This is a genomic window from Paenibacillus sp. LHD-117 (assembly GCF_030929555.1).
Taxonomy (GTDB): Bacteria; Bacillota; Bacilli; order Paenibacillales; family Paenibacillaceae; genus Pristimantibacillus.
Map to the genome: position 1 here is coordinate 57,672 of NZ_JAVFVT010000021.1, position 57,671 is coordinate 115,342.

Annotated in this window: 46 protein-coding genes (2 of these 46 cut by a window edge); 11 read left to right on the top strand and 35 right to left on the bottom strand. The window is 55.5% G+C overall.

Annotation, left to right across the window (positions count from 1 at the left end; genetic code table 11):
- The 7 genes from RB620_RS17365 to RB620_RS17395 form a co-directional block, all read right to left on the bottom strand.
- A protein-coding gene (locus RB620_RS17365) for an Athe_2463 domain-containing protein (RefSeq protein ID WP_374121421.1) crosses the window boundary here: on the bottom strand, positions 1–2,108 show its 5' portion. 3,544 nt of this gene lie to the left of the window's left edge; 2,108 of the gene's 5,652 nt are visible here — the first part of the coding sequence; its start codon is at positions 2,106–2,108; its stop codon lies off the left edge, out of view.
- Between the two features lie 57 nt (positions 2,109–2,165).
- The gene (locus RB620_RS17370; protein WP_308096372.1) at positions 2,166–3,431 is read right to left on the bottom strand and encodes an S-layer homology domain-containing protein; all 1,266 of its coding nucleotides are present in this window, start codon (positions 3,429–3,431) and stop codon (positions 2,166–2,168) included.
- A 14-nt stretch (positions 3,432–3,445) separates the two neighbouring features.
- A complete protein-coding gene (locus tag RB620_RS17375; RefSeq protein WP_308096374.1) occupies positions 3,446–4,417 on the bottom strand; it encodes an S-layer homology domain-containing protein in 972 nt (323 codons plus the stop codon).
- Positions 4,418–4,634: 217 nt separating this feature from the next.
- The gene (locus RB620_RS17380) at positions 4,635–5,462 is read right to left on the bottom strand and encodes an MFS transporter (protein ID WP_308096376.1); all 828 of its coding nucleotides are present in this window, start codon (positions 5,460–5,462) and stop codon (positions 4,635–4,637) included.
- A 9-nt stretch (positions 5,463–5,471) separates the two neighbouring features.
- Positions 5,472–5,774: an MFS transporter gene (locus tag RB620_RS30525; RefSeq protein ID WP_308096378.1), complete on the bottom strand. Its 303-nt coding sequence runs from the start codon at positions 5,772–5,774 to the stop codon at positions 5,472–5,474.
- Positions 5,775–5,882: 108 nt separating this feature from the next.
- Positions 5,883–7,049 carry an MFS transporter gene (locus RB620_RS17390; protein WP_308096480.1) on the bottom strand — a complete coding sequence of 389 codons (1,167 nt, stop codon included), beginning with the start codon at positions 7,047–7,049 and terminating at the stop codon, positions 5,883–5,885.
- Between the two features lie 304 nt (positions 7,050–7,353).
- Positions 7,354–8,448, bottom strand: a complete 1,095-nt coding sequence (locus tag RB620_RS17395; RefSeq protein ID WP_308096380.1) for a lactonase family protein — start codon at positions 8,446–8,448, stop codon at positions 7,354–7,356.
- 176 nt (positions 8,449–8,624) lie between these two features.
- Here RB620_RS17395 and RB620_RS17400 point away from each other — a divergent pair, with 176 nt between their 5' ends.
- Complete coding sequence (locus RB620_RS17400) at positions 8,625–8,969, top strand: LytTR family transcriptional regulator DNA-binding domain-containing protein (protein WP_308096382.1); 345 nt, start codon at positions 8,625–8,627, stop codon at positions 8,967–8,969.
- 137 nt (positions 8,970–9,106) lie between these two features.
- Complete coding sequence (locus RB620_RS17405; RefSeq protein ID WP_308096384.1) at positions 9,107–10,102, top strand: aldose 1-epimerase; 996 nt, start codon at positions 9,107–9,109, stop codon at positions 10,100–10,102.
- 134 nt (positions 10,103–10,236) lie between these two features.
- Here the strand turns inward: RB620_RS17405 and tnpB are convergent, their stop codons facing one another.
- From tnpB to RB620_RS17435, 6 genes are all read right to left on the bottom strand, one after another.
- On the bottom strand, positions 10,237–11,325 hold the full coding sequence (tnpB, locus tag RB620_RS17410; RefSeq protein WP_308096386.1) for an IS200/IS605 family element RNA-guided endonuclease TnpB: 1,089 nt from the start codon (positions 11,323–11,325) through the stop codon (positions 10,237–10,239).
- Between the two features lie 241 nt (positions 11,326–11,566).
- Positions 11,567–14,776 carry a beta-galactosidase, LacZ type gene (gene lacZ / locus RB620_RS17415; protein WP_308096387.1) on the bottom strand — a complete coding sequence of 1,070 codons (3,210 nt, stop codon included), beginning with the start codon at positions 14,774–14,776 and terminating at the stop codon, positions 11,567–11,569.
- Positions 14,777–14,964: 188 nt separating this feature from the next.
- Positions 14,965–15,693, bottom strand: a complete 729-nt coding sequence (locus tag RB620_RS17420) for a response regulator transcription factor (RefSeq protein ID WP_308096388.1) — start codon at positions 15,691–15,693, stop codon at positions 14,965–14,967.
- A gap of 63 nt (positions 15,694–15,756) precedes the next feature.
- Entirely contained in the window at positions 15,757–16,587 is an 831-nt protein-coding gene (locus RB620_RS17425) for a carbohydrate ABC transporter permease (RefSeq protein ID WP_308096390.1), read from the bottom strand.
- A gap of 3 nt (positions 16,588–16,590) precedes the next feature.
- Positions 16,591–17,481 carry a carbohydrate ABC transporter permease gene (locus RB620_RS17430; protein WP_308096392.1) on the bottom strand — a complete coding sequence of 297 codons (891 nt, stop codon included), beginning with the start codon at positions 17,479–17,481 and terminating at the stop codon, positions 16,591–16,593.
- A 103-nt stretch (positions 17,482–17,584) separates the two neighbouring features.
- Positions 17,585–18,907 (bottom strand): ABC transporter substrate-binding protein, encoded by a 1,323-nt coding sequence (locus RB620_RS17435; RefSeq protein ID WP_308096394.1) that lies wholly within the window; start codon positions 18,905–18,907, stop codon positions 17,585–17,587.
- Between the two features lie 225 nt (positions 18,908–19,132).
- Here RB620_RS17435 and RB620_RS17440 point away from each other — a divergent pair, with 225 nt between their 5' ends.
- The 3 genes from RB620_RS17440 to RB620_RS17450 are packed head-to-tail and all read left to right on the top strand — an operon-like array spanning position 19,133 to position 22,547.
- Entirely contained in the window at positions 19,133–20,089 is a 957-nt protein-coding gene (locus tag RB620_RS17440; RefSeq protein ID WP_308096395.1) for a glycoside hydrolase family 113, read from the top strand.
- A 13-nt stretch (positions 20,090–20,102) separates the two neighbouring features.
- On the top strand, positions 20,103–21,323 hold the full coding sequence (locus tag RB620_RS17445; RefSeq protein WP_308096399.1) for an AGE family epimerase/isomerase: 1,221 nt from the start codon (positions 20,103–20,105) through the stop codon (positions 21,321–21,323).
- Positions 21,324–21,374: 51 nt separating this feature from the next.
- Positions 21,375–22,547, top strand: coding sequence for a glycoside hydrolase family 130 protein (locus RB620_RS17450; protein ID WP_308096401.1), 1,173 nt, complete (start codon positions 21,375–21,377; stop codon positions 22,545–22,547).
- 96 nt (positions 22,548–22,643) lie between these two features.
- Here RB620_RS17450 and RB620_RS17455 read toward each other — a convergent pair whose 3' ends face one another.
- Positions 22,644–24,908: an FAD-dependent oxidoreductase gene (locus tag RB620_RS17455; protein ID WP_308096403.1), complete on the bottom strand. Its 2,265-nt coding sequence runs from the start codon at positions 24,906–24,908 to the stop codon at positions 22,644–22,646.
- 116 nt (positions 24,909–25,024) lie between these two features.
- On the opposite strand from RB620_RS17455, the gene RB620_RS17460 reads away from it, so the two are divergent.
- Positions 25,025–25,849 (top strand): AraC family transcriptional regulator, encoded by an 825-nt coding sequence (locus RB620_RS17460; protein ID WP_308096405.1) that lies wholly within the window; start codon positions 25,025–25,027, stop codon positions 25,847–25,849.
- Between the two features lie 19 nt (positions 25,850–25,868).
- On the opposite strand, the gene RB620_RS17465 is transcribed toward RB620_RS17460, so the two are convergent.
- The 13 genes from RB620_RS17465 to RB620_RS17525 all read right to left on the bottom strand — a co-directional run bounded on the left by RB620_RS17465 (position 25,869) and on the right by RB620_RS17525 (position 43,088).
- Positions 25,869–26,930, bottom strand: a complete 1,062-nt coding sequence (locus RB620_RS17465; protein ID WP_308096407.1) for a LacI family DNA-binding transcriptional regulator — start codon at positions 26,928–26,930, stop codon at positions 25,869–25,871.
- A 22-nt stretch (positions 26,931–26,952) separates the two neighbouring features.
- Positions 26,953–28,251, bottom strand: coding sequence for an ABC transporter substrate-binding protein (locus RB620_RS17470; RefSeq protein ID WP_308096409.1), 1,299 nt, complete (start codon positions 28,249–28,251; stop codon positions 26,953–26,955).
- The gene (locus RB620_RS17475; RefSeq protein ID WP_308096411.1) at positions 28,251–30,104 is read right to left on the bottom strand and encodes a cache domain-containing sensor histidine kinase; all 1,854 of its coding nucleotides are present in this window, start codon (positions 30,102–30,104) and stop codon (positions 28,251–28,253) included. Before RB620_RS17475 ends, RB620_RS17470 begins: the two co-directional genes overlap by 1 nt.
- 14 nt (positions 30,105–30,118) lie before the next feature.
- Complete coding sequence (locus RB620_RS17480) at positions 30,119–30,880, bottom strand: SDR family NAD(P)-dependent oxidoreductase (RefSeq protein ID WP_308096413.1); 762 nt, start codon at positions 30,878–30,880, stop codon at positions 30,119–30,121.
- Between the two features lie 211 nt (positions 30,881–31,091).
- Positions 31,092–31,976, bottom strand: coding sequence for an ABC transporter ATP-binding protein (locus RB620_RS17485; RefSeq protein WP_308096415.1), 885 nt, complete (start codon positions 31,974–31,976; stop codon positions 31,092–31,094).
- 3 nt (positions 31,977–31,979) lie between these two features.
- Complete coding sequence (locus RB620_RS17490) at positions 31,980–34,925, bottom strand: ABC transporter permease (RefSeq protein ID WP_308096417.1); 2,946 nt, start codon at positions 34,923–34,925, stop codon at positions 31,980–31,982.
- Between the two features lie 16 nt (positions 34,926–34,941).
- Positions 34,942–35,976 (bottom strand): efflux RND transporter periplasmic adaptor subunit, encoded by a 1,035-nt coding sequence (locus tag RB620_RS17495; RefSeq protein WP_308096419.1) that lies wholly within the window; start codon positions 35,974–35,976, stop codon positions 34,942–34,944.
- Positions 35,963–36,676: an ABC transporter ATP-binding protein gene (locus tag RB620_RS17500; RefSeq protein ID WP_308096421.1), complete on the bottom strand. Its 714-nt coding sequence runs from the start codon at positions 36,674–36,676 to the stop codon at positions 35,963–35,965. The genes RB620_RS17495 and RB620_RS17500 overlap by 14 nt, the downstream gene beginning before the upstream one ends.
- A 192-nt stretch (positions 36,677–36,868) precedes the next feature.
- Positions 36,869–37,801 (bottom strand): AEC family transporter, encoded by a 933-nt coding sequence (locus RB620_RS17505; protein ID WP_308096422.1) that lies wholly within the window; start codon positions 37,799–37,801, stop codon positions 36,869–36,871.
- A 52-nt stretch (positions 37,802–37,853) separates the two neighbouring features.
- On the bottom strand, positions 37,854–39,656 hold the full coding sequence (locus RB620_RS17510) for an ABC transporter ATP-binding protein (protein ID WP_308096424.1): 1,803 nt from the start codon (positions 39,654–39,656) through the stop codon (positions 37,854–37,856).
- A gap of 309 nt (positions 39,657–39,965) precedes the next feature.
- A complete protein-coding gene (locus RB620_RS17515; RefSeq protein WP_308096426.1) occupies positions 39,966–41,447 on the bottom strand; it encodes a methyl-accepting chemotaxis protein in 1,482 nt (493 codons plus the stop codon).
- A 2-nt stretch (positions 41,448–41,449) separates the two neighbouring features.
- The gene (locus tag RB620_RS17520) at positions 41,450–42,019 is read right to left on the bottom strand and encodes a hypothetical protein (RefSeq protein ID WP_308096428.1); all 570 of its coding nucleotides are present in this window, start codon (positions 42,017–42,019) and stop codon (positions 41,450–41,452) included.
- Positions 42,020–42,152: 133 nt separating this feature from the next.
- Entirely contained in the window at positions 42,153–43,088 is a 936-nt protein-coding gene (locus RB620_RS17525) for an EamA family transporter (protein WP_308096430.1), read from the bottom strand.
- Between the two features lie 132 nt (positions 43,089–43,220).
- On the opposite strand from RB620_RS17525, the gene RB620_RS17530 reads away from it, so the two are divergent.
- A complete protein-coding gene (locus RB620_RS17530) occupies positions 43,221–43,763 on the top strand; it encodes a hypothetical protein (protein WP_308096432.1) in 543 nt (180 codons plus the stop codon).
- On the opposite strand, the gene RB620_RS17535 is transcribed toward RB620_RS17530, so the two are convergent.
- Complete coding sequence (locus RB620_RS17535; RefSeq protein ID WP_308096434.1) at positions 43,756–44,739, bottom strand: Gfo/Idh/MocA family protein; 984 nt, start codon at positions 44,737–44,739, stop codon at positions 43,756–43,758. The genes RB620_RS17530 and RB620_RS17535 overlap by 8 nt on opposite strands.
- A gap of 240 nt (positions 44,740–44,979) precedes the next feature.
- Between RB620_RS17535 and RB620_RS17540 the strand changes: the two genes are divergently transcribed.
- A complete protein-coding gene (locus RB620_RS17540; protein ID WP_308096436.1) occupies positions 44,980–45,885 on the top strand; it encodes an ABC transporter ATP-binding protein in 906 nt (301 codons plus the stop codon).
- Positions 45,886–45,889: 4 nt separating this feature from the next.
- Positions 45,890–47,011 (top strand): ABC transporter permease, encoded by a 1,122-nt coding sequence (locus RB620_RS17545; protein ID WP_308096438.1) that lies wholly within the window; start codon positions 45,890–45,892, stop codon positions 47,009–47,011.
- 143 nt (positions 47,012–47,154) lie between these two features.
- On the opposite strand, the gene RB620_RS17550 is transcribed toward RB620_RS17545, so the two are convergent.
- The 3 genes from RB620_RS17550 to RB620_RS17560 form a co-directional block, all read right to left on the bottom strand.
- The gene (locus tag RB620_RS17550) at positions 47,155–48,198 is read right to left on the bottom strand and encodes a cation diffusion facilitator family transporter (protein ID WP_308096440.1); all 1,044 of its coding nucleotides are present in this window, start codon (positions 48,196–48,198) and stop codon (positions 47,155–47,157) included.
- Between the two features lie 261 nt (positions 48,199–48,459).
- Complete coding sequence (locus RB620_RS17555) at positions 48,460–48,828, bottom strand: ArsR/SmtB family transcription factor (RefSeq protein WP_308096442.1); 369 nt, start codon at positions 48,826–48,828, stop codon at positions 48,460–48,462.
- 61 nt (positions 48,829–48,889) lie between these two features.
- Entirely contained in the window at positions 48,890–51,163 is a 2,274-nt protein-coding gene (locus RB620_RS17560) for a glycoside hydrolase family 95 protein (RefSeq protein ID WP_308096444.1), read from the bottom strand.
- Between the two features lie 173 nt (positions 51,164–51,336).
- Between RB620_RS17560 and RB620_RS17565 the strand changes: the two genes are divergently transcribed.
- Positions 51,337–51,498, top strand: coding sequence for a hypothetical protein (locus RB620_RS17565; protein WP_308096446.1), 162 nt, complete (start codon positions 51,337–51,339; stop codon positions 51,496–51,498).
- Positions 51,499–51,548: 50 nt separating this feature from the next.
- A complete protein-coding gene (locus tag RB620_RS17570; RefSeq protein WP_308096448.1) occupies positions 51,549–52,193 on the top strand; it encodes a metal-dependent hydrolase in 645 nt (214 codons plus the stop codon).
- A 120-nt stretch (positions 52,194–52,313) separates the two neighbouring features.
- On the opposite strand, the gene pruA is transcribed toward RB620_RS17570, so the two are convergent.
- The 4 genes from pruA to RB620_RS17590 all read right to left on the bottom strand — a co-directional run.
- On the bottom strand, positions 52,314–53,861 hold the full coding sequence (pruA, locus tag RB620_RS17575; protein WP_308096450.1) for an L-glutamate gamma-semialdehyde dehydrogenase: 1,548 nt from the start codon (positions 53,859–53,861) through the stop codon (positions 52,314–52,316).
- Positions 53,862–54,185: 324 nt separating this feature from the next.
- A complete protein-coding gene (locus RB620_RS17580) occupies positions 54,186–54,485 on the bottom strand; it encodes a DUF6509 family protein (protein ID WP_308096452.1) in 300 nt (99 codons plus the stop codon).
- Positions 54,486–54,607: 122 nt separating this feature from the next.
- Positions 54,608–55,540, bottom strand: coding sequence for a manganese-dependent inorganic pyrophosphatase (locus tag RB620_RS17585; protein ID WP_308096454.1), 933 nt, complete (start codon positions 55,538–55,540; stop codon positions 54,608–54,610).
- 422 nt (positions 55,541–55,962) lie between these two features.
- A protein-coding gene (locus tag RB620_RS17590; RefSeq protein ID WP_308096456.1) for a methyl-accepting chemotaxis protein crosses the window boundary here: on the bottom strand, positions 55,963–57,671 show its 3' portion. 13 nt of this gene lie beyond the right edge of the window; 1,709 of the gene's 1,722 nt are visible here — the last part of the coding sequence; its start codon lies beyond the right edge, outside the window; its stop codon occupies positions 55,963–55,965.

Below are 57,671 nucleotides of genomic sequence, written 5' to 3' on the forward strand. Positions count from 1 at the left end.
GCCCTCATTGTACGATTCTGTTTGAAGAGCCCTTCGAGCTTGATGGATACCCTCGGTTTCGATTCGTGGATGACGACATGCTGTATTTTAAACGATTCGGATCCATCTGGCGCAGTGAATGTTGTTTTGACTTCACGAATGCCGAGCTTGTCCTCACCGAAGACATAATTGCCTTTGTAGAAATCGTCTGCGTCAATCTCGGTGCCATCGATAAAGACTTGTTTTGTGAATTCGTCATAACCAGCAGGATTCTTACAACCTCTATGAGGTATGATTTCCGGCGGAGCATCCGTTACAGGGAATGGCACCACATCATACCAGTCTAGCGGCCAATCCGCTTTCGGCGTAATGTACTGTGGAGGTGCTGGCCATGTTTCTTCCTCACAGGTGTAAATGTAAGGCGTCTGCGTAACCGTGATCGTTCGAATTCGTTCTGATGTTTTGTTCGTGGTCGCATCTTTGTCGACGATTCTTTGTCTGATTTCGAATGTTTTTGATATCGGTTCAGTAACCAAATCGGAAGTGAACTTCGTGGTCATGAAGTTATAAAGCCATTGCTCAACGGACTTCTGATCTAAGTGTCCTTGTGTAGGAGCTTTCACCTCAGGAATGGCCGGATCGTATTTCCGGCTGACTTTGGTTCCGTCTTCATTATTTTTAATTTCGAACTCGTAGTAGTCCGCATCCGCTCCGTATGAGTAATCGGCGTAGCCAACCATTGGACTCGTGAATTGAGTAAGACGGTCGAATTGAATCGTTGGTACCACACCAAAATCGCTCTGCATCGGCTGTTTTTCGGTTGGTTCGAACTCGATTTGGAAGTTGCAATATTGTCCTGTTGTTGAAGGTGTGCTGTACGTGTGGTTAGTATAGATCGCGAAAGCGCCGGCGTGGGATTTATACAGCCATACGTCTTTATTGGATTTATCCAGTTTTGAAACGTCAATTACGAGGGTGAATATAGCACTTGCTTGATTACTTTTCTTCACAACTCCGTCTTTATAGTTTTGCGAAGACTTCTGCGAATAAGTCGCTTCATTAGGATTACGTAAGTCGATCCGCCAGTAGTCGATGTCCTTGCGGGTGTAGTACTCCGCTTCGGCAGATCGATTACCGAAATACATCTCGTCTTGGAGCGATCCCGTCACAATCATTTCGACCTTCACGGTCTTACTCTTGCCGATCGGGATCGGCTCATTGCTTACCGGCTGTGCGGTGCAGAGAGCCGGAGTTTGCTTCTTTTGAGCAGGACCCAATTTGGGCAACGCGTATGTATGATACCACATGGAATGCGTCTCCCAGCTGTAATGATACATGTTCCCAAAACCGCCGGCGCGGGCTGTTGGCTCTTGGTCGATGGACATGTAGTTTCGTGGATCGCTATTATCCTGACTTGCGGGGAGTACGCGATAACGATCAGCATATTTAACACCTTGACCTATGTTAAAACCTAATGAAGAGTTTATTATATTTTTTAGATAATCAAATCTCTCATCTGTCACGTTGCTCGTTTGACCTTGAATGAAGCCATATACCGCCCCCGGCGAGTCAGGTTTATATTTGTAGTCAGACGGTACTTGATCCCAAGGACGATATACCCAATGTTTTGAAGCTAAAGCATTGCCAGAATCCGAATCCACAATAAAATGTATATTAGAGAACAAGTTACCGTCCCTTGTATACCCTAAATACCGGTACTCGCCTCGAACTGTATTCCCCGTCTTGGGATCTCTCCCCATAAAATGACCGTTGTTATAATTGATGGTTGAAGGCCCGCCTGGTTGGTAACCTTTTTTAAATTCCTGCACATTCGTTGGAACCGAAAACACATTGCCATAAATCTCTAGCCTTCGTTGTCCGGCAACGGGACTTGCGCTTCCGGAAGGCCATGCAGTTTGATAATAATATTGAGCATTAAATTTGTACCCATCTACATTGCAGGGCGGTACTCCTTCCGGAATATAGCCGTCAACACTTGGTATCGGATTATATCCGCAACGGTTGGGATATCCATTTATAGTGGCAGGAGGTTTTGTGTCAGCCGCAAACGTAGTTTTATAAGTCCATCCTGTAAAATTAAATAAAGAAAGAAAACAAAGTAAGGCCATGGTTGAAAATACAACTTTTCTTTTTCTTTTTCTTTGCAAGGATCCCCCTCCTAATCTTTAATATTTTAGTGTAACTTCAAAACGCTTCCCAACTTCGCGATATGTGAAGTTTTTTCCGTTAAAGCTGAAATCTTTTTGCGCTGTCTCTACGATATAAGCCTCTACTTTCTTCCGAAGTTCCTTGCCTTTACCATTGCCGGCCAACAACTCATATAGTGCATTCAAGTAATCGTTACTTGTTTTAAATATTGACGTTACTGGATAACTAAATCCCAGTTTTTTAGTGCCATCTCTATTGACGAATGCTGATAACTCGTCTTCAGGACGTAGATGAAATTGACCTATTTCAGTGAAATAAACGAATTTATCGAATGAGTCTTTGCTCGAAAACACTTCAATAGCATCTCCACCAAACAAATTAACATGGCCTTTTGTAACATGCTTTTTTGCTAAATCAACCATTTTGTTGTACATATCCAAAGCATATTTATCGTTATACAAATATATCTTCCCGTTGTTTGTTGTATAGTTTAAACCGTTTAAACTCGGTTGAAATGGTTTTCTAAGTGCTGTATCTTTTAGTCTTAGAACCATTGTTAATGCCTCGGCTCTTGTGACGTATCTTTGAGGATAAAATTTTCCGTCTGGATATCCATTCATTAAACCTGAAATTAGAACAGTGGCTCTATACCAGTCTGTGTATGGGGAAAAGTTATTGATATCCTTTATCCCACTTTTACTTAAAACATAATCTTGATACATTGTGTCATATTTACCTTCAACCTTTGCAAACCAAGCACCCAATAAATATGATGCAGCGTCACGCTTGATTTGTTTTTGAAACAGAGAATGATTCTTTGGAAAAACAAGATCGGTATTGCTAATAACGTATGAATCAAACAAGAAGTTAACGTATGGTGTTGCCCAATAACCGGAAGAAGCATTCTTGAAGTTGAATTTAGTTGTTGAAACTGCGTTCTTAATAAAATAGGCAAACCCCGGCCTATCTTTTTCGAGAGCAGCAAGCCACGAAGGGTCGAATTCCGTTTTTTCGTTCTTGGTTACGCTATAAGAACGCAGAATCATAGCAATGAATTGATCGGCTTGTACAACATCATCCGGACGAAATGTTCCATCCTCGAATCCTTCCACAAACCCCTTATCATAGGCTTGCAAAATCATGTCCTTCGCCCAATGCTTCGAAATATCCGAGAAAGGCAGCTCGCTCGCAGCTCCCCCTTCTGCGTTAACGGAACTCGCACCTCCAGCAAAAACAGAAATAAAAAGGGCTAGAGTAATAATCCAGTGAATCGTCTTCTTCATATCTTTATCTCCTCTCAACTATTCAAATAGGCTGTTAGACGCGCTAATACTTTAACGGCTTCAGCTCGGGTAACGACTTTGTTCGGCTGGAACGATCCGTCCGGATAGCCTGCGAATATGGCAGAGCCACTTACTCTTGAAATCGCATTTTGTATTTCTTTCGGCAATCCTCCAGTGTCGGTATATGCTTTCGGAGCCGGTGCTTTTTCATTTACTAGATTCATCACGTTTGCAATCATAAGCGCGACGTCTTTGCGTGCGAATGGCTTTTTCAATTGAGTTACATCCCAATTTGATAGGATACCTAGGTCATCCGCAGCCGCCAGATATGCTGTTCGCCAATCGTTGCCTACCGCTTGAGCAAAGTTGTATTCCTGCAGCCCCATTTCAAGTGCGAGGTCTTCGTTCCACACCTTCCAGCGGAACAACCTTGCCCATTGGCGGTTGCCGTGCGGTTGCTCTTCCGTCAATGCCAGAACAATCATTTTGACTAATGCTTCGCCGGTCACGAAATCGTTGGGGCCGAATTTTCCATTTCCGTAACCATTTACGATCCCATTATTCACGAATGTAGCAATGTCCGCTTTCGCCCAATGGCCAGCAATATCCGAGAACAGCGGGATATCGACTACCAGGTTATAGTAAGCGTGTACCGGCGCTAGTATTGTAAACGTATAAGTTCCGGCGGGAGGCGATTCCACTGCGTAATCATTCGTCCAGTAGACGCCTTCCGGATCGTTAATCTGATTGCTATGATTCGCTTGCACGACACGCCCGTTCGGCAGCGTCAACGTTGACGTAAATGCCCCATCATACCCTTCTATCGTAAATTCGACAAAATCGACCTTATCCGTCAATTCGTAGCTTTTTGAAATTTTTACGTTATTGCTAGAAGCAGCCGCCCTCGCGCCGTCGTTGAAACCTACGCATACGCCCAGCAGCAGCGTCGCCAGTCCAAAATATACAGCACGTCTATGTTTTAACATGTTTTTACACTCCTTGCCAATTGTTTTTTTGCCATGAAAATACAAAAAAAGCACGCCTCTCCCTACTCTCGTAAGGAAAAGCGTGCTTCGCTCATCTCTAAAAGTTCTCTCTATTTCGACGAATATCTACTTCGATGTTACGCCAAAGCCGTAACATTGTCAATCATTTCCTCACTGCTCGCTAACTACCGCATTTCTAACTGCCTGCTCCTCGGGTTTATGCTTGAAGAGCGGCACGAGCAGCAGCATGCCGAGGAACATGGCCGTTCCCGCGGCGCAATAAATGCCGACGAGCGGAACGCCGAGCTTTAGCAGATTGCTGGACACGAGCGTCATCAGCACCATCATGCCCATAAACATCGGCGTCAAAACTCCGTTGACCCGGCCGACATACCGCTCCTCGGAAGACTGCAGGATGAGCGTGCTTATGCCGATCTGAACGCAAGGAAACCCGAGACCGCTGCAACGCGAACGTCAGCGGAATGTTCGTCGATATGCCCACGCCGACCATCGAGATCGAGATGCACAACATCCCTAGCGCCAGCAGCTTCTGCGGCGAAATCTTTTTGGCGAGCGCCATGACCGCCCCGCCGCCGATCATCATCGCGATTCCGTACGTCATCAGTAGAAATTGAAGGAACTCCTTCTCCTGGCCGAGCCTGTCGGTGACGATAAACAATCCCAGCGTCTGCACGATCCCGACCGCAATGCCCGCAAGCGCGAACGTGCCGCCTAACGACTTCAGCACCGGGCTTCGCCATACATATTGAAAGCCGTCTTTCAGCTCGACCCAGAACCTGCGTGTTCCGCCTTCAAGAGCAACCTCGCGTTCAACCTCCCGATCCGGCGGAATCCGGAACAGGACAAGCGCCGACAACAGAAACGCAATGCCCATGATGGCAACCGACCAACGGATGCCCAACATTTGATAACACGCCACGCCGATCGAAGGGCCGATGACCATGAAGATAGCCACAAGCGATTGAAACAGCGCCATCGACGACTGAAGCTGCTCCGGATCGATATGCTGTTTGAACAGCTTCATGGCCGAAGGCTACGAGAATTGCGAGAGCACTGCCGATACGAACGTCACGAGATACACCATATGCCAGGAGCCGAAAATGATCGTGAGCAGAACGGCGAACACGGACGCTGCGGATAGCAGATCGCACCAAATCATCGTCAGACGCGGCTTCCACCGATCCGCGAACGTCCCTCCGACGATCGAGAACACGAAGATCGGCAGCGTCTCGACAAACGCCATCAGGCCGACCGCGAACGGATCGTCGTTCGTCATTTCCGTCACGTACATCAGAATCGCAAAGTTGCGTACCCATATCCCGATTTGCAGCAACACGTTGGATAACAGAATCGTCTGGAAAAACCGGTTGCGAAACAGCTTGCCGACCGACGCCGGCGCCGCTCCTGCCTACATCCATCCTCTCTCATTTCCGTTCCGAATCGATTAAACCTCTCTACGATCCTTCGGCAAGAGAATCGCAAGCAATCCAATGACCGGAAGGAAACTCGCAAGCAGCATTACGTATTCCATGCCCTGCGCGTCCGCCACGTTGCCTAGCACGACCGAACCTAATGCGCCCATTCCGAAAGCAAGGCCCGTAATCAGTCCGGAGGCCATGCCGACCTTGCCTGGCATCAGCTCCTGCGCGTATACGACGCTGACCGAGAAACCGGATTGCAGAATAAAGCCCATGACCGCCATTACGGGGTACACCCAGAACAATGGCAAATGCGGCAGCAGCAGCGCGAACGGCGCGGCGCCAAGAATGGAGATCAACATCATCTTCTTGCGGCCGATCCGGTCGGCCATCAAGCCGCCCATGAACGTGCCCGCCACGCCGAAGATCATGAACAGGAACAGCGGCACCTGCGCTGCCTGTATCGTCAAGCCATATTCGTCTCTAGCAAAAAACTGATAGAAGTTGCCGATCGCAGCCGCGTACCAGGATCGGGCGAAGACGACAAGAAGAAGGATCGATAAAGCCAGCGCGATGACTTTTCTGCCGGTCGCTATCGATGCACCATTTGCGGATGCCGCTTTCTTCTTCGGCACCTTCCCGCCGTGCTCCGCAAGCCGCGCCGTATACCAAGGTACGACCTTGAACGAGATCGCGATCGCAAGCGCGGCCAGCAGCATGCCCCATGCCACGCCCCGTTGGCCCAGCGGTACGAAGATGGCCGCGGTCATAATCGGACCCAGCGACTGGCCGAAGTTGCCCCCGACCTGGAAGATCGACTGCGAGAACCCTCTCCGGCTGCCCGCCGCGAGATGGACGACGCGGGAGCCTTCGGGATGGAAGACGGCCGAGCCTATGCCGACAAACACAACGGACAGCAGCAAAAGCGCGTAGTTCGGCGCGAAGGCGAGTCCGGCCATGCCGGCCATGCTGCACAGCATGCCCGCCGGCAGCATCCAAGGCGTCGGCCGTTTGTCCGAGAAGATTCCGACGACGGGCTGCATGATGGACGAGGTCATATTCAGCGTGAAGGCAATCCAGCCGATTTGACCGTACGATAGTTTAAGAGACTCTTCGAAAATCGGGAACAGCGCGACGACGACCGTCTGCATCGCATCGTTTAATAGATGGATCGAGCTGATCGCGAACAACATGGCGTAGATGGTGGCCGATTTTACCGCGCTCGCGGTAGAGCCGGCCGCCGTGGTCTGAGATGACAAGAAGAGGACCTGCCTTTCGGTTGGTGATGGGAGACAGCTCGACATTACCAATCCTAATCCAGCATGCGTGTTCCTTACGGACAAGGGATGGCTTCATTGCTCAAACACGTTTTGTTGTCTTGATTGATTATACTCTCAAGGTTTCAAGTCAACAAAAAACTCGCCTTGAAGCCATTCCCTTGCCCTTCAGTCTCACTTACCTGAATAATGATGGATGTCGGACTATCTCTTTGAATTATTAGTTAGAGAAACGAATGCACACAGGAGACGGAAGCTTCAGTTCGTTGCCCGTCGGTTCGAGCTTGCCGCTCAGCGGATCCCTGCGGAATACGACGACCGTGCCGCTCTTCTGGTTCGCCGCCAGCAGATAGTCGCCTTCCGGCGTTATGCCGAAGTTTCGCGGCTGCTCGCCGCCGCAGCCGATATGCTGAATGGCCGTCAGCTCGCCCGATTCCTCCGCCACTTGGAAGACCGCGATGCTCTGATGCCCGCGGTTCGAGCTGTACAGAAATTTGCCGTCCGGAGACAGATGGATATCCGCGGAATCGTTGTAGCCGTCGTAGTCGCTTGGAATGGACGAATACGTCGTTCCCTTTGTCAAAACACCCTTTTCCCTGTCCACATACAACTGTGTGACGCTCGAAGCCAGCTCATTCGCTACATAAGCGACGGGCAACTCGGGGTGGAATACGATGTGGCGAGGTCCGTAGCCGCCCGGCAGCATGCATTCGTGCTGCAGCGACAATGTTCCCTCTTCTTTATTGTAAAGATACGTCACGACGGCATCCATGCCTAGATCGACGGCGCATACAAACGCCGTGCCCGGCATCGGGGCGATGCAATGCGCGTGCGGCTTCTCTTGGCGATCCGTTACGGGACCAGGCTCGCAGGCATGCTGCAGGAGCGCGGTCGCTGGCCCAACTTCGCCCTCCGGCGAAATCGGAAGCACGGCAATGCTGCCTCCCGTATAATTCGCCGCGAACGCCGCGGTGCCGTCCGCGTCGACGCTAACGTAACAAGGATGCTCGCCAATCGTCGAGGCGCTGCTCGTCACGCGTCCCAGCAGCCCCGTCTCGGCATCGATGTCCAGCGCGGCAATGACGCCGCCCGCTTCGCCGCCTGCCTCCGCGATTTCTTTGACCGCGTAAAGCTTCGTCCCGTTCGGGTGCAGCGCCAAGTACGAGGCGTTCTCCACGCCCTCCACCTTCTGCAGAATGTCGAGACTTCCGTTCGACTTATCGAACCTGCAGACATGAATCGTAGGCTCATTTGTTTCCCCATAGGAACCAATGTACAAAATGCCGTTGCTCCATCCGTTGTGAGATCTGCCCAAATCGTTCACCCTTTCTAGCTATTCCTAATTTCGTTATACAACTAAAGTGACCATAGCACAACCATACCGGCAGGACAAACACTTTTTTGCCATTCCCTCTTCACAAGCTAGATTTGGTATGATACAATGTAAGCGCTAACATTTCATGGATTCTATTCTTATAAGGGGGATTTGGGATGATGAGTGTTGCGCTGAACGAGAGGAACGTGTACGAGAATTTCGATCAAGAGTCGGATGTGCTGTATTTCAAACTTGGCAGTCAAGGACTCGTAAGCTTCCATGGCAGAAACTACAATAGAAAGAAGAGAATGACTGCCGAAGAGCTCCGCAGCTTGACGAACGAGAAGAATTATTTCCAAATCAGTTCGGATTGCTTCATTAATCTGAGCAAGATTAGATCCATCTCGGACGGCACGGTTTATTTCGGATCGCAGAACTCCGACGCCAAGCAATTGCATGTGAACCGCCGCAAGCAATATGCGATCGAGCAGGTGTTCCAGCAATTTTCGCAAACAAAGTAGAGCGCGCCGCGATCAAGCGCAGCTAACAGCCGCCTCGCCCCGACAAGGAGCGAGGCGGTTGTTTGTTGCGCGCGGCGCTGTTATGCTAGGGATGAGAGCTTTTACCATGTTCATAGGATAGAGGGGGATTATCGGGAATGACAGTTCAAGGAAAAGCATACGAAGGACAATTCCACGACGAGCAAGCGATCTGGCTGCAATGGGGACCGTACGAAGCGGCCGCGCTGCCGAAGGTTGGCGCGAATCTTATCGCGTTCCGCGATAAGAGCAAGGGTTACACGCTGCTGAGAGAGCCCTCCCCGGAAGAGATGGACGGCTTCCGCGAGCGTCCGATCGTGCACGGGATTCCGGTGTTGTTCCCGCCGAACCGATACGAGGACGGCACCTTCGCTTGGAACGGCCGCACGTACGCGTTCCCGGTAAACGAGGCGAGCACGGGCAACCATCTGCACGGGTTTTTCCACGATGCGGCTTGGAGCGTCGACGAATACGGCGTAACGGGCACGGAGAGCTACGCGCAGTTCAGCATCGCAATCGACGAGTCGCATCCGATCTTCGAATATTTGCCGCATCGCTTCGCGCTTCGCCTGCGTTATTCGCTTAGCGACAACGGCTTGTTGCAGCATGTGATGGTCATCAACAACGGCGAGGAAGCGATGCCTTGCATGATCGCGTTCCATACGACGATCAACGCGCCGTTCGCGCCTGGCAGCACATCCGAGGACTACCGCTTCACGATGACGACGGGCAAGCGCTGGGAGATGAGCGAGCGCATGCTTCCGACCGGCAAGCATCAGCCGCTGCTCGAAGAAGAAGTCGCGATGCAGACGACCGGCGTCTCGCCGTTCTGGCAGCCGATGGACAACCACTACACAAGCGAGACGCAAGGCGGACGCAACAAAATGGAGCTGACCGATACGCGGGAAGGCGTGACGCTCGTCTACGACGTCGGAACGGCCTACAAGCAATGGATGATTTGGAACAACAAAGCGACGCCTGGTTTCTTCTGTCCCGAACCGCAGTTGAACCTGGTCAACGCGCCGAACGTCGACCTGCCCTCGGAAGAGATCGGCCTTGTCTCGCTGGAGCCGGGCGGCATCTGGGAGTCGACAAGCCGTCTGTACTTGCGGTAATTCTTGAACGCTCCCGCCACTTAGCCAACGCTTGAAGTGGGGGATTCTTGGGTAATCGATCCTACCGGTTCGAATCGTACAGCTAGAAGTTGTACACCAAGCGAAACTGTGGTTCCCACAGCTATAGCGAGCAGCTAAACAGCTACTCGCTTTATATTTTGAGCCGCATTCTCGTCTCGATCATGCAGGGTATTGCACGAAGGACAGCTCCACTGCCTCACAGTTAGTTGTTTGACTTCTGGATTCACAAAGCCGCAGACATGGCAGGTTTGGCTCGTCGGCGCAAAAGTATCTGCCACTTTTAAGGTGCGACCATACCATTTGGCTTTGTAGCGGAGCAGACGCTCGAACTCGCCCCAGGACGCATCCGCGATCGATTTGGCAAGCTTATGATCTTGAAGCATATTCGCCACTTGCAAGCTTTCGATGCTGATGGTTTGGTTTTCGCGAATCAGCTTTGTCGTGAGCTGTTGCAAGAAGTTCTGACGGGTATTTGCTATTTTCTCGTGAATGCGAGCCACCTTTTGCTTGGCTTTTTTCCAGTTCGATCCCCCTTTGGTACGTCGGCTCATGCGGCGTTGCCAGAAAGCTAACTGCTTTTCGTATTTGTGGTATACCCTGGGATTCGCAATCCGACTGCCATCCGAGCATACGGCAAACGTTTTAAGCCCAAGATCCACACCGGTATGCTTCTCAGCTGGCGGCAATGGTTGCTGCTCCACCTCGCAAACGAGAGCGACAAAGTATTTGCCTGCCGCATTCCGCCGCACCGTTGCCGACAGAATGCGGCCTTCGCAGACTCTCGAATTTGCACAACGAATCCAGCCAAGCTTGGGAAGCTTGACCCTATTGCCGCTCATCGCAATGTTGCCGTTTGTATATCTTGTCGTATAGCTTTGTACAAGGTTTTTACGGCATTTGAAACGCGGAGCTTGATTTTGCTTCTTGAAAAACCGGTCGAAGCTGTCCGCTACCTGGCGCACGGCCGATTGAAGGGCAATGCTATCGACAGCCTTGAGCCATTCAAAGGCAGCTTTCAGTGCTGGCAGCCCAGTGGCGCAGGCGTGATAAGATAACCCCTTGCCCGTTGCTGCATACGAGTCATTCCATTTCGCCAAGAAATGGTTAAAGACAAACCGGCAACAACCAAACATCTGGCGGATGAGCGTTTGCTGTTCTTCCGTAGGGTAGATGCGATATTTATACTCCTTATGGACCAACATGCCGCACAACATCCTTTCAAGTAATGGATAGACCTATTATAGCACACATGTTCGTATTTGGTTCAAAAAATAACGATTCATCCCCCACTTAGCCAAACTTGAAGTGGGGGTATTCTCGTTAATTTTGATAAAGCGTTAGACAACAAAAGCATCTTCGCCCGGCGTTTGCCGATTGAAGATGCTTTTTTCATGCGGTCTTAAAGATATAAGGAAATTATCCCTCTAATCAAGCTATTTCCGCTTAAACGCCGATGAAAGTAAACGAATGCGTGTAGACGCGATTCGCGTGCAGGATGTACGGCGCTTCCGCTTTCGAGCCCCAGCTGTCGTTGCCGCCTACGCCCATCTGGCAGCCGTTCACGCGCACGACCGTCTTCTCGATTGCCGGCAGCAGATGCAGATGGTCATGCGCTTCCAGCTCGATCGGCGAGTACGGCAGCACGTTCAGCTCAAAGTTCGGAAGGCCTTGAAGCCGCAGCCCCTCACCGAATTCGTTCGTCACGGCCGCGAACCGGACGCCGACCTTGTTGCCGCTCTCCTGCGGACGGATGTACGGCGCGAGCTGATCTGCGACCGCTCCCTCGTACAAACCTAGCTTGCCGCCTTCCTGGCGGTCCCAATACGTCTCCATCGGTCCCTTGCCATACCAGCTCACGCGATCGTAACAGGCCGGCATCTCGAAGAGAACGCCAACCTCGGGAATTTCCGGCAAGTCCGCTCCAGGTTGCAGCGTTTGGTCGACCCGCACCTCGCCGCTATCCAGCACCGTATACTTCAGCGTTACAAAAGAAACGTTCGTCGTCGGCAGCGCGTACCTTACGTTCACCGTCACGGCGTTTTCCCCTTCTTCGGTCCCGAGCGCCAGCAGCTTGCGCTCCTTGCCCGCTTCCCGCCATGTCGCGCAGCGTTCGTGATGTTTGTTGCCGCGATCGTTATCCGTGTACGCGCGCCAGAAGTTCGGCGCCAGCGGCGACCGAAGCCTTTCTTTGCCGCTCCAGCTATAAGACGTCAAATCGCCGTTCGTCTCGTCGAACGTCGCCGAGAAAGGCTGCGACAACCCGGTCACGGTCAGCCTCCCTTCTTCGCGCGTGACGCGAAGCGTCGCCGGCGCCGCCACGCCGCATACGACGGAATCCGTGCCCGCGGAAATTTCCTGCAAGCCGCCCCATTGCAGCCCTCCGTCCGAGGCGGCGTTCAAGGCGATCAGCTTCTCCGAATCTTTGATTTCCCGTACTGGCGCAGGCAATACGAATTGCTGGAATGCGATCTCGTACCCGGCTTCCGCCCACTTCTCCGCCGACCTCGCGCGCAGGCTGACCGTCAGCACGGCCTCGTCCGAGAAACCGTCCAGCGACGGCAGCTTGCAGCCAAGCGCAACCTGCTCCGTCTCTCCCGCCGGGGCGGCCAATGCCGCGGCGCCCTCTTCCACCGCGATCCCGTTCACGTCGATGCGCCAGACCAGCTCGAAGTCTTCGAGCGAACGGAATAAAAACTTGTTTTTGGCCGAGACGATACCGGTTTCGAGGTCCACCGCGTCGAATCTTACGTTCTGGTATACCTTCTTCACTTCCTGCAGCTTAGGCGACACGCTTCGGTCAGCGAAGATCAGTCCGTTCCCGCAGAAGTTGCCGTCATGCGGCGATTCGCCGAAGTCCCCGCCGTACATCATGCGGGACTGGCCGTTCTCGTCCGTTACGCGGATCGCCTGGTCTATCCAATCCCAGATGAAGCCCCCTTGAAGAATCGGATATTTCTCGAACAGCTCGCCGTACAGATGCAAGCCTCCGCAGCTGTTGCCCATCGCGTGGCTGTATTCGCACAGGATAAACGGCTTCTTCGGATCGTGCCCCGCATATTGCTCGATGCCGTGCGGACTCGTATACATATGGCTCTCCATGTCCGAAGCCGCTTCCGACGCGCGGTAATGGAAGACGCCCTCGTAATGGACAAGCCTCGAGGGATCGGACTTATGGAAGAAGTCATACATTTTCAAGAAATTATCCCCGCCGAACGATTCGTTGCCGAGCGACCAGATCAGAATGCTGGCATGGTTCTTGTCTCTCTGGAACATGGAATTGGCACGGTCGAGCACCGCCCCCGTCCATTCCGGCCGGCTGCCGGGCACCGTCTCCTCCAGCTCTCTCTGGCCATAACGCCAAGCGCCGTGGGTCTCCAGATTGGTCTCGTCGATGACGTATAGGCCGTACTCGTCGCACAGCTTGTACCAGAGCGGATGGTTCGGATAATGAGAGGTGCGTACGGCGTTTATATTGTGCCGCTTCATCAGCTCGATATCCTTACGCATGTCGGCTTCGCCGATCGTCCTGCCCGTATCGCAGGAAAACTCGTGGCGATTGACGCCGTTGAATTGGATTCGCTGCCCGTTCAACCGCATCAGCCCGTCCTTCAGCTCGAACTTGCGGAAGCCGACCTTGCAGCTGACCGCCTCGAGCAGCGAACCGTCTTCCTTCTTCAAAGCGAGCACGAGCGTATATAAATTCGGCAGCTCCGCGCTCCACTTCAGCGGATCGCGAAGCGAGGCGCCAAACGTCACGCGCGCGAATTCTTCGCCTTCCACTTCGACTCGCGCGGAGATCGGCGAGTCCAGCGCCGGCTTTCCGTCCGCGCCGTACAGAACGCCTTCCAACACAAGCTCGCCGAGCTCGCGGCCGAAATAATTGATCAGCTTCGCCTCCACGTTCAGCTCGGCGTCGCGGTATTCGCCGTCAAGCTCCGTCCGGACGAAAAAGTCGTAAATATGCGCCTCCGCCGTCGTGTACAGATAGACGTCGCGGAAGATGCCGCTCATCCGCCAGAAATCCTGATCCTCCAGCCAGCTCGCGTCGCACCACCTGTATACCTCGACCGCCAGCTTGTTCTCGCCTTCGGTCAAATATGGCGTCAGGTCGAATTCGGCGGGCGTGAACGTATCTTCGCTGTAGCCGACCAGCTCGCCGTTCAGCCATACGTAGAAGGCCGATTCCACGCCCTGGAAGCTTATGAATACCGGCTTGCCCTGCCAGCCTTCAGGCAACTCGAACGTCCTGACATAGGAGCCGACCGGATTATAGACGGTAGGCGCGAACGGCGCCGTCAGTTCCTCCGTATGTATCCACGGGTACTGGACGTTCATGTATTGCGGATAATCGTAGCCTTGCAATTGCCAATGCGCGGGCACCGCGATGTCGTTCCAGCCGCTGCAATCATAGTCGGATTCGTAGAAATTCGCGATTCTTTCGGCAGGCGTTTTCGCAAAAGCGAACTTCCATCGCCCGTTCAGCAAAAAGCGGTTGCGGGAAGCTTCCTCATTGCCGGCGAGCGCCTCCTCAACCGAATCGAACGGCGTCAACGACGCATGAGCTTCCATTCGGTTCAGCTCATAAATCACGGGATTGTTGTTCCACTCCGGATAACCGTTCGGCGGAGGGGAATAAATGAATTTTTTTCTCATGGCATGCGTCACCTCGGAATAATTGATTATCACGATATTCCAAGTATAATCGATTATCCTTCCTAATTGAATTACGAAGCCGGCAAATGAAAATTGCCGCCAGCCCTTTGCAGGACGGACGGCAAATCGCTTTCTATGCAAATGGAAGATGCCGTCTTAAGAGACGGACATCGCTTTATGAAAGAGCGCTATCCGCCCTGCGTTCGGTATTCTTTCGGCGTAACTCCGACGACCTTCTTGAACAGCTTATTGAAATAGACCGGATCGGCGTAGCCGACTAGCTGGGCGATTTCGTAATTTTTCAAATGCGGGTGATCAGTCAGAAATTGTTTGGCCTTGGCGATCCGCACGGCGATCAAATAATCGGTAATCGTCTCCCCGGTTTCCTGTTTGAACAGGCGGCTCAAGTAATTCGCGCTCATCCCTACCTGCTCCGCAAGCGCCTCCATATCCGGGCTTTTCGCGTATTCCGACTCCAGAACGGCCCGCACTTGCTGAGCGGCGGAATTGCCTTTGTCGGCGGGATCCGCGGGTTTCGCTTCCTCCGCCTTCTCTTGCCGGATCCTCAGCAGGAGCTCCTGCAATGCCCCCTTGTCCACGGGTTTGAGCAGATAATCCATCACCCCGAACCGAAGCGCCTTCCGCGCGTAATCGAATTCGCTAAAACCGCTGAGGACGATTTTCACGATTGGCCTATCCTTCAGCTTCTCAGCCAGCTTAAGTCCGTCCATCATCGGCATTTTGATATCCGTGATGAGGACGTCCAATTCGCCGTCGGCTAATCCCGAGATATGCGTCCATGCGTCCAGTCCATTGCTGTAGGATCCGACGATCTCGACGTCCAGCCCCATATTGCCCAAAATTTTCGCCAAGCCGCGCCGTATCATTTCTTCATCGTCCGCAATGATGACTTTCATCTTCTCCACTCCTTAAGGCGCGATACCCTTAGTGTGCGGCATTGAAGTCCTTTGTACAAGCGATTACTTGACCGCACCGCTCGTGACGCCCGCGAAGATGTATTTCTGAAGGAATAGGTATAACACCGCAGTAGGTATCATGATAATAAGAATCGCGGAGGAGATGAGCTGCCAATCCCCGCTATTGACGCTAAAGAATCGCATCAGGGAAGTGGAGACGACAACATGCTCCGGTCTGCTAAGATACAGATATGGAACGAACATGTCGTTGTATATGCTGATCGTCTTCAGAATAACGATCGTCGCGGTTGCCGGTCCCAGCAGCGGGAAGATGATGGACCGGAAGATCCGCAGCAGCGATGCTCCTTCGATCATGGCGCTTTCGTCCAGCTCGTACGGAATGTTGCGGACAAACTGGAGATAGATATAAATTTGCAAAATATCGGCGCCGACGTACAGAAGGACCGGCCCCATCAGGTTATTCGTCAGTTCCATCGCCTGGATCGTCTTGTAATTGACGACCTGGGTCGTTATGGTCGGAATAATCGTCGCGAAGAGGAACAAGCTGACCAAGATACCTCTGAACTTGAACTGAAACCTTCCTACCGCGTAACAGAATGCGGAACCGATCAGAATGTTGAGCACGAGCGTGATTCCGATAATGACGATCGTGTTGCCGAACGCCCTAGGCATATCAGCCTTGTCGAATGCGGCTGCAAAATTCGCCAGATGCAGGAAGCTGTCGGGCAGCTCGATGGCGGACTTCCGGAGAAATTCCTCCGACGTTTTGAACGCATTCACGACGATAATGTATGGCGGGAACAGGATCCCGAATACGGCGGCCAGAAGCGTCGCGTATTTCGCCGCTACCCATCCTCGATGACGATTCTTCATGCCTTATTCCCCCTTCCCTCTCAGCAGATAACGCTGAACGGACAATATGATGATGACAAATAACAGAAGCACAACGCTCATGGCCGACGCAAGGCCGTAATTGTTGAATTGGAACGCGGTTTCCACGATTTTCAGAACGAACGTCTCGCTTGCTCCCGCCGGACCGCCTCTGGTCAGGACGAACGGAAGATCGAACACTTCCAGTGCGCCGGTCACCGTAAGGAACAAATTGAGTTCGATGATTTTGTAAATATTGGGCAACGTAATATAAATAAACTTCTGCCAGCCGTTCGCGCCGTCAATGGAAGCCGCTTCGTACAGATCGTTCGGAATGGACTGCAGGGCAGCCAAATAGATGACCATGTTAAAGCCCATGAACCGCCAGAAACCGATGGAGGCGAGAGAGTAATTGACGATGGACGTATTGCCGAGCCAGCTGGTTTCCGAAAGCTTGTCAAACCCGAGCTGTCCCAGCATATAGTTGAGAGAACCGTTCGTTGTGTCGTATACGTATCCGAACAGATAGGCGACGGCCACCCCGTTCAAAATGTAAGGCAGGAACAGCAGCAGCCGGAACAGATTTTTCCCCCGCAGCTTTCCGTTCAGCACGACGGCGAAATAGATCGCTGCGATATTTTGCACGATGCCGACTACGAAATAGGCGACATTGTTTTTAAAAACGCCGAAAATTTCCGGATTCGAAAATACTTCCTTAAAATTCGCCCAGCCGATAAAGTTTTTTTCCGCGCTGATGCCGTTCCAATCCGTAAAGCTTAGCCTGATCAGCTCCAGCGCCGGATAGTAGGCAAAGGTAAGCAGCAGGAGCAGCGGCACCGTAATAAACGCGAAAACGATCAATCTTCTTTGCTTCTGAATGGACAACCCGCCCATCATACGTATGGCTCCTCTCTTGTCTCTCGCGATGGGATGATGGACGGGATGGAAGGCCGATCGGACATCCATCCCGCTTCAAGCTAACTTCGGTAAGGTTCGGTTCTTATAAGCCTAGATCCTTTTTCGCCTTTGCCCATGCTTCGTTTACTTTGTCCAGTGCCTTCTGCGGATCCTTCGCCAAGACGAACTCCTGCAAGGCCGCCCCTTGGTCCAACTGCGCTTTGTTCTGGATTTGCGTGGCCGCGTCCACCGGAGGAACGGGTTCGAAGTAAGTCGGGTTGAAGCCGTTGAACTCCGCAAGCTGCGCGAGTGCCGGCTGCTTCGTTTTCAAAGTCGGGATGAAGCCGGCGAATTCGTCGAAGCCGGATTCTTCAATCATCCATTGCACGAACGCTTTGGCCGCGGCTGTGTTGCCGTCTTTGTTGACTCCGTAGAACCAGTCCGGATTAAGCGGTGCTTTCGCCTTGCCGGAATTGTCGGAAGGGAACGGGAAGAAGCCGATATCTTCTGGAGCGGCGCCGTTCTCGATCACTTGATTGATGACCCAGTTGCCCAGCAGATACATGCCGAATTTTCCCGAAGCGACATCTTTTTTGGATTGCTCCCAGTTCGTGGAGTTAACGTCCTTCTCCAAATAACCTTTTTCGTAGAGCTCCCGCAGCATGCTCCACGATTTGCCGTAAGCGTTGTCCATCGTATACGGCGTATCAGACTCCGCGCGTTTGTTCTGATGGTCGGATGCCTCGCCTACCAGCGTAGGCACGTCGTACAGCCAAGCGTCCAGCGGCCATTTGTCCTTGAAGTTGGAAGCGAGCGGCACGATTCCGGCGTCCTTCAGCTTCTGGGCGGCGGCGAGAAATTCGTCGTACGTTACGGGAATGGCCGTAATGCCCGCTTTCTCGAACGCCTTCTTGTTGTATACGATGCCGACGGTGGAGCCACCGGAGGAAACGCCGTACATCTTGCCTTCGTGCGCCCGAAGATCCTTGAAGTAGATGTCGCCGGAGAAGCCGATGTCGTCAAGCGGCGCGAAGTAATCCGGAAGCTCGTTGTTCGGGAGCGTCGGCAGAAGTACGACGTCAGGGAATGAGCCTGACGCTATCCGGATTTTGAGCGTTTTGTCGTAATCGAGTATCCCTTCGAATTTCAGGTCCACGCCCGGATACTTTTCCTCGAAGCGTTTCTCGTAGTCCACGTATTCCTTATCGATCATGTCGGTGCGGTTCGTCAGGAAAACGACTTCGCCTTTAATCTCGGAACCGCTTCCATTCCCGTCGCCTTCGGAAACGTTTGTGCCGCCGGATTCGTTAGGAGCGTTGGTCGCGCTTCCGTTGCCTGCCGGATCCTTTTCATTGCTTCCGCTGCAGGCGGCAAGCGTTGTTAGCATAATAACTGTGGAACAAACTAACAATAATTTTCTCTTCAAAACTACTTCCCCCTCATAATTTGTTTTTGATGCCGCTTACATTTTCAGTTTACTTCATCTTGAAACCAATAAAAATGGTTTCTGCTGCTTTTTCTGGTCTTGAAATGACTTCCTTCCCCAGATTGTTAGGAAATACACAAAAGGTCTTGTCAAATCGTTATCTATATTTATAATTTGTTATATAACAAAATACATTAATCTGATAAGGAAGCGAGGCTAGCACTCATGACAAACAAGATTCCCTATATCGCGGGCATGACCTGGGGCTGGACCGGCGTAAGAGGCACCTGGTCCGGCGACGCAGCCGAAAGTTCGATGACGCTAATGAAAGAGAGGCTCGGCGTCAACTGGACGGCGATCGCGTTCGGCGCGATGCAGGATCATCCGCAGGCGACGAAAATCCGGTTCCGCGACGAGCCGACGGTATCCGACGAAGAAGCGCGCGCAGCCATTTCGCGGGCCAAGAAGCTTGGCCTAAGCGTTTGCCTGAAACCGGTCGTCAACTGCGCGGACGGAACTTGGAGAGCGCATATCAACTTCTTCGACAAAGACGTGCCATGCGAACCGAAGTGGTCGGAGTGGTTCGCATCCTATACCGAGTTCATGGTGCATTACGCCCGAATGGCGGAAGAAACCGGATGCGAGATGTTCTGCGTCGGCTGCGAGATGGTGCAGACCGACCGCCGCGAAGCGGAGTGGCGGGCGCTCATCGCCGAGGTACGCAAGGTTTACTCCGGCATCGTGACGTACAATTGCGACAAATATCAGGAAGACAACGTGGGTTGGTGGGATGCCGTCGACGTCATTTCCTCCAGCGGCTATTACCCGGTCGGCTCTTGGGAAACTCAGCTAGACCGGATCGAACCGGTCGTAAACCGTTTCGGCAAGCCGTTTTTCTTCATGGAAGCCGGTTGTCCGAGCCGCGACGGCTCGCAACATTTGCCGAACGATTGGGGGCTCGAAGGCGCCCCCGACCAAGCGGCCCAAACGCAATTTTACGAGGAAATGTTCGGAGCATCCGATAAGCGGGACTGGGTTCGCGGCTTTATGTTATGGGATTGGCCGGCTCGGTTGTATGGCGAAGCGGAGGCTGGCGGGAACGGCGATTACTGCATGTTCGGCAAGCAAGCCGAGGCTACGGTCAAAGATTATTACGCCGGCAAGCTGGCGGTTAAGCGCTAGGAGGGAATGCGGGATGGAGATCGACATGAAGGCATGGAGAGCCGCGATCGACAGCGAATTGCGCGGCAATATATTGGATTTTTGGATGAAGCACGCGCCGGATGAGCACACCGGGGGCTTCCATGGTTATGTAAGCCGCGAGCTCGAGGTTCAGGCCGACGCCGACCGAAGCCTCGTGCTTAATACGCGGATTCTGTGGACGTTCTCGGCCGCCTATCGAATTTATGGCGACCAACAATATTTGGACATGGCCCGGCGAGCTTACGATTACGTGCGGCGATATTTCGCTGATCGGGAATACGGAGGCTTGTACTGGAGCGTAACCTCGGACGGCAAGACGTCATCGGATAAGAAGCAGGTGTACGGCCAAGCGTTCGCGATATACGCGTTCTCCGAATATGGCCGGGCGACCGGCGACGAAGAAGCGCTGAATGAAGCGATCGAGCTGTACCGCGTACTGGAGCGCCATGCTTACGATCCGGTCAACCGGGGATATGTGGAGGCGCTTGCGCGCGATTGGACCGAGACGGACGACAACAGCTTAAGCTCGAAGGATTTGAATACGAAAAAATCGATGAACACGCATCTCCACGTTCTCGAAGCCTATACGAATCTGTACCGCGTCTGGCCGTCGGAAGAGCTGCGCGGCAAGCTGAAGGAACTCGTCGAGGTAACGATACGCCATATCGTAGATCCCGTGACGGCCCATTTCCTTCTCTTCTTCGATATGGAATGGAACAGCCAGTCCAATCATATCTCGTACGGGCACGACATAGAAGGCAGCTGGCTCTTGCACGAAGCGGCTGAAGCGCTTGGCGATTCGGAGCTGCTCGCCGAAGCGAAGTCCGTCGCTGTCCGCATGGCCGAAGCGACGTACCTGGAAGGCGTCGACGCGGACGGCGGCCTGTTCAACGAAGCCGGTCCCGAAGGCCTGACGGACGATGCCAAGGATTGGTGGCCGCAGGCTGAAGCCGTCGTCGGGTTCTATAACGCCTATCAATTGACCGACGAAGCCCGGTACAGGGACGCGGCTCTCGCCTCATGGCATTTTATCGAAACGTATCTCGTGGACAGAAAATTCGGGGAATGGTTCTGGAGCGTGACGAGAGACGGCAATCCAAGCGACAACCCGCAGAAGATCAGCGCATGGAAGTGCCCATACCATAACGGGCGTGCCTGCTTCGAGCTGCTTGAGCGACTGGAGGCTGCCGAAGAAGCAACCCAAACGATCTGACGGCATGCAGGTATTTGTACAAACACTTACAACAAACGGAGGGTTTCATCCATGAACGTTTTTCAAGTACGCAAAAGCAAGCTGACGGATAAGTACGAGGCGTTGATCGTCCGCAAAAATAAACCGGAGGAGCTCGGGAACGGAGTCTTCGAGCGTTACGAACACCCCGTACTGACGGCGCAGCACGCGCCGCTGCATTGGAAATACGACTTTAATCCGGAGACAAACCCTTACTTTATGGAACGAATCGGCGTGCATTGCGTCTTTAATCCCGGCGCCATCCATCTAAACGGCAAGTTTTATCTCGCCGCCCGCGTAGAGGGCGCGGACCGCAAATCGTTCTTCGCGATCGCGGAGAGCGACAATGGCGTGGACGGCTTCCGCTTCTGGGATCGCCCTGTCGTCATGCCGGAGACTGAAGCGCCGGACGTGAACATATACGATATGCGCCTCGTCCAGCATGAGGACGGCTGGATTTACGGCCTGTTCTGCACGGAACGCAAAGACCCGAACGCGCCGCGCGTCGACCTGTCAAGCGCGGTCGCGCAATGCGGCATCGCCCGCACGAGGGATCTCGTCGCGTGGGAACGGCTTGCCGACCTGAAGACGGGCTCCAACCAACAGCGCAACGTCGTGCTCCATCCCGAATTCGTAGAAGACAAGTACGCGTTCTACACGCGTCCGCAAGACGGTTTTATCGATACGGGATCCGGCGGCGGCATCGGTTGGGGGTTGTCGGACACGATCGAGAACGCGGTTATCGGGAAGGAATCCATCATCGAAGAACGCCACTACCATACGATCAAGGAAGTAAAGAACGGCCAAGGTCCCGCTCCGGTCAAAACGGACAAAGGCTGGCTGCACATCGCGCATGGCGTCCGCAATACGGCCGCCGGCCTACGGTACGTGCTATATGCGTTCCTAACGGACTTGAACGAGCCGTATAAAGTCACGCATCGCCCTGCCGGACACCTGCTTGCGCCGGAAGGCATCGAGCGCGTCGGAGACGTATCGAACGTCGTCTTCTGCAACGGCGCAGTCTCGCTCCCGGGCGGCGAAGTCTATCTCTACTACGCATCCTCCGACACTCGTTGCCACGTCGCGACTTCGACGGTCGACCGGCTGCTCGACTACGTCATGAACACGCCGGAGGACCCTCTCCGCACCCATGCATGCGTCCAGCAGCGCCTTGCGCTCATCGAGCGTAACTTGGAGCTGTCCTAATCGACGCATTGGCTCCGATTGCACAGAAGGACCGCCGCCGCTCGAACGGCTCGGTCCTTCTTTGCTTTAGCCTCAGGGGCCTTCGCTTTTGCCCTTTTATACTCGGTTCGTCCCGCTTCCCTCATTATAGATCCGAATCTCGGCGACTTGCGCGTACGCGCAGCCGTTGGTCGACTCCACGACCAGCCTGACCTTGTCGGCTGTCGTCCGATCGGCCAAACGGTGGACGCGCTTGCGTTGCCGGTTCCCAATCTCCCGATGCAGCACGCGCCAGCCGCTAACGTCCCATGCCTCGATGCGGTAATCCTTGACCAGCTCAGGGATGACGTCGAAAGGCGTGCGGTGGTGGTGCAGATTGATCAAATCCTCGTTGACGTCGTCGTTGAAGGTAAGTTGCACCTCCGCCACGCCGACCGGTTCCTCCCAGCGCAGCTCAAGCCAAGGCTCGCGGCCGGCCTCCATCCGATCCGACGACCACAGGCGGGGACCGCCGTACGGTCTTGCGTATCCGTCAACCGCCTTGGCCGGTCCGTAAGCTTCGGTCTCGCCATGCAACCTGATGCAGAACGGCTGCCTGACGATGCCTCCCATTCGCCATTCGACGATCAGCTGGGCGTTGTCGTCCGTGTCGTATTCCTTTTGCGCTTGCGGCTTATGCTCGAAGCCGAGCAATCCGAACAGCGGCTCCCCCGATAGGCGCAAGCGGATGTGCGCGTTCTCTCGTACGATCACGAACGCGTTGCATGCTTGCTCCGGATGCCAAGCTAACGGGATGCCGACCCACTGGCCTTCCCCCTCCCGCACGGCTACGTTTACGGCGGCAATGCGCTCGGCGGGGATGTAGTTCTCTTGCCGCCCCGTCCCCCACAGTTCCACCGTCAAGTCCGTGCTCCGGCCAGCGTCCAACAGCAGCGAGAAACCTTCCAACGCCGGATCGACCGGTATTAGCATGCCGACGGCAGCCGTCAGAGGGTACGCCGCGCTCGGCTTCTCCGCATGAATGCGGCGGAGGGAATCCGACGCCCGAACGTCGGCCTCCAGGGCTCGGTCCTTCCCGTCTTCGTTGCGAACGCCGATCAAGGAGGCATCCTGCTTCAGCAGTTGCTGCTGCAGTTCGCGCCAATCCAGCTCCCGTGGCTTCTTTCCTTGGCTTGTGCTAAGCGCGGCTCCCGTTCCGGCCGCTTCGCCGATCACGGCGCATGTCGCCATGACGCGGGTCGTGCCGAAAGCGATATGCGTCGCGCTGATGTTCCTGCCGGCCATCATCAGATTGGATACGTTGCGGGAGTACAATGAACGGAAGGGTACATGGTAGATGCCGTCCATATGGAAATGTTTCGAGCCTCTGCTCTCCGCGTACATCCCTTGCGGCGGATGCAGGTCGATCGACCAGCCGCCGAACGCGACCCGATCCTCGAACGGTCGCTGCGCTACCACGTCGTTCTGGTTCAGGATATAATCCCCTTCGAAGCGGCGGTATTCCCGTTTGCCAGGCAGCGCGCCCACCCACTCCAGCGTAAGCGTCTCCGCTTCGAACCGCCCCGAATTTTTAATGTAGTCCCAAATGCCGTAAATGACAGCCCACAGCTCGTCCCTGATCTGCTCGTTGTCGTGGACCGTGTCCTTCTCCCCGCCCCACTCGATCCACCAATAATGGCAGCCGGAATCGCCGCTACGGATGACGCGTTTGAGCGGAATCGACGTTTGTCTAATATCCTTCGCGAAGGAGGGCGCGACATATTTGACGGGCTGCCCCGTATCCTTGGTGTAGAACAGGATCGTGCTGCCGAGCGTAATCGAATCAGCCGTCTCCGGCGCCCAGGCTTCCCCGAATTCCGAATGCGCTTCTCGTCCGAGACGGAATGCGGCGCCTGCCAGGAATCCGACGAGGCCGTCTCCCGAGCAGTCCAGCACCATCTTGCTCTCGAACCGGATCCGCCGCTCGGAGCCCGCCATCCAGCCGGTGACGGATCGGATCGTCCGGATGTCCCCTTCGCTGGCCATTTCCGCGTCTACTTCGTGCACGTCGGTGTTCAAATACAACGTAATGTTCGGCTCGGCTTTCACCTTCTCCAGCAGCAGGGCATCCCACAAATACGGATTACCCTCCGGATTGCGGAACTGGTTCTCCACGAACAACTCGCCCATGATTCCGCTCTCGCGGGCGTAGCGGTTCACACCGTGTCCGGTCGCCCCGCACACCCATACGCGAACCTCGCTGCTCGAGTTCCCCCCTAACACCGGTCTGTTCTGCACGAGCGCTACGTTTTGCCCAAGCCTTGCCGCCGCGATTGCGGCGCAAACGCCAGCGAGTCCTCCGCCTACGACGGTAATGTCCTGTTGCGCGACTTCCTGCCTCATCCTGCATCTCTCCTTTTCATCATATCTTTAATTTCATGTTATACTAACGATTAATACGATAAAATAGCTATAATTTCATTATCCATATCCATAATTTCAATGAAGGAGAAGGACCTTTGCTGAATCTCGGATTTATTATGCCTTCGCTAATCCAACATAAGTTTTGGAAGGCCAAGGAGCAATTTCTCTTGCAGGTCGATACGTACGAGGACTGGGTTATCTTTCTGGTGGAACGCGGCTCGTTCCGATACACGGTCGGTGAATTCGGCGGCGTAGCGTCTGGCGGGGACTGGATCCTATGCGCGCCCGGCACGCCATTTCGCCGCGAAGTGTTATCGAGAGTCGACTTTCATTTCCTTAGCTTTACTTTTTTGCCGAAGCCGGGAGAGGAACCACCGGCCCCCTTGCCGGCCGGACATTACCGGCCTGAAGAATCCGAACGCTCGAGGGATACGCTCAGGCAGCTTAGAGCCGATATCCTTGCCGCGAACGCGGATCCCGGATACGCGCAAGCGCTTAAGAAGCATCTCTTGAACGATCTGTGGCTTCATCTCTTCGCTTCCGTTCGCGAAGCTTCGACCGGGCTCCCGCGGCAGACCGAGGATCCTCTCATGCGGAGCGCCGCCGAACGCATTCGAATGGAAGCGGGCAGCCCGTTCGTCATTAAGCAGCTTGCCTCGGAGCTCGGGCTTACGCCCGTTCAATTCACCCGCCGATTTAAGGCGGCCTACCAGTTGAACCCGCTGCAGTTCGCCACCGAAATTCGGCTTCATACCGCCAGGAAGCTGCTTGCCGAGACAGATTTCACGCTCGACGCGATCGCCTGGCGGTGCGGGTACGAGAACGGCTTTTATTTGAGCCGAAAGTTCAAGAAACAAACGCAAACAACCCCTTCCGAATACCGGAAGGAGTCGCTGCGGGTCAGACCGATTTTGTTGTAGTTATACGATAATTCGAATCCTATATTCGCCCCGAGCTCTCGCGATACAGCAGCTCGCAGGCAAGCAGCACCTTCTCCTTCGGCTCGTCCTTCTTACCGATCCGCTTCAGCAAAAGTTCCACGGCTCTCCGGCCAAGCGCCTCCTTCGGCACGTGCACGGTCGTAAGCTCCGGCTTCCACTTGTCCGCATCCTCGATATTGTCGAAGCCCGTTACGGATACGTTGTCCGGCACGGACAACCCGATCGATCGGAGGGCTCGAACGGCGCCGAATGCGATCATGTCGTTCGCGCATACCAGGCCGGTCGGAAGCGCCTTGCCCCGTTTGAGTATCCACCCTTTGATCGGCTCCACGAAGTCATCTTGGTTATGGCCGTGGACGGGGAGGAGCACCTCTTCCTTGGCATCCCGCATCGCGTCCCATATGCCCGCTTCCTCCATCGCGCTTCGGAAGCCGAGATACCGATCATAGAAGCTCCGCGAATAATTCGTATCGCCGATGAACGTGAGCTTCCGATGACCGATGCCGATCAAATGTTTCGTAAGCCTGTACATGCTCTCGAAGTTGTTCGCGAACACCGTGTCGCTCGGAATAAGCGGGTCTTCGTGATCGACCAGCACCATCGGCAAGCCGATGCGATGAACCTCGAGCAACAGCGAAGTCGAGATCTCCCCGACGCCGATTAATCCGAGTAGCCCGTTCGGGTTCAGGAAGTGGACGAAGTGATCCACGCTCTGCTCCGACACGATCACCATACCGCGGCCCTCCGCCTCCAGCTTCTCGGAGATCCCGTCCAGAATGCGCCCCCAATACACCGAATCCTTGGTCTGGAACCGGATGTTCGGCATAAGCACGAGCACGGATTGGCGTTTCCCCTTCGGCACCTCCGGATGTTGATCCAGCTTAATCGATTTCATGTAGGCATTTGTCTGCGCAAAATAACCAAGCTGCGTCGCCGCGCCGATGACGCGGTCTCTAGTCGAATCGCTGACGCCCTCCTTGCCCGAGAGCGCTTTTGACACAACGAATTTCGAGACGCCAAGCGAATCGGCGATTTGCTGCATCGTGACTTTTTTGGACATGTGCCTTCCCCTTACCTCTCTGTCATTCGTCATTTACCACTAATCGTCTCGCCTCGGCCCATCGCGCGTTGTATTCGCCGAACACCTTGCCCAGATCGGGCGCCGCGATCCACTCCTGAATGTAATCGCCTGACCAGAAGGCGATCTGTGCCGCATTCGATATTTCCAGAAGCAAGTCGCTGGGCACGCTCTTCTCGACAAGCGAAGGGCGGAAGGACATAAATTCTTCAATTTGCGGCAGCGATGACTGTTTGCCCTGACGGACGGGCAAGAAGCCGGAAGCGTCGACGTAATCCGATTCGTTCACGAAAAATTCGATCCATTCCGCGGCCAGCTCTTTGTTCGCGCTGAACCGGCTGACGCCGACGAACCAGTCCGGACTAAGCGGCGCGTATCTATTCGTTTCGTTATCGTACGGAAACGGGAAGAAGCCGATTTCTTCCAAGCGGGCTCCCGCCGCGACGATTTGATTGATGACCCAGTTGCCCATCAAATACATGCCGGCGCCGCCGCTCGCGAGCTCCCGCTTCGACGTCTCCCATTGATTGGGGATCAGCTGCTGCTCGACGTATCCGTTCTTGATCAGATTGCGCACGATCTCGATCGCTTCGCCCCAGGCATTGTCGAGGCGCCACGGCTCGTCCGTATTCGTCATCTCGTTCAAGTAATCCGGGTTCCCCGTCATGAAGCTGACGAGATCCTCACCCCAAGACATAAGCGGCCATTGCGCACCGTAATTGAGATAAATCGGAACTTTGCCGGCGGCCTTCAGCTTCTCGCATGCGTCGTAGAATTCGTCCAGCGTAATCGGAGTCGAGGCGATTCCCGCTTCCCTGAACGCTTTTTTGTTGTACACGATTCCCGTCGTCGAGGTACCGGTCACGATCCCGTACCGCTTGCCTCCATGAGCCTTGAAATCCGCGAAATGCGCGTTCTCGAACAAAGCGTCGTCGAGCGGTTCGAAATACTTCGGCAGCGACTCGTTCGCCAAATTGTTGGGAAGCAGGAGCACATCTCCCATATTGCGCGTGGAGAGACGAATCATGATATCGCTAGCGTAATTGGTAATGCCTTCGAACTTAACCGAAACGCCGGGATGGCGCTCCGCGAAATCTCGGGCGTAAGTATCGAAGACGCCGTTCTCGATCAGATCGACCCGATTGGTCAGCACCCGAAGGACGGTCGTCTCTTGGGCGGGTTCACCCTTCTCCCGCGGGTTTTGCTCCGACTTGGCCGGAACGTGCAATGACTTGCACCCTGCCAGCAAGATCGCCGCCGCCAGAAGCAACAGCAGTGCATTCGCGGCCGACTTTGCCTTCATCAGCGCCCACCTCCTTTCGCCAAGGGAAGATGCAACGTCACTGCCGTGCCTCTGCCCGCTATGCTCGTCACTTTCATTCCGTAGCCGCTGCCGTAATGCAGCTTGATTCGCTCATGCACGTTCCGGAGCCCGATTCCGCCGCTGCCGCTTGATCGGGCCGGGTCGCGGTTCTCCGTTAAGCTTCGCGTCAGCCGCGCAAGCGTGTCGTCGTCCATCCCGATGCCGTCGTCCTCGATTCGGATCCTGACGTTGCCGTCCTCCGTCTCGCCGCTGATCGTCACGCGCATGACCGTCTTCCTTTCGTCCAACCCGTGATAGATCGCGTTCTCGACGATCGGCTGCAGCAAGAGCTTAATAACCGGAACGGCCGCAAGCTCATCCGGCATGTCCGTCTCCAGCCGGAACCGGTTCTGATACCTGTAGTTCAACAGCTCCACGTAATTGCGCACATGCGCCATTTCATCCGAAACGGATACTTCCGCCTCTAAGTCGCTAATGCTGTAACGGAGCAGCTTTCCGAGGATCATCAGCATGTCCGCCGTCGCCTGGTCGTCGCTAAGCTCCGCCGACATGCGGATCGTCTCCAGCGTGTTGTACATAAAATGCGGATTGATTTGGTTTTGCAGCGCCTGAAGCTCCGCTTTTTTCTTATTTGTCTCCATCTCGTAGATATCCCGGATCAGCTGGTCGATGCGCACGATCATCCGGTTGAATTGATTGCCCAGCTGGCCGACCTCGTCGCGGTATTTGACTTGGAACTGGACGTTAAAGTCGCCTTCCTGAACGGTTTTCATCAATCTCGTCATCTTTCGGAGCGGGTTCGTAAGCGCGTACGAAAGGAAAAAGGACAGCAGCAGCGCGACGAGCAGCGTAACGAGCGTCGCCACGCCGGTCACGTTCCTGACGTGAACGGCATCCCTGGTCAGCACGCTCGCGGGGATCGACGTCACGACCTTCCACTTCGTATTCGGAGACGTCGTGTAGATGTAAAGCCGCTTCTCGCCATCCCGCTCCATATAAAAGCTGCCTTTCGATCCTGTTGCCTGCTTGACGGCGGGGTCCTCCGAGATATTGGTGGCAATCCGGGAACGTTCACTGTCGTAGATGACGTTGCCGGCTCCGTCGATGATGAACGAGCCGCCCTGCGTCACGCCGTCGAGCTCCTTAATGCCGTCTTCGATGACGCTCATGTTGGCATCCACCACGATGAGCCCGATCGGTTTCAGCGACTGGTCCAGAATGGAGCGGACGACGGTGAAGGCGTATTTCTCGCTTTGGAGATTGCTCGTATACTTCTGGGTCCCCAGTAGCTTAGCCTCGCCACTCGATCCTTCCGCCACCTTAAGCCATTCCCGGTAGCTCTCATTGACGCTGAGCCTGATGCTTCCGCTCGCCGTATGGTAATAACCGTTTCCGAATCGGTCGAATACGTAGACGGAATTGGCGCCTCTCTTGATTTGGTTAATGAATGAAATGTTGTTTTCGATCCCCCGCTGGATCGAGAGCAGCAAGTCGAAGTCTTCATGCGCGTATTCGCCCTCCGAATCGGCTTTCTTGCTTGCGCGCTGCTCGTAGTACCGGTTGGAGCGCATCAGATTTTGCCGGATCTCGTCCTGATAAGCCGGGATGGACGATACGCCGACCATATCTTCGATATAGTCGTCGATCCGGACCATCATGCTGGCTAACATTTTCGTCGAATAGACAGTCGTCTTCTCCTCCAACGAACGGGAATAATTGCCGTAAGTCACGTAACCAATGAAGGAAAGCGGCAGCGTGATGAGAATCAGAAACACGAGGAAGAGCTTCCGCTCCATCCTCATGCCGCCGATCGTCGCCGCGATTCGCGGCATCCGCGCCTTCATGGTCAAATTGCCGGCATGACGTTGCCGCCGTTCACCGGAATATACGCGCCGGTAATGAAGCTCGACAAATCCGATGCCAGGAACAGGACGGCGTTCGCGATTTCTTGGTCGGTCCCTCTGCGCTTAAGAGGCACAGAGCTGCTATACGATTCGTTCGCTTCGCTGCCGGCGGCGCGGTCCCGGTCGCTGATCGTCCACCCCGGCGCGATCTGGTTCACGGTAATGCCGTGTTCCCCGACCTCTCTCGCCAGCACGCGATACACGCCGTCCATGCCGCGCTTGCCGGCCGTATAAGCGGATTGGCCCGCAAAGTTCTGCATCACGCATTCCGTATTGATGCCGATGAATCTGCCTTGTTTGCGCTCGATCATGTCCTGCGCGAAAGCCTTGGCCAAATAGACGCTATGCATGACGCAGGACTGAAATTGACTCTCGTAGTCGCTCGCGGGCTGTTCCAGCACGCTCTTCCAGCCATACTGAATGACCGCGTTCGCGACGACGATATCGACGGCGCCTAAGGTTGCGGATACTGTTTCCTTCATCCCCATGATCTGATGCTCGCTCGTAATATCCGCCTTCGCAATCATCGCCGAGACGCCCTTCGCCACGATTTCTTGCTGCAGCTCCTTCGCTTTTGTCTCGTTGTTATGATAATGGATGACGATGTTAGCGCCGCTGTCGGCTAACGTCCGCGCCATGACGCGTCCCAGATCACCGGTTGCTCCAGTAATCAGTGCGGTTTTCCCTGTCAAATCGATCTTCATCCTAATCGCCTCCGACGCTTCCGAGTTCAATTTGTTATCTATATTATTATTAGTTATGCTACCATAAAAGGCAACTCTTTTTCCGTAATCAGACGGCAGAGAAAAAAACGATGGCGGCAGGTAGCTTCTCGGCTACCTGCCGCCATCGTCTTCAATGGAGCGTTTATTGCAAGGATAGATTAACCTACGAAAACACGGAGCGGCTCGCGATCTACTCCTCCTGCTCGGGAGGTAGCAGCACGATGCGGCCGTCGCTGAGCTCGACGCGCACCTTGTTGGTGTTTCGCACGCCGATGGATTCCAAGTATCCCGCAGGCACTTGAAGACGGCCGGCCTTGTCGAGAATCGCGTACTCCACATGCGACTCCTCTTCCGCCGACTGCTCCTGCTCCAGCGCGGCCAGCTCCTCGGCGTAGGATCGTTTGCGGAGCATTTCCGAGGAAATTTTGCCGTCGCGGATGGCGGCTACGCGATCGACCTTCTTCGCTAGCTCCGGATCATGAGTCACGATCACGATCGTAATGCCGATGGAACGGTTCAGCTCGCGGAACAGGTCCAGAATTTGATTCGACATCTTGGAATCGACCGAGCCGGTCGGCTCATCCGCCAGCAGTAGCTTCGGATGGTTGGCAAGCGCGATCGCGATCGCGACGCGCTGCTGCTCGCCTCCGGACAGCTGGTACAGCTTGTTGTTCGCGCGGTGGCTGAGGCCGACCGCGTCGAGCAACTCCTTCGCCCTCCACCGCTTGCGCCGCCCGGTGAGCAGAATCGGAAGCTCCACATTCTCGAGCGCGGTCAAATACGGAATCAGGTTGCGGGCGTTGTTCTGCCACACGAAGCCGACGCTCTCCCGCTTGTAACGAACGAGATCGCGCTCCGTGAATTTCAGCATATCCTTGCCGTCGACGCTCAGCTTGCCGGCCGTCGGCCGGTCCAGCCCGCCGAGCATGTTCAGCAGCGTCGACTTCCCGCTTCCGCTGTTGCCGATGATCGCCATCAGCTCTCCCGCCTCGATGCGGAGATCCAGCCCTTGCAGGGCGAATACCTCCAGATCGGCGGTTTTGTATATTTTCACAAGTCCTTCGCAATGGATCATCGGCTAGTCCTCCCCTAGCTTGAGCGCTTGATGGATACGCAGGCGCGACAGCATGTACGCGAGTATGCCCAGCCCGACCAGAAGCATAAATCCTACCGTGACGTAGATGCGAATAAAATCCATCGCTTCGAACTTCACTATGAACGGCGGCACGAGGCTGCTCGGATTAAACGCAATCTGGAAGTTCGGCACGTACAGCAAGCTGGCGACATTGCCGACGACGATGCCGAGCAGCACCGCGACGCCCGAGGTCAGCAGCTGCTCCGCCGCGAGCATCGCGATCAAATTTTTGACAGAAAGGCCGATTGCCCTCAGGATGCCGTTCTGTAGCGTACGGCCGCGAAGCGACAAGATCCAGTACAGCAGGAAGCCGATGAAGCTGACGAGAATGGCGAGCACGAAACCGAGCGTCAGCACGCCGTTCAGCGCGAGCAGGAACGGATCGTTTTTGGCGCGGACGAGATCTTCGCGCGTGTTCACGATCCGGGAAACGGAGAGGTCTCCCTCCTCGATTCCTTCATACACTTCCGCCGTCGAAGCGCCTTCCTTCAGCTTCAGCCATACGTCGTACGGCTCCAGCGCCAGCTGCACCTGAATGCGGGGGAGATGCCCCACGATCAGCATCGGCGCGTTGTCGGCTTCTTTCTCGCTGACGTTTACCGAACCGAGCGGCGGATTCGGGTTGAATGTCGGGAAGTAGTCGATGATGCCGTACACCTTGAACGGCTGCTGCGTCACTTCCTGCCAGCCGATCCATATCATATCTCCGGGCTGAACGCCCTTCTGCTCGGCTAGCGTTCGAGAGATCAAGACGGAGCTCGTATCCGGCGCGATCAGATTCAAATAATCGTGAAGCGGATAATCCATCAAGGCGTCTCGGAACCATGACGTAAGGCCGAACTGGTCCGTATCGATGCCGATCAGCGTAGCCGTGCCGGAAACTTCATTGACGTAAAAGCCCGCGTCCTTCTTCGTGAATACTTTGGCGGCATGTTCCACCCCCGGAAGCTTGCTGAACGGCTCGAACGCAGGCTCCAAATAATGGATCTGGTCCGGCACGGGATCGGTCGGCGGAGGCGCCGGGCCTCCACCCGGCGGTGCCGGCGGAGGCGCATCGTTGACCCAGTTGACGCCAAGCACCATGTCGGCTCCGTTGCCGTACCGGATTCTGTCCTCGGTGTTGGCATTGATCGTCCTGGCCGCCGAAGCGCTGAATACGCCCGTAGCGATCGTCATAATGAGGAAGATCATCAGGAATTGGTACTGGCTGCTGGAGCGTCCCACTTGGATTAACGTCGCGTACAACGAAGGCGGCCACCACTTTTTGCCGATCCAATATACGAATTTAAGAATCCAAGGATAAAGCCGGAGCAACAGCAATCCCGCGCCCATAATGAACAGGGCCGGCACGATGAATTGCAGCGGATCGATGGCCAGATCCTTTGCGTTCAGGCCGAGCGCCTGCAAATCCGCTTGCCGCTTGCGGAACGTAATCAAGCCGTAAATCGCAAGGCCGAGCGTAATGACGTCCAGAAACATCTTATGCCATAGCGGGCTGCCGGTCAGCCGCGCCGACTGCTGCTTATGGCTGACGATGCTAACTCTCGTCGCCAGCACAATCGGAATGATAACGATGACGAGGCACGCGCAGGCCGCGATTAAAGCGAACCGGTAAGATTCTTCCGTCACGCGGACCGGTAAGCTGACCCTCTGCACGAAAGCAAGGAAGCCGTTCGAAGCGCCAAGCACCTCCGTAAGCACCGCACCGAGCAGCGGCCCGAGCGCGAATGCGGCTCCGCAGAGCAGCAGCCCTTCCGTCAAATAAGCGGCGATGACCTGCCATCTGGCAGCGCCCCGGCTTCGCAGCACGGCAATCTCGTTCCGCTGGCGACCCGCGATCAGATTGGAAACCATGAACATATAGAAGGCGAGCATGAGTAGGATCGGCACGTTCAGTGCCCACATTAGCGTGCGAAGCTGTTCCGCGCGCTCCATGTACACGCTGATCGTATCGAGCGCCCTCGTCTCGGATCCCATCTGGTGCAGCGCGAAGCTTTTTTGCAGAGTTTCCTTCATCCGTTCATGCGCGGACACGAACGGTTCGACCGTCCGAAGCTCCATCTTCGTATAATCCATGACGACATACCAGCCGGCCGTGCTGAGCGGCAGCTGCTGCTCTCGCAGAAGAGTCCTCTCGGCAATCCCGAAAGGCAGGATGAAGGAGCCGTTCATATCGCTGAGATCACCGTATCGGAAGTAGGGATCGTCATCCGTTTTTTTCTCGAAGATCCCGACGGGCTTCAGCTTGACCGAAGAAGCCACCTTCTTGTCCTCGATGACGAAAACCGTGTCCAGCACCATCTTGTAGTGGCTAAGCCCGCGTTCCGTAACCAGCACCTCATAGACGCCGTCCACAGGTTCCATCGCCGGCATTCGGCCGTCTTTGATCGTAATATGATCTTCCAAGCCTCCGTACGATTTGATCGTTACCCACTTCTGGTTTTTGTCCGAGATTGGTTCCGGATCGTCGGCTTGCTTCATCTTCAGCGACATCGACTGCAGACTCGCGACCAGCTCCTGCACAGGCAGTCCGAACGATTGCGCTCCGGTGCCGCGGATGTAGCCGTCCACACGGTCGTACTTTGCGTTTATTTGCTCCGGCGTTTCCTTCGAGACAATCACGTTGGAATAATGCGTGCCCGGATATTGGTTCGTAGCGGTTTGCAAATTTTCCAAATCCTTGGTCAGCATGCGGGACAAAACCGCCTCCGAATAGATCGGCATGCTGCTGACGAGCGCCACGGAGATGAGAATGCCCATGAACAAGCTGGCCAGCAGCCATTTGTTCTGGACCATTTTGCGGATAATCATGACGAATAAAGCCATCAACAAGTCACCAAGGTGTCCGGCAATGCGAATGCGGCTGGCATGGCGCTCAGCGATTCGCATGCTACCGCAGCGCCCGCTACGGCAGCACGATTAACATGCCTTCTTCCAGCCCTTTCGTAATTTCGATATCCGTCGATCCTTTGATTCCCGTCTCCACGTCGATCTCCCGAATCTTGTCGCCCTCTTCCAGAATGCGGACGAAGGTCCGTCCCAAGTAGCTGCGAAGCCCGCTCCTCGGAATAATGATGACGTCGTTGCGTTCCTGCAGCAGCACCTTGACGTCCGCCCGCGTTCCGATTTTGGCCCCTTCCGGCAGCTTCTCGAGCTCGACGAAAATCATCTTGGCATTACGTTCCCTTGCGATTTCATCTTCCGTGAACGGCGCCGACGACGGCGTCTGGATCACTTTGCCGGTGAGCTCCGTCTTGCCTTCGAACGTCAGCTCCGCCTTGAATCCGACGCTGACCAGATTCACGTCGGGCGTTCCATCCGTCTGGAAGGCGACGCGCAGCTTGCTCGGGTCCGCGACCACCGCCAGCGTCTCGAACTCGCGGACGGGATCCCCTTCCTTCAGCTCGGCTACGTAGGTCACTTGACCATCCGTCTCGGCGACAAGAAGCTTACCTTCGAGCGCCTCGGAGAGCCGCTCGTGCTTCAGCTTATCGATGTCGTATTGCAGTTGTGCGATCTTGATGCCTTCGCTGTCCCCGCCCAGCTTCGCTGACTTGAGCGCTTGGCTGGAACGGGCGAGATTCAGCTCCATCTGCTTCAGCTCGATATCCATGTTCCCGGTATCGAGCCGGATGAGCGGGTCGCCTTTCTTGACGATGTCGCCCGCCTTGACGAGCACTTCCTTGACAATTCCTCCACCGGCCTTGAACTGCACCGTATCGGTGAAATAGGATTCCAGCGTCCCGTTGCCCCTGATCTCTTGCGTAATGCGCCCCTTCACGACCTCGACCGTACGGTAATTCTCTTGCGGCGGCTTCACGAGCGGCGGCTTCAGCGGCTCTTCCTCGGCGGGGAGCAAGGAGCAGCCCGTCAGTGATAAAGCGGCCGCCAACGCCGCCGTTAGTCCCGCGATTCTCTTCATCCGTTTAGTTCGGAACAACAATTCGACCATCCTCCAATTCGTACACGCGATCTACGATTTCCATGATGGCAGGGTCGTGCGTCGTCATGATGATGGTCATTCCCGCCGTTTCCACCAAATCGCGAAATATTTTCATGATTTGCAAACCCGTCCGGCTGTCCAGCTCCGCCGTCGGTTCATCGGCGAGCAGCAGCCTTGGCTTGTGAGCGATCGCCCTGGCGATAGCCGTCCGTTGCTGCTCGCCGCCCGACAGCTCGAACGGACGATGGGACATGCGGCTCTTCAGCCCGACCCGTTCGAGCGCGCCTTCCGCCGCCGCTTTCCGTTCCTGCGCCGGATAACCCGACACGCGAAGGACAAACTCCACGTTCTCGTAAGCGGACATTAGCGGGATAAGAGCGAATGATTGGAAAATAAGCCCCATTCGCGTGCGCCTGATGCCGTCGCGCTCTTTGTCCGTCATCGCCGTCAAGTCCCGTCCTTCGAACATAACCTTCCCGCCGTCGGGACGATCGAGCGCGCTTAGCAGATTGATCAGCGTCGTCTTGCCGGAACCGGAACGGCCCTTGAACGCGATAAGCGAACCTGAAGGAATCGTAATGTCTACTCCGTTCAAGACATGAACGGCAGCGGCTCCGCGTCCGAACGATTTTTTGATACCGCTTCCAATTACGATATCGGAACTTTTGGTTTCTATTTGGATCGTTGCCCCCTCCAATCGGCTATCTGCTTCTACTAGACGGATGGATCATTAAGTCTCTATGATTTATTTTTCATCTTTTTCCATTTTATCGCCGCATTAGTAGAATCACAATAACAAATATCTATTAATTGATGTGTAAATCAACGAAAATTGAGAAAAGACATCCCCGGATCGCATGAGCTGGGAATGTCTCTATCGTTTGCCTTGCTAGATTTGGATGTTCAAGAAGAAAATTACGACCGTCACCGTCAGGATGCTGATCAGCGTGGACAGGAACACGGCCTGCGAGGCGAACTCCGCTTCGTTGTCGAACTCGACGGCCAGCAGCACGCTGCTGAGCGACGTCGGCACGGCAGACGATACGATAAGCGCCGCCGCGGTCAGCTTGTCCAGCCCCATCAGCCATACGATCACCCAAGCCAGCAGCGGACCGGCCACGAGCCGAAGCGCTGCCGAGATCGAGACGTCGACGGCCAGCGACCGTTTGATGCGCCACTCCATGTTGCCGAGCTGTACGCCGAGTGTGATGAGCGCCGTTCCGATGAACGCTTCCGCGAGATACGTAATCGGCGTCTCGATGGCGCCCGGCACGGGGACGTGCAGCCAGCGAAGCGCAAGGGCGCCGGGGATGACGTAGATAACCGGCATAGACAGAATCGTCCGCCATACTTTTTTGAGATCCGCCTTGTGCGCGTTCACGTTATAGATGCCCCAAGTATTCGGTACAAGCGACTGGATCATCATGACGATGATCTGGATCGCGAGCGTTTCCTTAAGTCCGGCGAAGGCGAGCTGATTGAGCGGGATGCCGTAGTTGGCGCTATTATAGAAGAGAACGCTGTTTTTCATCGCGCTTCTCATACTTGGCTTATACCCTTTGATCCGGATGACTGCCTCGACCAGCACATATTGCGCGAACATGAACAGCAGCAGGAACAGGAGCACCTTGCCGATGAGCGACAGCTCGATCTCCGTATTATATAAGAGGTTAAACATGATAGCGGGCGAGAATAGGTAGAAATTCAGCTTCGAAAGCGTCTTGATATCCAGTCTGAATGCTCGCTGGAGCACGATGCCGAGCCCGATCAACACCCCCATCGGCAATACGTTGTTCATCAAAATATGAAGGAAAATCGTCATGGTCGTCTCTTCTTTCCGAATCGATTTACCGTGGTCGGCTTGCCCGACCAGCCTAGGTAACGGTCTTGAATTGCAGCTCGTGGAGCTGGTAATAACGGCATTGAAGCCGCATCAGCTCCTCATGCGTGCCTTGCTCTTCGATCTCTCCGTCCTCGATGACGACGATGCGGTCGGCGCCTTTGATCGTCGACAGCCGATGCGCGATGACGAGGCAGGTTCGGTTGCTTAGCAAGCCGGCCAGCGCTTCCTGGATGAGCCCTTCCGACTCCGTGTCCAGCGAAGCCGTCGCCTCGTCCAGAATAATGATGCTCGGGTCTTTCAGTATCGCGCGCGCGATCGAGATGCGCTGCTTCTGCCCGCCGGACAGCTTCACGCCCCGTTCTCCGATGGGCGTATCGTAGCCTAGCGGGAACGAACGGATGAATTCGTCCGCGTTCGCGGCGCTCGCGGCGGCGATAACGTCTTCCATGGACGCTTCCGGACTGCCGTAACGGATATTCTCGAGCACCGTGCCGTTAAAAAGAATGATATCCTGCGACACGACTCCGATCTCTTCGCGCAGCGATTGCAGCTTGATCGACTTCAGCGGTTTCCCGTCCAACGCGATTTCTCCTCGCTGCGGATCGTAGAACCGCGTAATCAGACCGGCGATCGTCGTTTTCCCGGAACCGGAAGAACCGACGAATGCGGTGATTTTGCCTGCGGGAAGCTCCAAATTAAAGTCTACCAGCACGGGAGCGTCCTGGCTATACCCGAAATCGACGTGCTTGAACGCGATATGTCCCCGTACGAATTGCAGTTCCTTCGCGCCCTCAGCCTCCACGACCTCCGCCTTCGTGCCGAGCACCTCCACGATACGCTCGTAGGCGGCCGCTCCTTGCTGGATCGTATTCATGATGCGGCTGAAGTGCCTGACCGGATTTTGCAGCAAACGTACATAAGCAAGGAAAGCCACGATCGTCCCGATGCTCATCGAACCGCTTATCGCCAGCCATGCCCCGAACACCAACACGATCGCCAGCCCCAAATAGTTCAAGAAATCGATGATCGGCTCGTAGGCCGCGCGCAGCTTGACGACCTGCACGTTCGCTTCCTTGTTGCGGAGCGCCCGCTCGGAGAACCGTTCCGTCTCGTATTGTTCGGTCGCGAACGACTTGATCAGCCGGATGCCCGAGAGCGTGTTTTGCAAATGGTCGCTGACGTCGGCGATCGATTCCTGCACCGTCCGGAACGAGGAGCGCATGCGCTTCCCGAACAGCCGCGTCGTCATGATCATGAACGGGAAAGTCGCGAGCAGCAGCAGCGTCAGCCGCCAATCGATCCATAACATATACACCGCGATGGAAGTAAAGATGAAGAAATCGGTCACCAGCTGCATCATGCTCGAAGAGATCATCTGCTGCAGGATGTTGACGTCGTTCGTTACGCGGGACATCAGATCTCCCGTCCGGTTCCGGTCAAAGTAGGCGATATCGAGTCCTTGCATATGACGGTACAGATCGTTCCTTAATTTGTAGAGCACGTTCTGGCCGATCGAAGCCATGAGCGACGCGCTCCAATATTTGAATAACCCGAGAGCCGCGGCGGCGCCGAGCACGCCGGCGCCGATATACACAAGCGCCCGGTAATCCTTGCCCGGAATAACGGAGTCGATCGTCCATTTGGTAAGCTGCGGCACGGTGAATTCCAAGCCCGAGATCGCCAGTATGCAGACAATCGCGGCGGCAACCGATTTCCATTGCGCGCTAACGTCCGTTAGCAGCCGGCCCATCATGCTCCTTACGCTGGCCGGATTCGCCTTCTCGCCCGTGCCGAATTGCCTCATTCCCATCCCTCTCGATGCGGCCGGTCTCATTGGTGAATCCCCCTTTGGAAAATAACCTTTTATCATCGTAAGCCATTGCCGATTGGCTGACAACATTTGCGGGAGCAGCATCGGTACTCCTGACTAGAAAAAACCATCCCTTCGAATGGTTTTCCTTGGTTTCCCTCGGCTTTCGATTTCTGCGCGCGCTCCTCCGTTTGGGAATCGATATTCGCCGTCGATTCGTCCAGAATATCTCTCCCGGCCAACCATGGTGATCCAGTCCGTGAATGACGGTCGTTCCTTCTGGGTAAAAAAAAGGTTCCTCTAAGAGAGGAACCGGGCTTCGTTCGTCGACCGTTACCGCTTGCCGCCGGATACGCGCTCCAGCTCGGATACAAGCGCATCCAATCGCGCGTATTCTTCGACCATTTCGCTAATCTTCGCATGCTGCGTTTCCATGCTCGCCTGCACTTCCTCGACCGAAGCCATGTTCTGCTGCGTCGTCGCCGCGATGCTGTTAATCTCCTCCGCCAGCGAACCGTATCGTTCGTGAAGGCCGCCGGTGCTGTTGCCGACTTGAAGCGCCTGCTCCTGAGCCAACCTCGCGTTGTCGTTGATGCTGCCGAACAGCTCGAGCGCTCCCCGCGTAGCCGCGTCGCTCTTCGTTACGGCTTCCTGACCCTGTTCGACATGCACGTACACATCGTCGATCTGCGTGCGGATCGCCGTCAGAATCGCGTTAATCTCCTCCGCCGAACGCCGGGAGTGATCGGCCAGCTTCCGAACCTCGCCGGATACGACCGCAAAGCCGCGCCCGTGTTCGCCGGCGCGGGCCGCTTCGATCGCCGCGTTCAGCGCGAGCAGATTCGTCTGCTCGGAGATGTCGCGGATCGTATCGACGATATCGGTGACTTGGTCGTTCTGCTGTTGCAGCGTCCCCATCTTCGTTACCGTGCTGGCGATCATGCCGCGCAGCCCTTCCATCTCCTGGGACAAGATGTCCATCTGAACTTTATTCCGAACCGTAAGCTCTACGTTCGATTCGGAATAGCCGTGGAGCAAGGTTGCGCCTCCGAGCAGCCGCTCGATGGCAAGCTCGATCTGCTGCGCCGACTCGTTGATCGATACGACGTTGCCCGTCTGCTTCTCGATCGCCGCCGCCATCTCGGCGAACGTGCCTGTTACTTCGCGAGAGATCGTGCCCGCCTTGCTGACATGCTGCTGCTGGCCATGGCTGAATGCCGTCAGCACCTCGATGGAGCCGCGAAGCTGCGCCAGCACGCCTTCCGCCAGCTCCTTCGACGCCAGCGCCTCGTTCTGGCGCTCGCTCACTTCGCGTTGCAGCTTCTGGCTGTATTGCGCGGCTACCGCAAGCCCTGTCGTCGCGAAAGCTAGATACAAAAACAAAAGCACGAGCGAATCTTCGCGGAACAGCCGCTCTTGGAAAAACGGATCCATGAAGAGATAGGCGGATAACGCCGCTCCCAGGACACCCGTGAATACGATAGGCCGATAATCCGAATATAGCGCGATGATGGCGAGATTGACATAAACGAGAAAATACGTGCTTACGATTGGATTCGGATCCATCAGGATGAGCATCGATACGATGATCGTCAAGTTGCAAGGCATGATGTATTTGACGAACCTGCTCCCCGTGCCCCGGTACGTCATAAACGTGACGATGGCGCCGAGCGCCGATCCGACGCCCGCCAGGAGCAGGATCATGTCGATGCCGAGGCCGATCATGATATCGGTCAGAATGCCGAGCGTAAGCAATGCCCAAAAAATTTTGACCAAAAGCCGATTGCGTTTGTCTAGCTCCGTTAACTGATTCATTCTTAAACTTCCACCTCTGCAATAGTAGTCGTTGCTTCCGGATAAGACAACCATTCGTATCGGTGTTTGTTCCGGTACATTTCCTTCATGTCGAACAGAACGGGGATGATGAAATCGCCTTTATAGAACAGCTTGTCCCCTAGCCGCTCGACCGGAACCTTGAACGAGATCTTGAGCGCGCGAAGAAACACGGGCTCCAGCAAGGAAACGAAATAATCCATGTCCCGCTCCTCGGCGCCATACACCGCGGAAGACAAAATATCCGAGAGCAGATATCCTTTGCTGCGGTAAGTGCCCAGAATGGCAATTTTGTCGATCTCCGCGACGCGGCCCTCCGCTGCGATTACTTTGGGATGATACCGGAAGGGCGCGATTTCGTTAATGGGACTTGTCTCCCTGTCATACGGCTTAATCTCCGACGTGCCAACACAATAGCCATCTTCGTTAACGACGACGAACCGGTCCAGGACGCGATCGGAAAACTCCAGCTCATATCCCTTCTCCCGCCATACGGTCGTCCAAATGCCGTTAAACATCGCCAGCTCCAGCTCATTCTCCACACGTTTAAACATCGATACGGTTTGTTCTCCTTACCCAATTTTTTGTTTTTCTATTTGGAATGATATGTATATTCTATCGGATACGCGCTTCAAAATCATTAGTTTTAACCTATTCGTTCGCAAAAACTTCAAATCCGCCCAAGATTTAGTCTCCGAATAAACGCATCAACAGAATACCCGCTAACGACAGCAAAATGCCGGCCGTCTCGGTTCGGCTGAATTTCTCCTTCACGACGAATCTCGTATACAGGAGCACCAATGGAACATTAAGGGCAACCACGGCCGAGACGAGACCAGCCTTTCCGATGTCGAACGCGGACACGATCAGCAGCATGCCCGCCGTATTCGTTAGACCTACGGCCAGTCCGGTGACGAACGTTTTTCTGCCGCTCCAAGCCTCGCGCCTTCCCATGCCGGCCGGAGGGCCGTCCGCCGACGATGACGCCACCGAGGCCACCGTTGCAACCGCGAACTCTCGCGCCATGCGCTCCCTTCGAACGTCGGCCATCCACCACAAGCCGAAACAAGCCGTACCTGTCGCGAACATAAAAAATAACGTCGGCAGCAGCTCCGCGCCGAGTAGCGTAGACCACTTGCCGGACAAGTCGTTGCCCGCGAACAGAAGCATGGCGAGCAGCCCCCACTGCGCTCCTTGCAAATTGCTCAGCGTCAGCTCGTTCGAATACCGGACGAGCAGCACGCCTCCGACGATAATGGCGAATGCCAGCATCTGCAGGCCTCCGATACGTTCGTCCCACAGCCAATAGGCGGCGAGCACGACGACGACCGCAGGCAGCGCGGTTAGGATTGCGACAAGCGAGGCTTTGCCTACGGCAAAACCTTTGAACATGCTCGCGTTCGCGCCGAAGGAGAACAATCCCATCTGAATGCCGACGAGGCAGCCGAGCGTCCACTCGGACGACAGCATGATCGCTCCCGCCAAATTAACGATCGCCCCCATCCCGAACACGCCGCACAGCATCAAATTCCGGTTGACCGGCTTCTGGCTGGTCCAATGATACAACATTCCTCTTACGCCGAAAGCGACGGCCGCCAATACCGATAACGTTAGCCACAACATAAACAAGAACTCCTTTTCGTGTCTTCTCTAGATGTATATCGATTCCAATAGTTACCATCATACAACTTTTTTCCGAGTATTGGAATCGGACTTAACATTGACGTTTCGGACGGCAACAGTTTAAAATGTTACATGGCATGGAAGATCAATGCCTATCATGAACCGGAAGAAGGCGACGCAAGCATCATGCGTTTCAAAACCTATGCCATTTGTTTATACCTTGTAGCCGTTTATTGGATATCGCTCAACATTCCCCATATGCATGCCTTGTTTTTCCCGACGCTCGGAGCTTTCAGCCTGCTCTTCATATCGCGGCCGTTCCGGAGGGACGAAGTCCGCAACATCGCCGCAGGAGCGGTCGCTGCATCGTTCATCGGTTCGCTGCTGGCGCATTGGAATGCTGGCGCGGGTTCCCTGCTGATTACGCTGCTCATCGTCATCGGCCTCATTAACTTGTTCAAATGGAACGCGCCGCCCATTCTGGCCGTCTCGCTCATTCCTTACTTTGCGCGGCCGCCCGTGTTTTGGGCAATCCCCCTATCGGTATGCGGCGCGCTGGCCGGATTGCTCCTGACGTTGTCCATCGCCGCGTTCTGCGAAAAGAAATTCGGATCGTTTCTCCCCTTCACCGGCGCGGGCAGCCATTCGAAGACCGAGTCTGATTCGGTTATGTAGTCCGGTAATAATCCAGCAATAGCGCATCCATCACGCGATTCGTGCGGATGCCGCTTTCGCCGGTGCTCGGGCTAGGCGGACCTCCGCGCAGCTCATCCACGATGAGCTGGATGAGGTTTTGCTGGATATGCAGCGGCTTCTCCATGCGGAACTCTTCCACGCCTTCCGCCGTTTCAAGCGTGATCACCTCGTTGCCGAAGGTCGAGAACTCGATGCGCCCTTTATCCCCGACGATTTCGTTCTCATCGACATGCTTGTAGGCGCTGAAGCACCAGACGCCAACACCCCTAACGCCGGACTCGAACTCGAAGCTGCCGGTCACGATATCTTCCACTTCGTACAGTCCCGCTTGATTGGACGCCCCACCCTTCGCATCGCGCACGGGTCCGAGCAAATAATCCATCACGTCCAGCGTATGGCTCGCCAAATCCACGAACAAACCTCCGCCGGCTTCTGCTGCATCGAGACGCCATGGCAATGCCTCGCCCTCGGCTACCCTTGCCGGCTGATACTGCTTCATCGAGACGAACCGCGCTTCGCCGATCGCCCCTCCATCCAGCAGCTCCTTTATTTTTTTAAAATAGTCCAGTCCCCTGCGATAATACGCCACGAACAGCGGCACGCCGGCTTCGCGGCAAACGCGCTCCATCTCTTCGCATTCCGCTGCGTTGCGCGCCATGGGCTTCTCCACGTAGACCGGCTTGCCGGCGGCTGCGCATTTTAATGCGTACTCCATATGTGAGGAAGGCGGAGTCGCCACATAGACCGCATCCACCTCCGGATCGGCGATTAGCTTGTCTGCGTCATCGTACCACTTGGCCACGCCATGCCTGGCTGCGTAATCGGCGGCGAGAGCGCCGTTCCTCCGCATCACGGCGACAAGCTCGGAGCCTTCGGCTTTTTGGAAACCCGGCCCGCTCTTCACTTCCGTCACGTTGCCGCAGCCGATTATTCCCCATCTAACCTTCTCCATCATTACGTTCCCCTCTCCCGTCCTTCGCCTCGCGGCTCGGACTTGACGTTATCCCTTAACATTCGATGAAGGCCGACTATTCCCTGCCTCTCCGTCTCCAGACCGATGGAAAATGCGTCCTGAAGACGATTTAGCCCGAACTGGTTATGTTTTACAATCAAGTCATATGTATAGGTACTGGAACGACACCGCTACCCTATCCGAAGGAGTGATTTCGTAATGCCCGTATTGGAAGTTTCAAATTTGAAAAAGTCTTTCGGCTCCGTCCACGCGGTCGAGGACATTAGCTTCGAGGTGGAAGCCGGTGAAATTTTCACCATCATCGGACCGAACGGAGCCGGCAAAACGACGACCCTGGAAATGATCGAAGGACTGCTGCCTCCAGACGCGGGCGAAATCTCCTTCGGCGCGATGAGATGGTCCAGGAACGGAGACCAGATCAAAAAAAACATCGGCGTCCAGCCGCAATCCAGCGCCCTGTTCGATCTGCTCACCGTGGAGGAGAACCTCCGGCTGTTCGCCACCTTCTACGATAAGTCGCGCCCCGTGACGGAAATCATGGAGATGATCAACTTAACGGATCAACGAGGCCGGCACGTGAAGAAGCTGTCGGGCGGGCAGAAGCAGCGGCTCGCGATCGGACTTGCCATGGTTAACGATCCGGACATTATTTTCCTGGACGAACCTACGACCGGCCTGGATCCGCAAGCACGACGGAACATTTGGGACATTATTTTGAGGCTGAAGCAAATGGGCAAAACGACGATTTTGACGACGCACTATATGGAGGAGGCGGAGAAGCTGAGCGACCGCGTCTGCATCGTGGATCAAGGCAAAGTCGTCACGCTCGACACCCCGTCCGCGTTGATCGAGCGCCTGACGAAGGAACGCGAAGTGCGCCTGTCGCTCATGGACGGCGAACAGGCCGCTATCGATACGGAGAAGGTGGCGCAGCAGCATCCCGCCGTCGTCAAGACGCAGAGAGAGCATTCGTCGCTCCAGCTGTGGACGACGCAGCCGGAGGACACGCTATATGAGTTGTTCGGCTATACGAAGGACCGCGGGTTCCGCGTAGAACAAATTTCGATTCGCGAGATGAGCCTGGAGGACGTCTTTATCGCCTTCACGGGCAAGGAATGGAGGGACTGACAAGATGGCTGCCAAACAATTCGGAGCGATGTTCGCCGCTCATCTGAAGATGATGTTCCGGGAGAAGCAGGTCTGGTTTTGGAGCGTCTTTTTCCCCGTCATCCTGATGGTGCTGTTCATGATCATATTCGGGGGAGGCGGAGACAGCGACAACTTCAAAGCGAAGATTGCCGTGGTGGATGCCGCGCCGAACGCTTCCTCCGGCATGCTGCTCGAGCAGATGAAGCAAATTCCGATTCTCGAATTCAAGCAAGAAACGCCGGTCACGCTGGAGCAGGGCAAGAAGTGGGTCGAGGAGAAAGAGATCGACGCGCTCATTTTGCTTCCGGAGATCGAAGGAACCGCCGAGGTACAGCTCGTCGTCAACCGCGAGAACGAAGGAGGCGCTACGACGCAAGCCGTCTCGAGCCTGATGAACCAATTCGTCCAGCAGGCCAATCTGGCCGCTGCCGGCGCGACGCCTACCTACACGCTCAAAATGGAATCGATCACGACGGCCGCCGAGGACACGAGCTATTCCGATTTCCTGCTCACCGGCATGATCGGCCTGTCCATCGCGCAAGGCGGGCTGTTCGGCATGGGCGACCTCGTCGACATGCGCAAGCGCGGGCTGCTCAAGCGACTTCGTATGACGCCTGCCCGAATGGGCTTGTTCGGGCTCTCCAGCATGATCGTACGCCTGATGCTCGGCGTCATCCAAATTACGATTCTGGCCGCGGTAGGCGTTTACGGCTTCGGCGCGAGTCTTCATATCAACGTCTTCAGCCTTGCGATCGCCTTCTTCGCCGGCGCGCTTGTCTTCAACGCAATGGGGTATCTGTTCTCTTCCTTCAGCAAAACGATGGAAGCGTACATGGGCATGGCGAATATCGCGAGCATGCTGATGATGTTCCTGAGCGGCATTTTCTTCCCGGTCAATACGTTGCCGGAATGGTTGCAAGTTGTGCCGAAAGTATTGCCGCTCACCTATTTCGTCGAAGGCATGCGCGACGGTCTTATTTATGCGGAAGGCATCGCGTCATCGAACTTCTGGATCGGCATGGGCATCATGGCCGCATGGGGCGTCGTTTGCTTCCTGCTCGCGGCACGACTTTACAAATCGAAATCGATCGCGGCTACGAGGTAGCTGATGATTCAAGCGACTGTACCTCTATCAAAAACGTCAACCCGGTGAGATGCCGGGTTGACGTTTTTTTGATGTTCCTTTTGCGGAGAAAGGCTGTTGGCAGAGCGGCTAAGTCGTGCTCAGCGCCTCGTCTTGGCAACGGACTACACTTTCAGCTCCGGATGGCGCAGACCCGCTTTCTCGATCTGGATCGTGGCATGCTCTACGCCGAACCGATCCGCCAACACGCCGATCACCTCCTGAAGGATATCCTGCTCTTTTGCGTCGTCCTCGACCTTCAGGTGGCAGGACAAGGCATCCATGCCGGATGTGATCGTCCAGATGTGCATGTCGTGAACCTCCTTCACCCCCGCGATCTCCCGCAGCGAAATCTCCACCTCGGCCGGATCGACGGACGGCGGCGTGCCTTCCATCAGGATGTGGACCGTGGAAGCGATGACGCCCCACGCCCCCTTCAGGATAAGCAGCGCGACAACGACGCTGATGATCGGATCCGCAATGTACCAGGAAAATAACAACATCAGCAGCCCCGCCACGATGGCGCCGACCGATCCTAGCGCGTCACCCAACACATGCAGATAGGCGCTGCGCACGTTCAGATTATCTTTGACATCGCCCTTCCGCATGAGGAACCAAGCGCTGATGAGGTTGGCTAGCAAGCCGATGCCCGCAATGACCATCATCGAACCACTGGCCACCGTCGGCGGGTTGCCGAAACGCTCGATCGCTTCGGCGATGATGAAACCCGCGATGACGAACAACGTGACTCCGTTCAGCAAAGCGGCCAATATTTCGAACCGGTAGAAGCCGTACGTCCGCTTTCGGGAAGGCGGCCTCGCGGCGAACCACATGGCGACAAGGCTAAGTGCGAGCGCGCCCGCGTCGCTCAGCATATGGCCGGAATCGGAGAGCAAGGCAAGCGATTTGGTCAGGAGCCCGCCGACAAATTCGAGTATCATGATGCCCGAAGTAATCAAAAGCGCGATCGCGAGCCCAGCTTTATTGTTCGGGCCGTGGGAATGTCCATGGCCGTGATGATGGTGGCCATGCGAGTGCCCGTGAGAATGCCCGTGAGAGTGCCCGTGTGCATGGCCATGCGAGCTGTCGCTCTCGTGAAGATGGTCGCAATGATGATCTTTATTATTCTCCTGTTTGCCATGATTTCCCGTTTGATCAGGGTTGCTCATGCATATTCCTCCTTGTGGCTTTGCTTTCCGTCTAACTAATATATGAATATATGCTCATATGTATTATATATTTTTCTATTCTTGACCGCAACCCACTTTTTACTAGTTCCCTAATCGCGGGGAGTCATGCAAGCCGAATATGCTTTTTTCCGTTCGCACGCACGGCGCTTCCTCGTCGCCAGGTTCTCAAGGCAAGCAAAAAACGCATGAGGACCTGGCCTGTCTAAGGCCATGGTCTTCATGCGTTTCCGGCGTCTTCCGTTATTCGTGCCTCAAGTGCTGCAGCGTAAGAACAAAAAGCTGCTCGACATGATCGTCGTCGAGCGAATAAAAAACCGTCTTGCCTACTTTGCGTCGCTTAACGATGCGCATGTTCCGCAGCAAGCGCAGCTGATGGGAAACCGCAGACTGCCCCATCTCCAGCACCTGCGTCAAATCATGCACGCACAGCTCGGATTGAAGCAGCGCATGGATGATCTTCACCCGCGTCGGATCGCCGAGCGCCTTGAACAAGTCCGCCAGCTCCGAAGCCGCCGCATCGTCGACCAGCTTCTTCTTTACTTCCGCAATATCGGCAACCGTACCTGCGCATGTATCGTCGCACGCAGCCGGAATCGTTACGTTATCCACTTGGGCATCCCCACCATATCGTTAATCGAATATGCCCATTATAACATGCAAGCGAAGGAAGTCATACCTGAGGGTTCGCGGCGGCGTGTACAAAATCCGCTGCCGTTAGCGAAACACGCTCTCCTGCGGCGAGCGACAACAAGACCTCCTCGCCGGCGTACCGGAATCTGTAATCGCCGCCCGCCTCCGAGCGGATCACCGCCTCCGTCAGTTCCCCGTCCCGCCACTCGAGGTCGACGACGCAGCCTCCCCGCGCGCGCAATCCGGTCGCTTTGCCCGATGGCCAAGCTTGCGGCAGCGCCGGCAGCAGCGCGATCTCCCCGCGATGGGATTGCAGCAGCATTTCCGCCACGGCGGCAGTGCCGCCAAAATTCGCGTCGATCTGGAACGGCGGGTGATCGCCGAACAGATTCGGATGAACCGACTTCGCGAGCAGCGCGGTCAAATGCTCGAACGACTGTTCACCGCTGCCGAGCCTCGCCCAGAATTGGATGATCCATGCCCGGCTCCAGCCGGTATGCCCGCCGCCGTTCGCCAGTCTCCCAAGAAGCGTCGCCTCCGCGGCGGCCGCGAGCGCCGGTTCATGCCGAGGCGTAATCTGCTCGCCGGGATGGAGCGCGAACAGATGCGAGATATGGCGGTGGCCCGGCTCCACTTCTTCATAGTCCTCCGCCCATTCCATCAGCCCGCCGTTTCGGCCGACCTCCGGCTCCGGCAATCGGGCAAGCGCGCCCGTAAGCTCTGCCTCGAACACGGCCTCCTCCTCGTCCATGCCAAGAACATGGATCGCTTCCAGGCAAGCCGTGAACAAAGCAAACGCGATCTGCGAATCCATCGACGGTCCGACGCATAACCTTCCCGTCTGCCCGCTCGGCAGACGGTAAGTGTTCTCCGGCGACAGGGAAGGAGCCGTCACGAGTCTGCCCCTCGCGTCCTCTACCAGGAAGTCGAGCAGGAACAAAGCGGCCTCCTTCAACGTCGGGTACGCGCGGGCTCTCAGAAATTCCTTGTCCATGCCGTAGCGGTAATGTTCCCACAGATGAAGCGCCAGCCAAGCTCCGCCCATCGGCCAGATGACCGCAGGCATGTACAGGCCGATCACGTTCGTCTCGGCCCACAGATCCGTCGCGTGATGCGCGGCAAATCCTCGAGCTCCGTAGACTTCCTTGGCCGTAGCCCTGCCGTTCTCCCGGAGCCGGTCGAGCAGATCGAACACCGGCTCATGGCATTCCGCCAAGTTGCCTATTTCGGCCGGCCAATAATTCATTTGCAGGTTGATATTCAAGTGGAAGTCGCTTTCCCATGGCGGCATATGGCTCTCGTTCCATACGCCCTGCAGATTGGCGGGTAGCGAGCCGGGCCGCGAACTTGCGATCAGCAAATACCGGCCGTACTGGAAGAATAGCGAGAACAGACCGTGATCGGCCTCTCCGTCCCGGAACCGGGACAGCCGCTCGTTCGTCGGGGGCTGCTCTGATTCGTTCGCGCTGCCTAACTCCAGCGACACCCGGCCGAATAATTCCACGTAATCGCGGACGTGATCCCGCCGCACGGCCTCGTAACCTTTGGCCGCAGCCGCTTCCAGTGCTCCCATGCACGCCTCGTAAGGGTCCTCGCTGCGGAAAGTGGTTGCTGCCGCTATGTACAGAGTAACCGAATCGGCGGCATCTACGCACAGGTAATCGCCGACGGTCTTCGCGCTTCCTCCTTCGGCGACGATCCTGACCGCGGCGCAATATCGCACGCCATCCGGACCGCATTGCCCGGTCATGCACACCGTATGCCCCAGCCCGCGCGTCTCCCCGTCGAACGGTCTACGGATCAGATTCGCGTCAAAGGACAGCGTTCCCGGCGCGTCGGCCGTTAATCGGATCGCGATCACGCCATCCGCATGACTCGCGAGCGCTTCCCGCAAGTATCGAACGTCTCCATCGTTATAGCCGATTTTTACGATGCCCTCAGTCAGATCGAGTTCCCTAGTATAGGCGGCATAGTCAAGCGGCATCCCGCGGAACGCGATATTAAGATCGCCCAGCGTCTGGTACGGCCCAATATGCTTCGGAGTCGAAGTGAGCGCCGTCTTGGCCATTCTCTCCGCTTCTTCCAGCCGCCCCGCGAACAGCAGCGACCTGATTGCCGCCAAGCTTTCGCCCGAATCCGGATTTCTCCGTTCGACGGGCCCCCCGTACCATAACGAATCTTCGTTAAGCTGAATCCGTTCCTCTTGAACGCCTCCGAATATCATCGCGCCAAGCTTGCCCGATCCGATGGGCAGCGCTTCCACCCATTGCCGAGCCGGTTCGGTGTACCATAGTTTTTCGTTATTATTCGCCATTCGAAGCATCTCCTCGCTTAGTCGTTCCTTTCATTATATAAATTCTAGCTTTGAAAGAAGCAGAGCAATTCGGGATATATGCGGGTAAAATTATCACTTTGTCGAGGTCTGGTTTCATCGGAAGCGGTCATCTACTATAATAATAGGATACGAACGGACAGAGGGGGCAGGGCATGTTCACGCTGAAGGAAAAAGTGTATCTGCTGAAGCTGCTGCAATCGCAAAAACGGAAATCATGGCTCGGGCTAGGACAGAAGGATCCCGTACATGACAAACTCGTGGAGAAGCTGGAACAGATGGTTCGCAACGAACAGGTCAACAAGGAACATCTCTAGTAAATCGCAATCATCAATCATCGTCAGTCACAGGAAAGGACTTATCGATCATGACAGGAAAAACGCATCTAATCATCGGCGCGCTCATCGGCGGCGCGGCGGCGGCAGCCTATTCTCCCGGGTTGGAGGATAGCCTGCTCTTTATCGGCGTATCCGCTTTCTCCGCGCTGGCCGCGGATCTCGACGGACCCAGCATGTTGAGCAGCAAGCTGACCAAGCTCAGCAGGCGGATCAGGGAGCTCGCGCTGTGGGGAGGCGTTATTTATCTCGCCATAACCGCCTACCTCTATTTCAGCGGCCAGCCGCTCTCGCCGCTATGGGCCGGAGGCAGTATCGCCGCAATCCTAATCGGTCTCGTCATGAAACAAGGCGCCATACGCAACGCGCTCGTCAGCGCCGTAGGGCTTTACCTGATCTACCACGGCGCCATTCACGAGCAGGTATGGCTAATCGGCCTCGGCGCGTTCGTCGCTTGGGCGCCATGGCTGAAGCATCGCGGCATGACGCATACGCTTTGGATCTTGCCGCTCTGGGGCTGGCTCGGCTGGGGACTGGAGCAGGAGCTCGGCGCGCCCGGTCTCGGCATGACCGCCATACTCGGATACCTCTCCCATCTCGTCGCGGATACGTTGACGCCCAGCGGGGTCAAGTGGCTGTATCCGCTCATCAAAAAATCGTTTAAGCTTCGCCTCTAATCCACCATCTTCCGCATGGAAAGGGTCAATCGCGCAAAAGAGCCATCCCGCCGCCGCGCCAAGCGACGATGGGATGGCTTCTTTTTTCATTTCTCGTTTGCCTCGTCATGACACCATCGGTCAAAACCGCTCCGAGACGACCTTCGGTTGAGTGAACAGCAGCAGATAGTCCCGGCCTCCCGCCTTCGAATCGGTGCCGGACATATTAAATCCTCCGAAAGGATGGACGCCGACGAGCGCCCCCGTGCATTTGCGGTTGAAGTACAGATTGCCGACATGGAATTCCTCGCGCGCGCGTTCAAGCCGGCTGCGGTTGCGGGAGATGACCGCCCCGGTCAGGCCGTACTCCGTATTGTTCGCGATGTCGAGCGCCGCCTCGAAGTTCGCCGCCTTCAGGATCGCGAGCACCGGCCCGAATATTTCCTCCTGCGCGATCTGGGCGTAAGGCTCCACGTCCTGGATAATGGTCGGCTCGATGAAATAACCGGCGCTGCTTCCCTTGTTGCCGCCGTAGATAAGCGTGCCCTCGGATCGGCCGATCTCGATGTATTTCAAAATATTAATGTACGCCCGCTCGTCGATGACTGGCCCAATGTACGTCGACTGCTCGGTGGGCCTGCCCATCTTGAGCATCCGCGTCCGCTCCACGACCTTCTTGATGACGGTGTCGTAGACCGACTCGTGCACGACCGCTCTGGAGCAAGCGGAACACTTCTGCCCGGAGTAGCCGAACGCGGAAGCCGTGATCGCGTCCGCCGCCAAATCCAGATCCGCATCCTCGTCCACGATGATCGTATCTTTCCCGCCCATCTCCGCGATGACGCGTTTGATCCACTTCTGATCCTGGCGCGCGGCGGCCGCCTTCTCATTAATGCGAAGACCAACCTCGCGCGAGCCCGTGAAGCAAATGAACCGCGTGAGCGGATGCTCCACCAGGAAATCGCCAATGTCGCTGCCCGCCCCCGGCAAATAATTAACGACGCCATCGGGCAGACCGGCATCCTCCAGCAGCTCGACAAACTTGGCCGCAATGACGGCCGTCGGACTTGCGGGTTTCAGCACGACGGTGTTGCCCGCCACGACAGACGCCATCGTCATGCCGGCCATGATCGCCAGCGGGAAATTCCACGGCGGGATGACAACCCCTACCCCGAGCGGAATGTAGACAAGCTCATTGTCCTCACCCGCTAACGGCACTAGTGGCTGGCGCTCCGCAAGCCGCTCCATTTCCCTCCCGTAGAACTCCATAAAGTCGATCGCTTCGGCCGTGTCGGCGTCCGCCTCCGCCCAGCCCTTGCCCGCTTCGTACACGAGCCATGCGGAGAATTCGTGTTTGCGCCTTCGCAGAATGGCAGCCGCCTTGTACAGCACCTTCGCCCTGGCGGGCGCAGGCACCCGCTTCCAGCCGTCGAAGGCAGCGGCCGCCGCCAATATCGCTTTATGGGCATGCTCCGTCTCCGCTTGCGAGACCATACCGATCAATTGGGTGTATTGCGATGGATTAATCGATTTGCGCTTCGTAATCGTTTCGATCCGGTCGGAGCCGATCTTCAGCGTGTATTCGCGCCCAAGCTCGGATTCCACTTGCAAAAGCGCAGCTTGAAAATCTGCGATATTGTCGCTGCTGCCGAAGTCGGTGAACGGTTCGTTGCGGAACGGCTCTCGCATACGCTTCTCCCCCTCAAACATGGAAATGACTTACAGAGGTTGTTCAAAAAGTCCACTTTTGATCACGAAGCTAACCAGGAAGCGTATTCGACATCGAATCTTGAATTCAGCCGGAACCTCCGGTGCTCACGTAGCTATCACTACGCTCCGCTCCTCATTTCCTAGCTTCTTTCAACCTTCTCGGTGCTGAAAACCGGACTTTTTGAACACGCACTTATAGCTTACATGTAAAGGGCTTATGATGAAGGTTATGCGGAGACCGGCCTACAAATGAGAAAAACTCATTTCGAAGTACTCCAGGGATGATCGACCGCGTTTAAGCGGCTACTCTTCGATCGGCATTTCCAGCTGTTCCTTGCAGAACGCGTCGACCGCCTGCTCCTCTTCCTCTTCCATCTCCATGTCCAAATAGTGATTGGAAGCCGCGATCAGGAACTCATATTTTACGATTCGCGAGCTATCGTTTTCCTTCATGTAGACGACTCGAAGTCTGACTCCTTCCTCCTGGTACAGCTCGTCATCCTCGTCCACTTCCAAATCCAACATAAACTCGTACCGCTCTCCCGGTAAAATGCCATAAGGATCTCTGATTTTTTCGACGGTGTATTCCGTAATTTTGAACATGCGCTCGTTCGCTCCTTCATGATCGTTAATGAACGCAAAGGCAGCCCGAAACTCGTATGCGATGCGATACGAAGCTCCAGGGCTGCCTCACGGTTAATGGCTAAATCAATGAATCTCGTTTATTACTCGGCGCTCAGCGTTTCCGTCAGCGGAGGAACGATTTGCGATTTGCGGGATACGACGCCTTTGAGCAATGCTTTGTTGTCGCTCAGCGTCACGTTGAACGCCTTCTCCACACTGCCGGCTTTGCTGCCGAGCGCTAGTCCGATGGAGTCGTTGTTCAGGATGTCCGTTACGACGAGCAGGAACAGGTCAAGGCCTTTAGCCGCGATAATGCCGTTCAGCGCTTCTTCGAGCTCCGCTTGGCGGTTCAGCACGTCGTTCGTGTCAACTGCGTTCACTTGCGCGATCTCGACTTTGTAGCTGCCCATCGAAAATTCCTTCGCGTCGATGGAGATCAGCTGTTCGATCGTTTTGTCGCTCAGATCCGCACCCGCTTTGAGCATGTCGAGTCCGTAAGCGTCGGCGTCGACGCCCGCGATCGCTGCCAGCTCGCGAGTCGCCGCAACGTCTTGCTCCGTGCATGTCGGGGATTTGAACAGCAGGGAATCCGAAATGATGGCGGATAACATCAGGCCCGCGATTTCTTTGCGGATCTCGACACCGTTTTCCTTGTACAGCTTGTTCAGGATCGTTGCCGTGCAGCCTACCGGCTCGGCGCGGAAGTAGAGCGGTCCAGCCGTTTCGAAATTCGCGATGCGGTGGTGGTCGATGACTTCAACCACGCGCACTTTGTCGATATCGTTAGCGCTTTGTTGGCGCTCGTTATGGTCAACCAGGATAACTTCCTTCACTTCGTCGGCAACGTTCTCGACCAGGCGAGGAGCCTCGATGCCGAAGTAGTTCAATGCGTATTGCGTCTCGCCGTTGATCTCGCCCAGGCGTACCGCTTCTACGTCCGCGCCCAGCTTGCTCTTCAGCTCCGCATATGCGATTGCCGAAGTAATTGTGTCCGTGTCCGGGTTTTTGTGTCCGAAAATAAACGTTTTTGCCATGATCCATACTCCCTTAATCGTTATTGATCCGCCGATTGCCGATTCCGCCTCCGAGCCGGACCTGTTTAACTAATTGTACACTAATTGATATACGTTCAAAAAGTTCGGTTTTCAGCACCGAGAAGATTGAAAGAAGCTAGGAACTGAGGAGCGGAGCGTAGCTGGAAGCTACGTGAGCACCTGCAATGTTTCCGAAGGAAACATACTTCGAAAGCATTCGCTTAGGTCCGGCTGAATTCAAAATTCGATGTCGAATATGCTGCTTGCTTTACATCGTGATCAAAAGCGGACTTTTTGAACAACCTCTATTACCGATTATAACTGTTAGTTCTCCGTATTCCTATACCTTTACACCGAATTATGCAAAAAAGAAGGGACCGGCCCTCCCGCGCGGAGCGGATTGGCGGTCCTGAAGCTGCTTGCTAGACGATAAACCGCTTGTTCAGCGAATCCAGCTCGTTCGAAATATGGCGCAGCGACTCCGCCGAAGCGGCTACCTCGTCCATCGAGACGATCTGATCGCCGGAGCTCGTCGCGATCCCTTGGAAGTGAATCGCAGCATGGCGGGAGATTTGCTCCATCTCTTCCACGGACGCCGCCACCTCCTCCGATTCCGCCGATACTTCCTGCGAGGCCGCAGATACCTCTTGGAGCTGACGGTTCACATGGTCGAGCCCGTCCACGATCGCGTAGAACGTCTCTCCCGCTTCTTTTACGATGCCGATGCCGCCGATGACTTTGTCCGTGTTGCCGGCCATCTCGGCGGAGAGTCGCGCCGTCTCGTCCTGCGTCTTCGCGATCATCTCCGAGATTTGAACCGCGAACGTCTGGGACTGCGCCGCCAGCTTGCGCACCTGCTCCGCCACGACGGCGAATCCTCTGCCGTTCTCGCCCGCGTGCGCGGCTTCGATTGCCGCATTCAGCGCGAGCAAGTTCGACTGCGCGGCGATATCCGACATAACCGACGAGATGTCCCCGATCTCGTCCGACCGGCTTTCCAATCGTTTCATCGCGGCAAGCATATGCTCCGCCGCGGCTCCGATCGCTTCCATTTCCGAAATCGCCGCGCCGATTAACGCCTTGCCGCGGTCAGAATGCTCCTTCGTCTCCTGGGCGACATCGGATACGACCGCAGCCGATTCGGTTATGCGAAGCATGCTGCGCGTGACGCCTTCTACCGCTCTCGTCATGTCCGAAGCGCGATTCACCTGCGTCTGCACACCGCTGGATGCGTCATGGATGCTCGCTGCGATATGTTTGCTCGCTTCCGTCGTGCTTCTGGCATGGCGCGATACATCCTCCGATGCGGACAGCAGGCGCTCCGAGTTGTCCCGCATGTTCCGGATGACGGATCGCGTATTCGCGACCAGCTGTTGGAACGTATGGGCCAGTGCGCCGATCTCGTCCTTGCGGGTTACCGGGATGTCTACCGTCATGTCCCCTTCTCTTACTTTGGCGACGGTATTCGTCAATTGCTGCAGCGGGCGCGTCAAGTAGCTCGCGAGCGCGATGACGAGCGCGATTCCCGCGGCTACGATGCCTACGGCGACGTAAAGCGTCGTCTTCGTATTAGCGGACATGAGCGCGAACACCTTCGTCGCGTCGAAGTCGGCCCCGACGACGCCGATCAAATTGCCTGCGCTGTCTTTAAGCGGCACGTACGCCGTAACGGTCGCGCCGTATTCCGCGTCGTTCGTCAATTCCCCGATGACGGGGGCCCCCGTCTCGAACGCTTGTATCATGCCGGGATATTCGTTATCCTCTCGCGTTCCGATCGGGGAAAAGTCGTCCTCTGCCACGTCGGCGGGTGCTCCGTCGACCATATAGTAATAATAAGATTCCCCGTTCTCTTCGCCGCGTCCGAGCGTGTAGAGATATTTGAGGCCGTTCGCCTCCCGCAGCCCGTTCAGCTTCGCACGGAGCTCGCGATAATAATTGGTCTCCCCACTTTCCGCAGTGAGGCCCGCATACGCTGAAGGGTCAACGAGCTTCGCAGCGCTCTCCGCCACCAACTGCGCCTGCGCGCCTAACGAGTTTTCGACGAGGCTCATCGATGACCGGTAGATCGTGAAGCCAAGTACGGCAACCGCCGCAATGATGAGACAAGAAAAAAACAAAACCATTCGCGTTA

What these genes read in the sequence shown, in the direction of transcription:
- RB620_RS17525 (WP_308096430.1), bottom strand. Translation starts at nt 43,088, where the DNA reads ATGTTGTGGCTAACGTTATCGGTATTGGCGGCCGTCGCTTTCGGCGTA.
- RB620_RS17515 (WP_308096426.1), bottom strand. Translation starts at nt 41,447, where the DNA reads ATGAATCAGTTAACGGAGCTAGACAAACGCAATCGGCTTTTGGTCAAA.
- RB620_RS17370 (WP_308096372.1), bottom strand. Translation starts at nt 3,431, where the DNA reads ATGAAGAAGACGATTCACTGGATTATTACTCTAGCCCTTTTTATTTCT.
- RB620_RS17560 (WP_308096444.1), bottom strand. Translation starts at nt 51,163, where the DNA reads ATGGCGAATAATAACGAAAAACTATGGTACACCGAACCGGCTCGGCAA.
- RB620_RS17580 (WP_308096452.1), bottom strand. Translation starts at nt 54,485, where the DNA reads ATGTTCAAAATTACGGAATACACCGTCGAAAAAATCAGAGATCCTTAT.
- RB620_RS17585 (WP_308096454.1), bottom strand. Translation starts at nt 55,540, where the DNA reads ATGGCAAAAACGTTTATTTTCGGACACAAAAACCCGGACACGGACACA.
- RB620_RS17490 (WP_308096417.1), bottom strand. Translation starts at nt 34,925, where the DNA reads ATGCGAATCGCTGAGCGCCATGCCAGCCGCATTCGCATTGCCGGACAC.
- RB620_RS17485 (WP_308096415.1), bottom strand. Translation starts at nt 31,976, where the DNA reads ATGATCCATTGCGAAGGACTTGTGAAAATATACAAAACCGCCGATCTG.
- RB620_RS17425 (WP_308096390.1), bottom strand. Translation starts at nt 16,587, where the DNA reads ATGAAGAATCGTCATCGAGGATGGGTAGCGGCGAAATACGCGACGCTT.
- tnpB (WP_308096386.1), bottom strand. Translation starts at nt 11,325, where the DNA reads ATGTTGGTCCATAAGGAGTATAAATATCGCATCTACCCTACGGAAGAA.
- RB620_RS17510 (WP_308096424.1), bottom strand. Translation starts at nt 39,656, where the DNA reads ATGAGACCGGCCGCATCGAGAGGGATGGGAATGAGGCAATTCGGCACG.
- RB620_RS17380 (WP_308096376.1), bottom strand. Translation starts at nt 5,462, where the DNA reads ATGAAGCTGTTCAAACAGCATATCGATCCGGAGCAGCTTCAGTCGTCG.
- lacZ (WP_308096387.1), bottom strand. Translation starts at nt 14,776, where the DNA reads ATGAGAAAAAAATTCATTTATTCCCCTCCGCCGAACGGTTATCCGGAG.
- RB620_RS17505 (WP_308096422.1), bottom strand. Translation starts at nt 37,801, where the DNA reads ATGACGATTTTCCTTCATATTTTGATGAACAACGTATTGCCGATGGGG.
- RB620_RS17375 (WP_308096374.1), bottom strand. Translation starts at nt 4,417, where the DNA reads ATGTTAAAACATAGACGTGCTGTATATTTTGGACTGGCGACGCTGCTG.
- RB620_RS17455 (WP_308096403.1), bottom strand. Translation starts at nt 24,908, where the DNA reads ATGAGGCAGGAAGTCGCGCAACAGGACATTACCGTCGTAGGCGGAGGA.
- RB620_RS17430 (WP_308096392.1), bottom strand. Translation starts at nt 17,481, where the DNA reads ATGATGGGCGGGTTGTCCATTCAGAAGCAAAGAAGATTGATCGTTTTC.
- RB620_RS17470 (WP_308096409.1), bottom strand. Translation starts at nt 28,251, where the DNA reads ATGAAGGCAAAGTCGGCCGCGAATGCACTGCTGTTGCTTCTGGCGGCG.
- RB620_RS17570 (WP_308096448.1), top strand. Translation starts at nt 51,549, where the DNA reads ATGACAGGAAAAACGCATCTAATCATCGGCGCGCTCATCGGCGGCGCG.
- RB620_RS17445 (WP_308096399.1), top strand. Translation starts at nt 20,103, where the DNA reads ATGGAGATCGACATGAAGGCATGGAGAGCCGCGATCGACAGCGAATTG.
- RB620_RS17450 (WP_308096401.1), top strand. Translation starts at nt 21,375, where the DNA reads ATGAACGTTTTTCAAGTACGCAAAAGCAAGCTGACGGATAAGTACGAG.
- RB620_RS17405 (WP_308096384.1), top strand. Translation starts at nt 9,107, where the DNA reads ATGACAGTTCAAGGAAAAGCATACGAAGGACAATTCCACGACGAGCAA.
- RB620_RS17420 (WP_308096388.1), bottom strand. Translation starts at nt 15,693, where the DNA reads ATGAAAGTCATCATTGCGGACGATGAAGAAATGATACGGCGCGGCTTG.
- RB620_RS17550 (WP_308096440.1), bottom strand. Translation starts at nt 48,198, where the DNA reads ATGAGCAACCCTGATCAAACGGGAAATCATGGCAAACAGGAGAATAAT.
- RB620_RS17400 (WP_308096382.1), top strand. Translation starts at nt 8,625, where the DNA reads ATGATGAGTGTTGCGCTGAACGAGAGGAACGTGTACGAGAATTTCGAT.
- RB620_RS17535 (WP_308096434.1), bottom strand. Translation starts at nt 44,739, where the DNA reads ATGATGGAGAAGGTTAGATGGGGAATAATCGGCTGCGGCAACGTGACG.
- RB620_RS17440 (WP_308096395.1), top strand. Translation starts at nt 19,133, where the DNA reads ATGACAAACAAGATTCCCTATATCGCGGGCATGACCTGGGGCTGGACC.
- RB620_RS17390 (WP_308096480.1), bottom strand. Translation starts at nt 7,049, where the DNA reads ATGTTGTTCGCGATCAGCTCGATCCATCTATTAAACGATGCGATGCAG.
- RB620_RS17465 (WP_308096407.1), bottom strand. Translation starts at nt 26,930, where the DNA reads ATGTCCAAAAAAGTCACGATGCAGCAAATCGCCGATTCGCTTGGCGTC.
- RB620_RS17565 (WP_308096446.1), top strand. Translation starts at nt 51,337, where the DNA reads ATGTTCACGCTGAAGGAAAAAGTGTATCTGCTGAAGCTGCTGCAATCG.
- RB620_RS17530 (WP_308096432.1), top strand. Translation starts at nt 43,221, where the DNA reads ATGGCATGGAAGATCAATGCCTATCATGAACCGGAAGAAGGCGACGCA.
- RB620_RS17480 (WP_308096413.1), bottom strand. Translation starts at nt 30,880, where the DNA reads ATGAAGATCGATTTGACAGGGAAAACCGCACTGATTACTGGAGCAACC.
- pruA (WP_308096450.1), bottom strand. Translation starts at nt 53,861, where the DNA reads ATGCGAGAGCCGTTCCGCAACGAACCGTTCACCGACTTCGGCAGCAGC.
- RB620_RS17520 (WP_308096428.1), bottom strand. Translation starts at nt 42,019, where the DNA reads ATGTTTAAACGTGTGGAGAATGAGCTGGAGCTGGCGATGTTTAACGGC.
- RB620_RS17475 (WP_308096411.1), bottom strand. Translation starts at nt 30,104, where the DNA reads ATGCCGCGAATCGCGGCGACGATCGGCGGCATGAGGATGGAGCGGAAG.
- RB620_RS17545 (WP_308096438.1), top strand. Translation starts at nt 45,890, where the DNA reads ATGGCTGCCAAACAATTCGGAGCGATGTTCGCCGCTCATCTGAAGATG.